Source organism: Terribacillus sp. AE2B 122, assembly GCF_902497585.1.
GTDB lineage: Bacteria > Bacillota > Bacilli > Bacillales > Amphibacillaceae > Terribacillus > Terribacillus saccharophilus_A.
The window spans coordinates 1-46865 of sequence record NZ_LR700945.1; the positions used below are offsets into that span (position 1 = coordinate 1).

At 41.6% G+C, this 46865-nt stretch carries 49 protein-coding genes and 1 other annotated feature; of the genes, 39 read left to right on the forward strand and 10 right to left on the reverse strand.

Annotation, left to right across the window (positions count from 1 at the left end; all coding sequences use genetic code 11):
* Nucleotides 1-112 precede the first annotated feature (112 nt).
* Nucleotides 113-667 carry a DUF4825 domain-containing protein gene (locus tag AE2B122_RS10895; RefSeq protein ID WP_175074098.1) on the reverse strand — a complete coding sequence of 185 codons (555 nt, stop codon included), beginning with the start codon at nucleotides 665-667 and terminating at the stop codon, nucleotides 113-115.
* A 180-nt stretch (nucleotides 668-847) separates the two neighbouring features.
* Between AE2B122_RS10895 and AE2B122_RS10900 the strand changes: the two genes are divergently transcribed.
* The 5 genes from AE2B122_RS10900 to AE2B122_RS10920 all read left to right on the forward strand — a co-directional run bounded on the left by AE2B122_RS10900 (nucleotide 848) and on the right by AE2B122_RS10920 (nucleotide 6043).
* On the forward strand, nucleotides 848-1339 hold the full coding sequence (locus tag AE2B122_RS10900) for a hypothetical protein (RefSeq protein ID WP_095270650.1): 492 nt from the start codon (nucleotides 848-850) through the stop codon (nucleotides 1337-1339).
* Between the two features lie 71 nt (nucleotides 1340-1410).
* Complete coding sequence (locus AE2B122_RS10905) at nucleotides 1411-3135, forward strand: hypothetical protein (protein WP_175074099.1); 1725 nt, start codon at nucleotides 1411-1413, stop codon at nucleotides 3133-3135.
* Nucleotides 3122-3823 (forward strand): ABC transporter ATP-binding protein, encoded by a 702-nt coding sequence (locus tag AE2B122_RS10910; protein ID WP_175074100.1) that lies wholly within the window; start codon nucleotides 3122-3124, stop codon nucleotides 3821-3823. Before AE2B122_RS10905 ends, AE2B122_RS10910 begins: the two co-directional genes overlap by 14 nt.
* Nucleotides 3810-4991 carry an ABC transporter permease gene (locus AE2B122_RS10915; RefSeq protein ID WP_175074101.1) on the forward strand — a complete coding sequence of 394 codons (1182 nt, stop codon included), beginning with the start codon at nucleotides 3810-3812 and terminating at the stop codon, nucleotides 4989-4991. The genes AE2B122_RS10910 and AE2B122_RS10915 overlap by 14 nt, the downstream gene beginning before the upstream one ends.
* A 2-nt stretch (nucleotides 4992-4993) precedes the next feature.
* Nucleotides 4994-6043, forward strand: coding sequence for a hypothetical protein (locus AE2B122_RS10920; protein ID WP_175074102.1), 1050 nt, complete (start codon nucleotides 4994-4996; stop codon nucleotides 6041-6043).
* A gap of 102 nt (nucleotides 6044-6145) precedes the next feature.
* Here the strand turns inward: AE2B122_RS10920 and AE2B122_RS10925 are convergent, their stop codons facing one another.
* On the reverse strand, nucleotides 6146-6775 hold the full coding sequence (locus tag AE2B122_RS10925; protein WP_175074103.1) for a response regulator transcription factor: 630 nt from the start codon (nucleotides 6773-6775) through the stop codon (nucleotides 6146-6148).
* Nucleotides 6776-7207: 432 nt separating this feature from the next.
* Between AE2B122_RS10925 and araD the strand changes: the two genes are divergently transcribed.
* From araD to araA, 3 genes are read left to right on the forward strand one after another with little or no spacing between them, the layout of a single operon-like run.
* Nucleotides 7208-7906, forward strand: coding sequence for an L-ribulose-5-phosphate 4-epimerase (araD, locus tag AE2B122_RS10930; RefSeq protein ID WP_095218945.1), 699 nt, complete (start codon nucleotides 7208-7210; stop codon nucleotides 7904-7906).
* Nucleotides 7907-7918: 12 nt separating this feature from the next.
* On the forward strand, nucleotides 7919-9613 hold the full coding sequence (locus AE2B122_RS10935; RefSeq protein WP_175074104.1) for a ribulokinase: 1695 nt from the start codon (nucleotides 7919-7921) through the stop codon (nucleotides 9611-9613).
* Nucleotides 9614-9626: 13 nt separating this feature from the next.
* Nucleotides 9627-11099 (forward strand): L-arabinose isomerase, encoded by a 1473-nt coding sequence (gene araA / locus AE2B122_RS10940; RefSeq protein WP_175074105.1) that lies wholly within the window; start codon nucleotides 9627-9629, stop codon nucleotides 11097-11099.
* Nucleotides 11100-11225: 126 nt separating this feature from the next.
* On the opposite strand, the gene AE2B122_RS10945 is transcribed toward araA, so the two are convergent.
* Together AE2B122_RS10945 and AE2B122_RS10950 are read right to left on the reverse strand one after the other, a co-directional pair.
* A complete protein-coding gene (locus tag AE2B122_RS10945) occupies nucleotides 11226-11915 on the reverse strand; it encodes a YjjG family noncanonical pyrimidine nucleotidase (protein WP_095218942.1) in 690 nt (229 codons plus the stop codon).
* Nucleotides 11916-11933: 18 nt separating this feature from the next.
* Nucleotides 11934-12632: a Crp/Fnr family transcriptional regulator gene (locus AE2B122_RS10950; protein WP_175074106.1), complete on the reverse strand. Its 699-nt coding sequence runs from the start codon at nucleotides 12630-12632 to the stop codon at nucleotides 11934-11936.
* 225 nt (nucleotides 12633-12857) lie between these two features.
* Between AE2B122_RS10950 and AE2B122_RS10955 the strand changes: the two genes are divergently transcribed.
* The 19 genes from AE2B122_RS10955 (at nucleotide 12858) to AE2B122_RS11045 (ending at nucleotide 32481) form a co-directional block, all read left to right on the forward strand.
* The gene (locus tag AE2B122_RS10955) at nucleotides 12858-13988 is read left to right on the forward strand and encodes a GntR family transcriptional regulator (protein WP_175074107.1); all 1131 of its coding nucleotides are present in this window, start codon (nucleotides 12858-12860) and stop codon (nucleotides 13986-13988) included.
* Nucleotides 13989-14293: 305 nt separating this feature from the next.
* Nucleotides 14294-15631 (forward strand): ABC transporter substrate-binding protein, encoded by a 1338-nt coding sequence (locus tag AE2B122_RS10960; protein WP_095218939.1) that lies wholly within the window; start codon nucleotides 14294-14296, stop codon nucleotides 15629-15631.
* A 248-nt stretch (nucleotides 15632-15879) separates the two neighbouring features.
* Nucleotides 15880-17400, forward strand: coding sequence for an alpha-N-arabinofuranosidase (locus AE2B122_RS10965; RefSeq protein WP_095218938.1), 1521 nt, complete (start codon nucleotides 15880-15882; stop codon nucleotides 17398-17400).
* Nucleotides 17401-17418: 18 nt separating this feature from the next.
* Complete coding sequence (locus AE2B122_RS10970) at nucleotides 17419-18357, forward strand: carbohydrate ABC transporter permease (RefSeq protein WP_175074108.1); 939 nt, start codon at nucleotides 17419-17421, stop codon at nucleotides 18355-18357.
* Entirely contained in the window at nucleotides 18357-19196 is an 840-nt protein-coding gene (locus tag AE2B122_RS10975; RefSeq protein ID WP_305852009.1) for a carbohydrate ABC transporter permease, read from the forward strand. Before AE2B122_RS10970 ends, AE2B122_RS10975 begins: the two co-directional genes overlap by 1 nt.
* A 32-nt stretch (nucleotides 19197-19228) precedes the next feature.
* Nucleotides 19229-19852, forward strand: coding sequence for a YesL family protein (locus AE2B122_RS10980; protein WP_175074110.1), 624 nt, complete (start codon nucleotides 19229-19231; stop codon nucleotides 19850-19852).
* A gap of 29 nt (nucleotides 19853-19881) precedes the next feature.
* A complete protein-coding gene (locus AE2B122_RS10985; RefSeq protein WP_175074111.1) occupies nucleotides 19882-21372 on the forward strand; it encodes an alpha-N-arabinofuranosidase in 1491 nt (496 codons plus the stop codon).
* Entirely contained in the window at nucleotides 21372-22586 is a 1215-nt protein-coding gene (locus tag AE2B122_RS10990) for a sn-glycerol-1-phosphate dehydrogenase (RefSeq protein WP_175074112.1), read from the forward strand. Before AE2B122_RS10985 ends, AE2B122_RS10990 begins: the two co-directional genes overlap by 1 nt.
* Nucleotides 22583-22840 (forward strand): DUF6171 family protein, encoded by a 258-nt coding sequence (locus tag AE2B122_RS10995; protein ID WP_095218932.1) that lies wholly within the window; start codon nucleotides 22583-22585, stop codon nucleotides 22838-22840. Before AE2B122_RS10990 ends, AE2B122_RS10995 begins: the two co-directional genes overlap by 4 nt.
* Nucleotides 22841-22862: 22 nt before the next feature.
* Nucleotides 22863-23648, forward strand: coding sequence for an HAD-IIA family hydrolase (locus AE2B122_RS11000; protein WP_095218931.1), 786 nt, complete (start codon nucleotides 22863-22865; stop codon nucleotides 23646-23648).
* Between the two features lie 18 nt (nucleotides 23649-23666).
* On the forward strand, nucleotides 23667-24812 hold the full coding sequence (locus AE2B122_RS11005; protein WP_175074113.1) for a family 43 glycosylhydrolase: 1146 nt from the start codon (nucleotides 23667-23669) through the stop codon (nucleotides 24810-24812).
* 214 nt (nucleotides 24813-25026) lie between these two features.
* Complete coding sequence (locus tag AE2B122_RS11010; protein WP_175074114.1) at nucleotides 25027-26208, forward strand: YhgE/Pip domain-containing protein; 1182 nt, start codon at nucleotides 25027-25029, stop codon at nucleotides 26206-26208.
* Between the two features lie 42 nt (nucleotides 26209-26250).
* Nucleotides 26251-26790, forward strand: a complete 540-nt coding sequence (locus AE2B122_RS11015) for a PadR family transcriptional regulator (RefSeq protein WP_175074115.1) — start codon at nucleotides 26251-26253, stop codon at nucleotides 26788-26790.
* A 285-nt stretch (nucleotides 26791-27075) separates the two neighbouring features.
* Nucleotides 27076-28371, forward strand: a complete 1296-nt coding sequence (locus AE2B122_RS11020; protein WP_254593481.1) for a M20/M25/M40 family metallo-hydrolase — start codon at nucleotides 27076-27078, stop codon at nucleotides 28369-28371.
* Nucleotides 28355-29185 (forward strand): DUF3100 domain-containing protein, encoded by an 831-nt coding sequence (locus tag AE2B122_RS11025; RefSeq protein ID WP_175074116.1) that lies wholly within the window; start codon nucleotides 28355-28357, stop codon nucleotides 29183-29185. The genes AE2B122_RS11020 and AE2B122_RS11025 overlap by 17 nt, the downstream gene beginning before the upstream one ends.
* Nucleotides 29166-29651 (forward strand): hypothetical protein, encoded by a 486-nt coding sequence (locus tag AE2B122_RS11030; protein WP_175074117.1) that lies wholly within the window; start codon nucleotides 29166-29168, stop codon nucleotides 29649-29651. The genes AE2B122_RS11025 and AE2B122_RS11030 overlap by 20 nt, the downstream gene beginning before the upstream one ends.
* Nucleotides 29652-30450: 799 nt before the next feature.
* Nucleotides 30451-30897: a DinB family protein gene (locus AE2B122_RS11035; protein ID WP_175074118.1), complete on the forward strand. Its 447-nt coding sequence runs from the start codon at nucleotides 30451-30453 to the stop codon at nucleotides 30895-30897.
* Between the two features lie 30 nt (nucleotides 30898-30927).
* Nucleotides 30928-31296, forward strand: a complete 369-nt coding sequence (locus AE2B122_RS11040) for a VOC family protein (RefSeq protein WP_095230865.1) — start codon at nucleotides 30928-30930, stop codon at nucleotides 31294-31296.
* Between the two features lie 123 nt (nucleotides 31297-31419).
* Nucleotides 31420-32481, forward strand: coding sequence for a DUF2332 domain-containing protein (locus AE2B122_RS11045; RefSeq protein WP_254593482.1), 1062 nt, complete (start codon nucleotides 31420-31422; stop codon nucleotides 32479-32481).
* 46 nt (nucleotides 32482-32527) lie between these two features.
* Here AE2B122_RS11045 and AE2B122_RS11050 read toward each other — a convergent pair whose 3' ends face one another.
* The 3 genes from AE2B122_RS11050 to AE2B122_RS11060 are packed head-to-tail and all read right to left on the reverse strand — an operon-like array spanning nucleotide 32528 to nucleotide 34779.
* Entirely contained in the window at nucleotides 32528-33949 is a 1422-nt protein-coding gene (locus tag AE2B122_RS11050; RefSeq protein WP_254593483.1) for a serine hydrolase, read from the reverse strand.
* On the reverse strand, nucleotides 33950-34447 hold the full coding sequence (locus AE2B122_RS11055) for a hypothetical protein (protein WP_095233284.1): 498 nt from the start codon (nucleotides 34445-34447) through the stop codon (nucleotides 33950-33952). It lies immediately after the preceding gene.
* A complete protein-coding gene (locus AE2B122_RS11060) occupies nucleotides 34447-34779 on the reverse strand; it encodes a PadR family transcriptional regulator (RefSeq protein ID WP_095233285.1) in 333 nt (110 codons plus the stop codon). The genes AE2B122_RS11055 and AE2B122_RS11060 overlap by 1 nt, the downstream gene beginning before the upstream one ends.
* 168 nt (nucleotides 34780-34947) lie before the next feature.
* On the opposite strand from AE2B122_RS11060, the gene AE2B122_RS11065 reads away from it, so the two are divergent.
* From AE2B122_RS11065 to AE2B122_RS11080, 4 genes are all read left to right on the forward strand, one after another.
* Nucleotides 34948-35433 carry a GNAT family N-acetyltransferase gene (locus AE2B122_RS11065; protein ID WP_175074119.1) on the forward strand — a complete coding sequence of 162 codons (486 nt, stop codon included), beginning with the start codon at nucleotides 34948-34950 and terminating at the stop codon, nucleotides 35431-35433.
* Between the two features lie 140 nt (nucleotides 35434-35573).
* The gene (locus AE2B122_RS11070) at nucleotides 35574-36434 is read left to right on the forward strand and encodes an SDR family oxidoreductase (RefSeq protein ID WP_175074120.1); all 861 of its coding nucleotides are present in this window, start codon (nucleotides 35574-35576) and stop codon (nucleotides 36432-36434) included.
* 115 nt (nucleotides 36435-36549) lie between these two features.
* The gene (locus AE2B122_RS11075; RefSeq protein ID WP_175074121.1) at nucleotides 36550-37056 is read left to right on the forward strand and encodes a DUF3231 family protein; all 507 of its coding nucleotides are present in this window, start codon (nucleotides 36550-36552) and stop codon (nucleotides 37054-37056) included.
* A gap of 177 nt (nucleotides 37057-37233) precedes the next feature.
* Nucleotides 37234-37872 (forward strand): FMN-dependent NADH-azoreductase, encoded by a 639-nt coding sequence (locus AE2B122_RS11080; protein WP_175074122.1) that lies wholly within the window; start codon nucleotides 37234-37236, stop codon nucleotides 37870-37872.
* Nucleotides 37873-37915: 43 nt separating this feature from the next.
* On the opposite strand, the gene AE2B122_RS11085 is transcribed toward AE2B122_RS11080, so the two are convergent.
* Nucleotides 37916-38284 (reverse strand): helix-turn-helix domain-containing protein, encoded by a 369-nt coding sequence (locus AE2B122_RS11085; protein ID WP_038558413.1) that lies wholly within the window; start codon nucleotides 38282-38284, stop codon nucleotides 37916-37918.
* Nucleotides 38285-38402: 118 nt separating this feature from the next.
* Here AE2B122_RS11085 and AE2B122_RS11090 point away from each other — a divergent pair, with 118 nt between their 5' ends.
* Together AE2B122_RS11090 and AE2B122_RS11095 are read left to right on the forward strand one after the other, a co-directional pair.
* Nucleotides 38403-39473 carry an LLM class flavin-dependent oxidoreductase gene (locus AE2B122_RS11090; RefSeq protein ID WP_175074123.1) on the forward strand — a complete coding sequence of 357 codons (1071 nt, stop codon included), beginning with the start codon at nucleotides 38403-38405 and terminating at the stop codon, nucleotides 39471-39473.
* Entirely contained in the window at nucleotides 39470-40036 is a 567-nt protein-coding gene (locus AE2B122_RS11095) for an NADPH-dependent FMN reductase (protein ID WP_175074124.1), read from the forward strand. Before AE2B122_RS11090 ends, AE2B122_RS11095 begins: the two co-directional genes overlap by 4 nt.
* Before the next feature lie 85 nt (nucleotides 40037-40121).
* Here the strand turns inward: AE2B122_RS11095 and AE2B122_RS11100 are convergent, their stop codons facing one another.
* Nucleotides 40122-40937, reverse strand: coding sequence for a hypothetical protein (locus AE2B122_RS11100; RefSeq protein WP_175074125.1), 816 nt, complete (start codon nucleotides 40935-40937; stop codon nucleotides 40122-40124).
* A 439-nt stretch (nucleotides 40938-41376) separates the two neighbouring features.
* Between AE2B122_RS11100 and AE2B122_RS11105 the strand changes: the two genes are divergently transcribed.
* Entirely contained in the window at nucleotides 41377-41916 is a 540-nt protein-coding gene (locus AE2B122_RS11105; protein ID WP_175074126.1) for a DUF2306 domain-containing protein, read from the forward strand.
* Nucleotides 41828-42010, forward strand: coding sequence for a hypothetical protein (locus AE2B122_RS19510; protein ID WP_371809566.1), 183 nt, complete (start codon nucleotides 41828-41830; stop codon nucleotides 42008-42010). Before AE2B122_RS11105 ends, AE2B122_RS19510 begins: the two co-directional genes overlap by 89 nt.
* On the opposite strand, the gene AE2B122_RS11110 is transcribed toward AE2B122_RS19510, so the two are convergent.
* Nucleotides 42004-42180, reverse strand: coding sequence for a hypothetical protein (locus AE2B122_RS11110; RefSeq protein ID WP_175074127.1), 177 nt, complete (start codon nucleotides 42178-42180; stop codon nucleotides 42004-42006). The two genes, AE2B122_RS19510 and AE2B122_RS11110, sit on opposite strands and share 7 nt — an antisense overlap.
* A 133-nt stretch (nucleotides 42181-42313) precedes the next feature.
* Between AE2B122_RS11110 and AE2B122_RS11115 the strand changes: the two genes are divergently transcribed.
* The 4 genes from AE2B122_RS11115 to AE2B122_RS11130 all read left to right on the forward strand — a co-directional run bounded on the left by AE2B122_RS11115 (nucleotide 42314) and on the right by AE2B122_RS11130 (nucleotide 46719).
* On the forward strand, nucleotides 42314-42502 hold the full coding sequence (locus AE2B122_RS11115) for a hypothetical protein (RefSeq protein ID WP_038558421.1): 189 nt from the start codon (nucleotides 42314-42316) through the stop codon (nucleotides 42500-42502).
* Nucleotides 42503-42690: 188 nt separating this feature from the next.
* Complete coding sequence (locus AE2B122_RS11120) at nucleotides 42691-43485, forward strand: 2-keto-4-pentenoate hydratase (RefSeq protein ID WP_175074128.1); 795 nt, start codon at nucleotides 42691-42693, stop codon at nucleotides 43483-43485.
* A gap of 75 nt (nucleotides 43486-43560) precedes the next feature.
* Nucleotides 43561-43786, forward strand: a binding site (T-box leader).
* A 74-nt stretch (nucleotides 43787-43860) separates the two neighbouring features.
* Entirely contained in the window at nucleotides 43861-45207 is a 1347-nt protein-coding gene (locus AE2B122_RS11125; RefSeq protein ID WP_175074129.1) for an amino acid permease, read from the forward strand.
* Nucleotides 45208-45354: 147 nt separating this feature from the next.
* Entirely contained in the window at nucleotides 45355-46719 is a 1365-nt protein-coding gene (locus AE2B122_RS11130) for an amino acid permease (protein WP_095218903.1), read from the forward strand.
* The last annotated feature ends 146 nt before the right edge of the window (nucleotides 46720-46865 follow it).

Genomic DNA, 46865 nt, shown 5'->3' on the forward strand with positions numbered 1-46865 from the left:
ACAACGATCCGTTTTCAAGCTTGAAGGTGTTTTTTATTTGTCTCAGCCTAGGGGGTCAGTCCCTAGGACTTGTCTTCTTTTCATTTAAACAACCTTAGGTTCTTAGTAATTGTCATTGAATTTCCAAAGGGAACTCCTCATAAATGCTTTCGATGTTCTTCGTTTTTAGTTGCTCGTTTATATAATCTTTCCAAGCTTGCTCATGCTTTATTTCCTCAGATAAGTCAGTTTCTAAAAAGTCTTCTAATTCTGTTTTAGAGATCGTCCAGGAATATTCCGTCTGTTCATTTACTAATGAGAATTCTATTTGTTCCACATTATCTATGAGTGCAGCAATATAAAGGGAATTATGATAAAACGTCTCTTTAACTCCGTTTTCATTGTTATACCAGCCATCATCCTGCTGACTTTCTAATTGCCCTGTGTCATAGCTGACTGCTAAATTTTGATCAGCAACACTGTACTCCTTCTGCATAGTATTGCCTGGCAAATTAGAGAGAATTCCACTGACATCACTATTACTACCGATGAAGGTTTCCTGATACTCCTGAAGTTCGACAGGTTCTACTGATTCGATGCTTACTCCAGTATCTTCATTATTTGAACAAGCGGTCAAGCTTAATCCTATAGTTAAAATAACAGCAGCGCTTGTTATTTTTAGTCTCATTTTTTTATCCCTCCTGCTATTTTTGTAACTATAAAGTCATTCTATCGAAGATAGTGAGGTGATTGAAGAGTGGAGTAATACAATTGCGGACTACCGCAAAATGGTATGTGGTTTCTACAGTATTCGCATGTCACAATATGGAATACACTGTAAAAGAATCAAATTAAAGGAGGAGATTTGATGAAAGTTGAAGGTAAGCTTAAGAAAATGAAAGGTTTTGTTGCAGCTTCTGTAATCGGCATTGGTTTGTTGGCGGGGTCCACTACTGCCTCCGCGTATGCAGATAGTAATTCGGCAAGTATCCCAGGGTTGCCCAACCATAGTATCCAATCAAATGTATGGCATGGAACAGCATCGTTCTTCAATACTCAAAGTTATCAAGTAAGCGCCAAATTTCTCGGTACTAATCCTGGTTATGCTGATTGGGTTAAGACAGCTTGGACCATTAATGCCAATGGACTAGGAGTTAGCATAGGCGGGATTAGCGGTGGAACTGCCAGCGGGAATACTTTATCAGGGACTTGGACAAACTGGGATGCTTGGATTTCTGATTATTCTGGAACTTATAACATATCTGGCGTGCCTATCAGTGGATCTGCCAATAATACTGCTTCTGTTTTTGTTGATGGAACAAAAGCTGCATCTACGGCTTCTATTTTTAGATTCTATTAAAAAAGCAGCCAGGATAAATATATGTATATATTTATCCTGGCTTTTATTTCAACTTAAGGAGGGCAAAGGTAATGAAATGGAAGAAGGTCATCTTTAACCTGCTTATAATATTTGGACTTATAACCATTGTAATCTTTTATATTCATAGTTCAAACGAGATGCAAGAATCGAAGAATACATTAGCCATTGGAAAATTAGATAATATGCAGCATGAAGACATTGTAAAAAAGTTAAATGAAAGTCGCGTAGGAGATGCAGATTATAGTCTGACAACAGCGATCGAGGCATCCTATAGCGACTACAATACATATTATGCAGACAAATTATATGCTCTTCTCGATTCATCCAAGCTGAAAAACAAATGCAGGCAAATCGAACAATCAACTATAAAAGAACAAGTAAAAAAGAATAATCAAGATATTTTTAATGAAATTGAAAAAATATTTACAACGGTTGATTTGGCAGAAACTTGTAATTCAGTTAATAAGAAGCAAATAACGGATCAAGTTCGAGAAATTTCAAATGACACGTATCAGGAGAAAGAAGGTTTTTTCTTAGCGAATGAAATGGAAAGATTCAAAGATGATAAAGACTACGTTGGAGTGAAGTTAAATAGTACCTATATGATGGTATCTTTACTTGTAAAGTACGACGAGGTTGATCAAAGCATGAAGAAAGAAATAATTGACTGGTTGAAACTTCTAGATAAATCAACCAGCCCTCAGAGGAAATTTTACATTAATTCCATTATGACGTCATTGGGAGAACCCGCGCTATCAAAACAATTTAGTATAACGAAACCAGAGTTGCCAAACACCCTTGATCTTAATTCTGCTGTTGAACTAAGCTTCTATGCGAAAGTGAGTCCATTACAGGAAAAAGAAAAAGAAGAAATAGTTAGCCTGCTGGAACAAAACCAAAAAGTCCAAGTAGAAAACATGCAATATTTATATCGTTTGATAGAAACGTATCAATCCCTGGGCAAAGAGCCTCCAAAGAGTTTTGCAGAAGAGTTGCTGAATGAAATGAGTGTATATAATCAAAAGGGAAATTTTCCTATGATAACAAAATATCAACCAGACTATACACAGATGTTCATGAGTATTGCTGTCTTATCCGCATTAAAGCAGGAGCAAGCCATTGATTGGAATGCAATTTCCAGTGATTTAAAAGCATTAACTTACGAGGAAGTAAAAGACTTGGAGATTTACCAAAAACTTAGTATTGTTTCGATGGATAATTTAGCAGACCCGGATTATCAACTCACTGCTGATTTGAGAACTAAGCTAAAAGGATCTTTGAAAAATAAAGCTTATGATAATTTCCAAAGGGATAACGTGATGGAATGGAGTTTTACGCTACATTCGTTACGTGGGCTTGGTTATCAATTAGAACAAGAGAATATGCCTGCTGAAATTAAAGAAGGTTTACAGGAAATCTACGAAGAGAGAAAGTTCATGGGTAAAGATTTGGATTTGGTTGCACTGATTTTCGCAGATACAATTGCTCAAGCCGGGTTGTACGAAGAAGAAGTAAAGAAGGCGGTGAAAGAACTTGCTTCCTTGGACACAAAACCGGAAATGGATCTTGCTGCAGAGTATATATTTTTTAAATATAGTCTGATGAAGAAGGCAGGAATTCCTTTTAGCGAAGAACAGCAGCAGAAAGAGATTGATGCTTTGAAGCGCAATGGAGGATATACAAGAAGTGATGCCAATCATTTTATGGATCTAAGATCTACCTATCTGCTTATCCAATTACAAGCACAAGGAGAAGATACGTATGCATTTAGATAACCAGATGCTTTGTTTGAACTCCGTTAGTAAGAACTACAACGGTAAGGAGAACGTGACAGTACTAAATGGTGTGAATCTCCAGTTAGTGGGTGGGAAAGTTACTGTGATCATGGGCTCATCAGGTTCTGGAAAAAGCACGTTAATGAATATTATTGGTATGTTGGACAATCCTTCAAGTGGAAGTGTCTTAATTGAGGGAATTGATGTTTCAAAATTAACTGGTAATGAAAGATCACGGCTTCGCTCAGAAAAGATAGGTTTTATCTTTCAGCAGTATAATTTGTTTAAGCATTTAACAGCATTGGAAAATGTCGTGTTCCCTTTATATCTTGATAACGCATTAACAAAAGCAGAGCGTATGGATAAGGGTGTGTATATGCTGGAGAAATTAGGGATAGATCATAGGAAGGATCACTATCCTAATCAGATGTCGGGGGGAGAACAGCAACGAACAGCTATAGCTCGCAGTTTGATAAACAATCCTCAAATAATAATCGCTGATGAACCAACAGGGAGTGTGGACAATAATAACGAAGAGTCGATCCTCAAAATACTCCATGGCCTTAGCAGAGAGGGCCGCACTATCCTTATTGTCACACATAGCGATCGGGTAACTGCATACGCAGATTCCTTATATATGCTTCAGAACGGAAATTTATATGAGGAGGATATCTATGCGGCTAAATGATCTTCTTAAGATAGGGAGCAAAAATTTCTTTCGGCATGGATTTAAAACGGTAGGGGCAATAGTGATTATAACTGTTGGGATTATTGTTTATATTTTGCTATATGGTTTTTTTAGTGGTATTCAATCTAGCATGAACGAGACAGTAACAGAAAATGAAAATCTGACTTATATTGAAGTGACGCATAGCAGTCAAGGAAATGTTGACTATGAGGATGCAGACTCATTAAAGAGAATGGATGGAGTGGACACAGCCTTTCCAAAAGTAACGGCATTAGTGGGACTAGAGAACGATGAATTAAAGCAAACAACAACGCTGTTAGGCGTACCAGAGGAAGCGGTTCCTTTCTACTCTAGAAGTGAATTGAAATTCGACGATAATAAAGAGATAATCTTAAATCATTCTATTGATGGAATTGAAGCAAATGACAAATTAAATATGAGTTACACGGTGAAAATCAAGGAAGGGGAAGGTGTTCGGGAAAATCAGCCGATCTTGATTAAAGGTACGTACGAACAGCCCCAACTGATTAACTATCCCAATGATGTCTCTTTAGCACCAATGGAATTGGTCTTGGAAGTAAATGCAGCATTCCATCAGCTATCTGTTGAGGATTATATGCAAACCAATCCACCCGAAATGATAACGGTCATTGCGGAGGATGTGGAACAGGTAGTCAACGTTGCGCAACAAATAGAGGAAGCAGGATTCGAAACAAATTATTCACTCAAATCTTCTCAAGGAATACCGTCAGTTGCTAAATTCATCATTATAATTGGTGCGATTATCGTGTTCATTATGCTTAGTTTTGCTGCTATTAGTATTAGCTCAATCATGAGTCAGTCATTAAAGAGCAGATATAAAGAAATTGGGATAATGAAAGCTCTAGGTTTTAGAAATGGTGATGTACATAAAATATTAAGTGCAGAGGTTATCTTAATCGGTCTAACATCTTATATTGCAGCTATTTTTATTGGAGCAAGTATTATATATGCTGTCAATTATTATATTGGTTCAAAACAGGAGCTTGAAGTATTGTCAGTAGATTTTGGTGTATTTCAGGTTCTGAGCAGTTTCATTTTAGTGATTTTGGTTAGTTTAGGGGCTAGCTTTCGTTCCATTACAAAAGCAGCCAGGCTGGAGCCGGCTGAGATACTTAGGAGGGAATAAGCATGAGAAGAATTGGAAGCTTGTTTCTCTTAGTAGTTATAATGACAGGCTGTTCTAATGATCCGTTTCAAGATCACGTATTTAGTAATGAACTATCATACCCATTTATAACTACCTTGGTCCATGAAGATGGTAAAGCGATGCTAACAGTATTTGAAGAAGATAAGGGAATTAACGAAGCTTTCAGTTTTGAGATTGGTGATTTAGAAGAACGAAATTATAGTGCCACATACGTTGACCAAAAACGAAATGTGACCGCTATAAACGAAATGGGTACGGTCAATTATGATGTGTTCACTACTGACAATAAGGCAGTGAATTATATAGGATCATTAAAAGAGCCTGTTGATAAGATTGCGCAATGGAAAGACCATATATATATAGTGACGTATAAAAATAATAAAGATGGAACGAGAGAAGCATTATTAAAGAAATATAATAATGATGACTTGAAAGCAGCTGTAGAGGAGTGGCCGATTAATGGCAAGGTAGAGGACCTTAAAATCGACCCTGAAACAGGAAAGGTACATTTCATATTACGTTCTGATCAAACGGAGCTAATGACATTAGTGAACGATGAGTTAAAAAACACAAAAATATTTGATGAGCCTGTTTCATCAAGATTGATGATTCATGAAGGTGAAATATTTATGAGTAAATATAAGACGGTACATGAAGAAAACAAGAGTTCCAGTAATAACATTGAACAAGCATATAATGAAGTGGTGCAAGTAAAGGATCATGGAGCAGAAAAACTGGTTACAACTACTGAATCTCCGACTTCTATGATTATTAGCGGACAATTTCTATATGTTATCACGGGTGACCCTAATCAAGCCTTCTTGGAAATCTTTGATCGAAACTCAGCAAAACTTATACAAAAACATGAATTAGAAGGAGGTATGGTAAATGGATTATCAGAATCTAATGGAGAGGTCTATATCTATACAAATAATGTTGTATATCAAGTCTTAGATGATCATAGGCTGGAAATTGCTTATAAACATAAAGAGTATAAAAGTTTACTGGATAATGAATTAAATGGTGGTTAAGTAAAAAACTCTTCGAATCGAAGAGTTTTTTACTTAACCTAACCTATATTACAAGAAAAAATAATAGAATTATGATGCGAAATGATAGCTGAAATTATTAAATTAATCGTGAAAATTACTTATGTAACCAAGTTTGATTCCTTTCAATACTGCCTGCAATCTGGATGATACCTCGAATTTGTTGAAAATAGTCGTGACGTAATGCTCGACAGTCCGAGTACTATAGTAAAGTCTGTGAGCAATTTCTTTGTTCGTCTTTCCCTCCCCTATATTTTTTAATATTTGAATTTCGTTATCTGTAAGTAGAGTATTGTGTTCAAATGTAGGAAAGAATGTCATGCCCTCATTAACTGATTTGATGATGGTCGAAATTTCTTGTAAAGAATTGTTTTTTGTGACAATACCTTTAACTCCTGCTTCAAAGGATAGCTTATTATAATGGGGAAGATTGGTAGTAGTATGAAATAGTATCTTGAGATTCGGATATTTGTCTAAGAGTGGTACGGTAAAATTTTCAATGGATGTAGGATAGTCCTTTTTCATAATCTCTATGTCCACTAGGATAATCTGTGAATTATGTTTCTTGATTTTATGGATGATATTTTGGGAGGACGAGGCAGAATAAGGTACGTAAAATCCTTCTTGCTGATTAAGATAATAATGTAATCCTTCTCTGTAGGAACGATGTCTATTAATTATTATAATTTTTATATCCCGTAAAACGGGCTTCATAAATCTCCCTCCTGATTTGTTCTAATCTCTTACTATATATAGCTTATCATATACAGGTGAATTCTCGTATTGGGAAAGTGTTATGGTAATTAGCGATAAAAACGTATGTAGAAAATTGCTTATTTCATATAATGTGAAAATCCATTACTGACTAAGAAAAGGTCCTGATTTTCGTATTACGTCCAATGATAAAACTATCAGTAATAGTGATTGATGCAGAGCGGAAAATTCGTGCAAACAAATAAGAGCGTTTGTCATGCATGACGTATTATCGGTGGAAATGATCAAAATGGAAGTAGTAGATGTGTCTGGCGACCAATCTGATTTTCAAACTTGTACGTTTATGTTGAGAAAAAGTAATTGATTGTACGTACCAATTGAGGTAAAATCACAATATGAAATCAAATATACGTACAAGAAGAGGTGGACCTAATGCTGGAGGAATTAAAGGAACAGGTACTGCAAGCGAATTTAGACCTTCCAAAGCATGAGCTGGTAACTTTTACGTGGGGAAATGTAAGCGGTATCAATAGAGATGCCGGGCTGGTGGTTATCAAGCCGAGTGGTGTGGCATATGAGAAGCTGACGGTAAAGGATATGGTAGTTGTTAACCTGGATGGCGAAGTAGTAGAAGGCGACATGAAGCCTTCATCAGATACCGCGACTCATTTGGTTTTGTATAAGCATTTTGAAGATATTGGCGGAATCGTCCATACGCATTCTACGTGGGCAACATCCTTTGCACAATCAGGGAAAGGGGTGCCTGCACTTGGTACAACTCATGCGGACTACTTCTATGGAACTGTCCCTTGCACCCGGCCGATGACCGGACAAGAGATTCAAAAGGACTATGAGCTGGAGACGGGTAATGTGATTGTAGAGACATTCCGGACGAAGGGGCTTGATCCAAATCAGGTGCCGAGTGTGCTTGTACACAAACATGCTCCTTTCAATTGGGGAAAAACACCGGCCGAAGCGGTACATAACGCTGTAGTGCTGGAAGAAGTGGCTAAGATTGCACATCTGTCTTATCAGCTGGATCAGCAGGTGGAGGATATGGACCAGCAGCTTTTGGATAAACATTATCTACGAAAACACGGGGCTGACGCATACTACGGCCAGACCACTTAGGAGGAGAATTCCATGGGTACGGAAAAATATTCGATTGGAATTGATTATGGAACACAATCCGGCAGAGCTGTGCTCGTCCGGCTTCAAGATGGAATGGAAATGGCAGAGCATGTGACAGAATATCGTCATGGTGTAATGGATGTAAAACTGCCGCATTTGGATAAAGCACTTGGCTATGAATGGGCGCTGCAGCATCCAATGGACTACCTCGATGTACTGCGTCAATCAGTGCCGGCGGTTATGCAGGCTGCGGGAGTAGATCCGGCTGAGGTTATTGGACTCGGAATAGATTTTACTGCTTGTACAATTTTACCGGTGGATGTAAATCTTGAACCACTATGCTTCGATCCGGCATTTCGTGATAATCCGCACAGCTGGGTAAAGCTTTGGAAGCATCATGCTGCGCAGGAAGAAGCGAATAAGCTGAATGACATTGCTGGTGAGCGTGGAGAGGAATTCTTAGCTCGCTATGGCGGGAAAATCAGCTCGGAATGGATGATACCGAAAATCTGGCAAATAGCTGATGAAGCTCCTGAAATTTATGAGGCTGCTGATCAATTTATCGAAGCAACAGATTGGGTCATCTCCCAGCTGACAGGTGAACTGAAACGAAACAGCTGCACAGCTGGTTATAAAGCAATCTGGCATAAGCAGGACGGCTACCCAACCGCAGACTTTTTCGAAAGCCTGCACCCAGCAATGCGGGATTTGGCTGATACGAAGCTGCGTGGAGAAGTTTATCCTCTCGGAACAAAAGCTGGAGAACTCCAGAACTCATTTGCAGCATCTATGAATCTATCACCAGGTATTGCAATTGCAGTAGGAAATGTCGATGCCCATGCAGCAGTTCCTGCAATGGGTGTTGTGACTCCTGGAAAACTTGTTATGGCAATGGGCACATCCATATGTCACATGCTGCTTGGTACAGAAGAGCGGACGGTTGAAGGAATGTGCGGTGTTGTCGAGGATGGCATTATCGAAGGCTACTATGGCTATGAAGCTGGACAGTCTGCTGTTGGGGACATTTTTGGCTGGTTCGTCGACGAGCAAGTGCCGGCTTATGTCTATCGTCAGGCAGAAGCTGCCGGGCAGAATGTGCATCAATGGCTGGAGGAGCGAGCTAGTACGTATCGTCCGGGAGAAACAGGATTGTTGGCGCTGGACTGGATGAACGGTAACCGTTCGGTACTCGTTGACACAGAATTAAGCGGGATGGTGCTCGGACTGACGCTGGCGACAAAGCCTGAAGAAGTGTATCGCGCATTGCTCGAAGCAACAGCATTTGGTACACGTAAAATTGTAGACGCTTTCCATCAAAGTGGTGTTGCGGTAGAAGAGCTTTATGCATGCGGCGGTTTGCCGCAGAAGAATAAATTGCTCATGCAAATTTTCGCAGACGTAACGAACCGACCTATTTATATTGCTGACTCCGTGCAAACGCCAGCTGTCGGTGCAGCAATGTTCGGTGCTGTAGCTGCTGGTGCAGAAGCAGGCGGATATGACAGCATCCTTGATGCGGCTGAAAGAATGGCCAGAGTGAAGGAAGAAGTTATCCAGCCGATACCGGAAAATGTGGAGATCTATGAGCTTATTTATCAGGAATATAACACACTGCACGATTACTTTGGCAGGGGCGACAACGACGTGATGAAGCGTTTGAAAACAATTCGGTCACAGTCTGAAAGAAAACTCACAGTACAAAAATAAAGGGGGAGCTATGATGTTGCAAGTAAAGCCATATGTTTTCTGGTTCGTGACAGGAAGCCAGCACTTATACGGAGAAGAAACGCTTAATCAAGTGCAGGGGAACTCTGAGGATTTGGTAAACAAACTGAATGAACAAGGAACATTACCGTTTCCGATCGCCTTCAAGGAAGTGCTGACGAATGCAGCTGATATTCAGCGTGTAAGTCTGGAAGCGAATGCGGATCCAGAATGTGCAGGGCTGATCACTTGGATGCACACATTTTCACCTGCAAAGATGTGGATTGGCGGATTGAAGACATTACAAAAACCATTGCTGCATTTGCACACGCAATACAACCGTGATGTGCCATGGGATACAATCGATATGGACTTTATGAACCTGAACCAATCCGCTCATGGTGACCGCGAATATGGCTTCATGGGAACGCGTCTCAATAAAGCTAGAAAAGTCATTGTTGGATATTGGGGCAATAAAGACATACAAAATCGGGTCGCGGATTGGATGACGACTGCCGTAGGATTTAATGAAAGTCAGCAGATCAAAGTAGCGCGCTTTGGTGATAATATGCGCACGGTAGCGGTCACAGACGGTGATAAGGTCGAAGCTCAGATTAAATTTGGCTGGACTGTCGATTATTACGGTATCGGTGATCTTGTTGCCGAAATGAAGGAAGTTAGTGAATCCGACGTTGATGAATTGATATCGACGTATAAGGAAGCTTATGATCTTCCGACAGAAGAAGATCAGCTAGCTTCTGTTCGGGAGCAGGCGCGCATTGGAGTTGCATTGAAGCGTTTCTTAGATCGCGGAGGTTATCAGGCATTCAGCACAAACTTTGAAGATCTGCACGGTATGAAGCAGCTCCCAGGTCTTGCTGTCCAGCATCTAATGGCACAGGGCTATGGCTTTGCCGGAGAAGGAGACTGGCGTACAGCAGCACTTGTGCGTTTGCTGAAGGCGATGGCAAATAATGATAGGACATCCTTTATGGAGGATTACACGTATCATTTAGAAGAAGGTAATGAACTAATTCTAGGATCGCACATGCTGGAGGTCTGTCCGACAGTGGCAGTAAATCGACCGTCCATCCAAGTGCATCCGCTCGGTATCGGCGGCAAGGAAGATCCGGCTCGCATTGTATTTGACGGTATTGCCGGTGAAGCGGTCAATGTCTCAATTATCGAGCTCGGCGGACGTTTCCGCATGATTATCAACAAAGTGGACGCTGTCGAATCTGAAAAAGAAACACCGAATCTACCGGTTGCCAAAGTACTTTGGAAGCCGCAGCCGTCCTTGAGCGAAGCAACAGAAGCGTGGATCTATGCTGGTGGTGCCCATCATACGGCGCTGTCGTTTGCGCTCACAGCAGAGCAGCTTGAGGACTTTGCGGAATTGGTCGGCATTGAATGTGTGACGATTGATAATAATACAAACCTAAAACAGTTCCGGAAAGAGTTGCAGTGGAACCAGTTGGTATGGAAATAAGATCAATTTGTCATTCTTTATAAAATCGAAAGAAAAACCAAAAAGGGGCGTAGAAGCCCCTTTTTTTTGTCACACTCTTTCTAGTTAAATTTCGATTATAAATTAAAGTATTGCACACACCTTTTTTTACTTCAGAATATCCAGTAAATCCTCTAATTTAGTTATTTCAAAATCCGGATGAAGCGGAAGGTGGTTCGGCAGTCTGCCTGGGTTGAACCAGCAGGTGTCCATACCAGCCATATTTCCTCCTTGGATATCTGCTACTAAGGAATCTCCGATGATCAATGAACGTTCTGGTTCAATTCCAGGAACGCGTTCAAACACATAATCAAAGAAACCTGCCATCGGTTTTTGGAATCCGGTATCTTCAGAAACAAAAACAGACTGGAAGTAAGGAAGCAGTCCGGTCGCTTTCAGACGGCGGAATTGTGTCTCAGAAACGCCGTTTGTCACGATGTATAAGGGATAGTGCTCGGACAGTTTTTCCAACACTTCTGCTGCGCCAGCTATCATATGTCTTCCTTGTGCGAGCAGCTCGCGATAAGCAGCATCCAAATCAGCTCCGTCTACTTGCTGGTCATAGAGGGCGAAGAATTCTGTGAATCTGGAACTAACAACAGTATCACGATTGATTTCCCCTTTTTCAAAAGAACTCCACAACCGCTGGTTGATGGTGCGGTACGCAGTCATAGCTGCTTCATCTGATGGCAGACCGTGCTGGTTGAATAGAAGCGGCAGAGCTTCTTGCTCGGTTTTTGTGAAGTCTAGAATGGTGTTGTCAACGTCAAAAAATAAAGCATCATATTGTTTTGTCATGTTGTCTTCCTCCAGTTATTAGGAATAGATTGATTGATGTGCTAGCTGCTCAAGCTTTTCCCAGTCTTTTATAGATATTGCCCCTTTGCGGCGTTCAATAATGTCTTCCTTTGCTAATGTAGAAAGTAAACGGTTCACATGCCGAGAGGTCGTCCCGATATGATCCGCAATATCGCTTGTTCGGCTAGTTGGCAAGGGGCCGGTCAGCTGTCTGCCGTCATCTGCTGTCATCACAAGCATTAGATAGCTAGCTAACCTAGTGAGTGCTCCGTGTGTCAGACTGAAACTGAACGCTCTTGATTTCAGCTGGAATTTCTCTGTTACTTCGCAGAGCAGGAGCTGCAGAAATGGCGGATATGTAGCCGCGTATGTATGAAGTGAATCAATTGGTATCCCGATCAGATGGACAACACTCGCAGCCTCTACTGTATGTAATGCATCTATCTGTTTGATATATTCTATATCACCAAATAATTCAAAAGCTTGCTTGAATGAAACAATCAGTTTTTTGCCATTCTCTGCAACATAGGATACAGTGGCTTTCCCTTTAACGAGCAGATACAGCTGCGTTACGTGTTCTCCTTGTGCGCAGATAGCATCACCGATACTGGCGCTGTATAAACAAAAATGATTCATAACTTCAGATGGGAAGTGCTGCCTGATTCCATATTTCTCTATATAAAATTCTAGCAGCGTTTCGTCATGTATAAGTTGCATACACAGGCCTGCCTTTTACTTATATTATATGTACGTAGATTGAAAAGGAAAGGACATATGTCCCGATCGTATCATATCGTTATCTAATCGGCAAAAGACGGTAGAAATCTTCCCCTTACCATCACCTGGCTTTTGATTGAATGTATTTATAGCAACATAGTGCCCAATCCTCTCTCATGTGTTATGCTAACTTATACGAACATGTGAAGGAAGCTGGTGTAAGTTATGCAGACAAAGTATGCAATTGTAAAACAGGCAATCAAGTCCAAAATCCTCGATGGTACGTATGAGCCACATGCAAAGATTCCGTCTGAGAGCGAGATGATGAAGCAATTCGATGTGAGCCGTCATACGGTACGGCTGGCAATTGGTGAGTTGGTAAATGAAGGCTGGCTTTACAGAGAACAAGGTGCTGGTACATTCTGTGCTGATCGGTCGAAACATCAGCTGCAGCAGAACGCTATGCAAAATAAAAATATTGCCATCGTAACGACGTATATCTCCGATTATATTTTCCCATCGATCATTCGCGGAGCAGAAGCGTATTTAAGTGATCGCGGCTATAATGTGAGCCTGTTCAATACGAATAATGATCATGAAAAAGAGCGGGAGTATTTAGAGCGGATTATCACTACAGGATTTGACGGTGCTATTATTGAGCCAACCAAGAGTGCATCTGCCAACCCGAATATCAACTATTATTTGAATTTGGAGAGGTTGCAAATTCCGTATATTATGATTAATGCTTATTATGATGCTCTGGAGCCGTATCGAGTACTTGTCGATGACGAGCGTGGTGCTTTTTTGCAAACAGAGCATCTCATCAAGCAAGGACACCAGGATATTATCGGTTTCTTCAAAACGGACGACATGCAGGGAACGCTGCGGATGAAAGGTTATTTAAAGGCGCATCGCGAATATAAAGTGCCAATTAATCCAAAGCATATCGTGACATACAGTACGGAGGAGAAACATGACAAACCAATACAGGAGCTTGAAGCATTATTGAATCAAACAGATGCCAAGCCAACTGGATTGGTATGCTATAATGATGAACTGGCTATCAAACTGATCAATGTGCTGCGAGAACGTAATATGAAAATTCCGCAGGATATGTCGATTGTAGGCTTTGATAATTCCTTCCTGACTGAATTATCGGAAGTGAAACTGACTTCTGTTGAACACCCGAAAGCAGAGCTTGGCAAGGCGGCTGGTAAATTGATTCTGGATCTAATCGAGAGTAATCAGGGCAAAGGCTCTGAAGGGGCGATTGAGAGTGTTGTCTTCCCGACAAAGCTAGTAACAAGGCAGTCAACCCAAGCCATTAAAGCAGATGCATTGGAAAAAATAAAGTAAACAGATGGAGCTGAGTTAATCAGCTCCATTTTTTTATAACTTGTTGAATAAGTAATCTGTATCATTTCTTATTATAAAATCTTGTTCGTATAAGTTGTAAAGATAATATTGTAAAACTTATTGACTGATTAGAGGGGCGGTGATAGGATATATGTAACACGCATCGTATAGGCCGACACTCCAAAATGTATGCGCTATCATCTAGACTGTTCCCGAGTTGGCCGAGTACGGAAAGGGAGGTATGACCTCTTTAGTAAACGCTTTCAAATACTGCTTGTTGAGTCTAAAAATGAGGGGGTAGCTTTATGAAGAAGGTCTTGAAGGCACTGATGATCGGTTTGATGATCATCGTACTGGTTGCTTGTAGCAAAGGCAGTGGTGGTGGAGGCAGTGAAGCGGATGAAACAGAAGTTGTCGGTGCAGATCTGGAGAATGCAACAGAATTGACTTATTGGACATTTGTTGGTCAACATATGGATTTATTCAAGGATTCAGCCGAACGCTGGAATGAAGAATTTCCGGATCGACCAATCAAACTCGTAGCTGAAACGTATCCATACGATAATATGCATAATAACCTGCTGCTTAGTCTGCAATCAGGTAAAGGTGCACCGGATATTGCGGATATCGAATTAAGTAAGTTTCCGAACTTTTTACAAGGAACACCGCAGCTTGAGCCAATGAACGAATATGTAGAGCCGGTACTTGCTGATTCCGTTGAGGCTCGTTTTGATCTATATGCTAAAGAGGGCGATTATTATGGCGTTCCGACTCATGTAGGTGCAACTGTCATGTATTATAATACAGAAATTATGGATCAAGCTGGAGTGGATATCGATTCCATTCAGACGTGGGATGACTTCGTAGAAGCCGGTAAACAAGTGACGGAAAAGACAGATGCAGTTATGTGGAACGTCGGTACAGGTGACTTTCTGATGGATTTGTGGCCGATGGTTTCACAGCAGGATTCGGATTTCTTTGATACGGAAGGAAATTTGACATTGGATAACGAAACCAATGTAAATACCCTTCAATTCTTGTATGATGCCATTTATACAGAAAAAATTGCTGAACTTACTCCTGGTGGAATGAACCAATCAGAGGATTTCTATAAGTATTATTCAGAAGGGAAATCAGCTGCTATCCTAGCGCCGCTTTGGTACATGGGACGTTTCCTTGATAACATGCCGGAAATGGAAGGTAAAATTGCCATCAAGCCGCTTCCTGCTTGGGAAGAAGGCGGTAAAAGATCGGCTGGTATGGGTGGTACAGGAACAGTCGTAACCAATCAGTCAGAAGAGACGGACTTGGCGAAGGAATTCCTGGCTTATACAAAGATCTCGGAAGAGGGAAGCATCAACCTATGGAAGGTTCTCGGATTTGACCCGCCTCGCTGGGATGTATGGGAAAGTGAAGCAGTCAGAGAAGATAACGAGTATTATCAATTCTTTGGTGAAGGTATCTTCGATATGCTCTTGGAGATAAAGGATGAGATCAACACACTGAATATTACCGAAAATACACCGGATGTTTCAACGGAGTATAATACCATAATTGCAGATTCTGTGCTGAGGCAGAAGAATAAGACTCCTGAGGAAGCAATGAAAGAAGCTGCTGATAAAATTGAAAGTAGTATGAAGTAATAACTAGGACTCTAAAACCCCAAGCAGCAATTCAGCAGCTTGGGGTTTTTATATTTCTTCCATCTAATGCAAAAAACGCTTGTTTTTACAGACACATCTGTCTATACTGAATATATAAACTTATACGTACATATTTCTGGTTGTGGAGATATTAGGTGGAATATGTTCGTACGTGATGCGATATGTGTCACCTTCTTTTTTTACCTTAATTGTAAGCGTTATCAAAAAAGAAAGAGGAGTGGGGATAAATGGCAGAAAAATTGCAAGCGAAGATGGTTTTAGATAAGAGTTATCAAATAAGCGAAGTCGACAAGCGAATTTACGGATCATTTATTGAACATCTAGGAAGAGCAGTGTATGGCGGTATTTACGAGCCAGACCATCCCGATGCAGATGAACAAGGTTTTCGAAAAGATGTTATTGACTTGGTGAAAGAGCTGCAAGTGCCTATCGTTCGTTATCCTGGTGGAAATATGGTATCAGCTTACAACTGGGAAGATGGTGTCGGACCAAAGGAAAGTCGACCAAAGCGGCTGGAGCTGGCTTGGCGCACAATAGAGACGAATGAAATAGGAACAAATGAATTTGTGGATTGGGCGAAAAAAGCACAAGCGGAAGTCATGATGGCAGTGAACCTTGGTACGCGAGGTATTGATGCAGCGCGTAATCTGATTGAATATACAAATCATCCGAGCGGTACGTACTGGAGTGATTTGCGCAGGGAGCATGGATATGAGCAGCCGCATAACATCAAGACCTGGTGTTTAGGAAATGAAATGGATGGACCGTGGCAGGTAGGGCATAAAACAGCAGCTGAATACGGCAGAATAGCCAAAGAGACAGGCAAGGCTATGAAACTCGTTGATCCGAGTATTGAACTTGTAGCGTGCGGCAGCTCAAATACGGATATGCCGACTTTCCCGGAGTACGAGGCGACAACGCTTGATATCGCATATGACGAAGTGGATTATATTTCACTGCATCAATATTACGGAAACAGCTCCAATGACCCGGCCAACTATTTGGCGAAGAACATGGATATGGATCATTTCATCAAGACTGTAACCGCTACCTGTGATTACATTAAAGCAAAGCATCGCAGTAAGAAAACAATCAACTTGAGCTTTGATGAATGGAACGTATGGTATCACTCCAGAGAGCATGATGAAAAGCTGGATCCATGGACAGTCGCACCACCACAGCTGGAGGACGTCTACAATTTCGAAGACGCGCTTTTAGTAGGAAGCATGCTCATCACTTTGCTCCGTCATGCTGATCGCGTGAAGATGGCTTGCATGGCGCAGCTAGTGAACGTCATTGCGCCGATTATGACTGAAAACAATGGCCAATCTTGGAAACAGACAATCTATTATCCTTATTTGCACGCATCCGTTTACGGTCGAGGAATCAGCTTGCAGCCAATTCTTTCTTCTCCTAAGTATGATAGCAAAGACTTCACAGATGTACCGTTCATTGATAGTGCTGCTGTCTATGATGAGCAGGAAGAAGCATTGACGATTTTCCTAGTGAATAAGCACTTGGAAGAATCTATCCCGCTCGATGTGGATGTCAGGAGTTTTGAAGGATATGAAATTGCAGAGCATATCGTGCTTGAGCATCACGATCTGAAGGCTGCCAATACAAAGGATACGACACGCGTTGCACCGCATGGCAAAGGAGAATCAAGTTTGGTAGACGGCAGACTGAAGGCACAATTGAATCGGACTTCCTGGAATGTTATCCGGCTGCAAAAAGCCAGAACAAATTAAGGGTGAGGGGGGATTGTAATGAATACAGTTACGCCAGTATCACCGGTGAGAACACGGAAGAAACAGAATAAGTTCCTCCGGTTTCTGAATTCAAAAAAGGTAGTACCATTCGTTTTCATATCGCCATTTGTACTGTCTCTGCTCCTTTTCACAGTGTATCCGGCTATTCAGGGAGTAATCATGAGTTTCCAGAGCGTACTTCCTGGACAAGTGGAATTCATCGGAATGAGTAACTATGAGCGAGTACTGAATCCGACATTTTATCGGGCTGTGTCGAATACGACGGCTTACGTGGTTCTTACCGTAATAATTCTGACCATCATTCCGATGGTACTTGCGGTTATCCTGAACTCGAAGCATGTCCGCTTCCGGACGCTTTTCAGAGCTTCACTCTTTATCCCGGCTCTTACATCGACGATCGTCGGTGGTATGATTTTCCGCTTCATGTTTAGTGAGCAGCAAGGGGCGGTCGCAAACCAACTCATTGGGGTGTTCGGCTTTGATCCACTCAAGTGGATGTTTACTCCATGGGCAGCAATCGGTCTTATGGTCTTGCTTGCCTGCTGGCGCTGGATCGGTGTGAATATCCTCTACTTCTTAGCAGCCTTACAAAATGTACCGGATGAGATGTACGAAGCTGCTGAAATTGATGGCGCCACCAGATTGCAGCGCTTCCGTTTCATAACGATGCCGATGCTGAAGCCGATCATTATTTTCGTTAGTACGATTACAATCATCAACGGCTTCCGTATGTTCGAAGAAAGTTATGTTTTCTGGGCTGTAGGATCTCCTGGTAACATCGGCCTTTCGATTGCGGCCTATATATACCAGCAAGGTATTCAGCAAAATGACATGGGCTTCGGAGCTGCACTTGGTGTCGTACTAATGCTTATCATCTTTGTGATCAGCATTATCTATTTGATTGCTACCGGTACATTCAAGAAAGGAGATAGATGATGAAAAAGAATAACAACAAACTGCTGGGAGTTGTCACTACAGTTGTCATGGCTATTGTCAGTTTGATAGCGCTATTCCCGATCATCAGTATCGTGCTATCTTCGTTCATTCCTTCCGCCTCCTTGATGCGAAACGGTATTTCATTCAGTTTCCCTTGGGATGAACTGACGCTTAGCAATTACACATACATCTTTACACAATCAGCAGAATATTGGACTTGGTATGGAAACAGCCTTTGGATTTCAGCGTTGATGATTGTTCTGTCACTATTCTTTTCTTCCATGGTTGGTTATGCGTTGGCAATGTACGATTTCAAAGGAAGCAATATCTTCTTCGTTGCGGTGGTATTCATTTTGATGGTGCCATTTGAAATTCTAATGTTGCCGCTATTCCGTCTTATGATGGATATGATGCTGATTGATACGTATCTAGGGGTGATACTGCCAGGTATCGTAGCACCGGTGGCAGTCTTCTTCTTCCGGCAATATGCACTTGGTTTGCCAAAAGAGCTGATGGATGCTGCCAGGATTGACGGATCGACCGAATACGGCATCTTCTTTAAAATCATGCTGCCGCTGATGGGACCTTCACTAGCAGCGATGGCAATCCTGCAAGGTCTTGGCAGCTGGAATAACTTCCTGTGGCCATTGCTCGTACTTCGTTCGAACGATATGTTCACGTTGCCGCTCGGGCTGGCAACACTGCTTACGCCGTACGGAAATAACTATGACGTCTTAATTGCTGGGTCTGTTATGACAATTATTCCGATTGTGATTCTGTTCATCTTCTTCCAGCGCTATTTCATTTCCGGATTGACTGTAGGCGGCGTCAAAGGCTGAGTCAGAGTTTTGATTAGAAAGGAGTTAGAACCATGCTGAAGAAAGCGATGAAGAATCTCGATAAGTCTCTCTTGTGGATCACCCGATTTGCACACTTGAATGCATTGTTTCTGCTATACAGCCTCTTAGGACTGGTCGTTGCCGGAGCTGCTCCGGCAACGGTAGCTGCATTGCAGGTTTCTCGCCGGATTCTGAATGGAGAGGAAGTAAAGGTGCACCAAGCATTCCGCAAAGCATTTAAACAGGAGTTCTGGTCAGCAAACAAGTTAGGGTGGCTCCTTGGAGCAGCAGGTTTCATCCTGTATACAAACTATCTGCTTATTAGACAGGCGGATGGACAGTTATTCTTCCTGGTGCCTTTCCTTTTCTATGTACTCATTTTCTGCTATATGACGGTTGTGCTCTGGAGCTTTCCGCTGCTGGCGAATTATAAGGCAGGAACGTTCCAAGTCATCAGGAGTGCGTTCATCATTGGGCTGACGAGATTCCATATGACGCTATCGATTGGTGTACTTCTGTTCGCGCTTTTGTATCATAGCATCGGCTTGCCGGTGCTGCTGCTGTTCTTCTGTTTCAGTATCAGTGCGTTTGGCTGGATGTGGCTGAGCATGAAGGTATTCTCCACAATGAAACAAGAAGAACAGTTAGCCAGTTAGTTTATTTTTGATAGATTGGAGCGATAAGCATGTCAACAAAATTGATCATTCAAGCTGATGTCACAGAAGGGATAATAAATAAAAACATATACGGTCATTTCGCGGAGCATCTTGGTAGAGGAATATATGAAGGAATCTGGGTCGGAGAGGATTCTTCCATACCGAATACTAAAGGCATCCGCAACGATGTACTGGAGGCACTCCAAAAGCTGAACATCCCGGTACTACGCTGGCCTGGTGGTTGTTTTGCAGATGAATATCACTGGAAAGATGGAGTTGGCCCTCGTGAAGAGCGCAAGCGTATGGTCAATACCCATTGGGGAGGAGTTGTGGAGAACAACCATTTCGGAACACATGAGTTCTTCACGCTTTGCGAGCTGCTCGGAGCAGAGCCATACATTTGCGGAAACGTTGGCAGCGGAACCGTCCAGGAAATGTCTGAGTGGGTCGAGTACATGACATTCGATGGCGAATCACCGATGACGACTTGGCGCCAGGAGAACGGTCGCCAGGAGCCGTGGAAGCTGACGTATTTCGGTGTTGGTAATGAGAACTGGGGCTGCGGTGGAAATATGCGGCCGGAATATTATGCAGATCTCTATCGTCGCTATCAGACGTATGTACGCAATTACGGCGACAACAAACTGTATAAGATTGCAGGCGGAGCCAATATCGACGATTACAAGTGGACAGAGATACTCATGCAAGAAGCAGCACCGATGATGGACGGATTAAGCCTTCATTATTACACGATTCCGGGAGATTTCTGGCTTGGTAAGGGCTCTGCTACTGATTTTTCCGAAGACGAATGGCATCTGACGCTGAAGCGTGCACTTCACATCGAAGAATTGATTGAGAAGCACGGCACTATCATGGATAAATACGATCCTGAGAAACGCGTTGGACTGATCATTGATGAGTGGGGAACTTGGTTCGACGTGGAACCTGGCACTAACCCAGGCTTCCTGTATCAGCAAAATACAATCCGTGATGCTCTCGTAGCTGGTGCTTCACTCAATATTTTCAATAACCATAGCGAACGAGTTCAGATGGCGAATATTGCACAAACAGTCAACGTATTGCAGGCGATGATCCTGACAGAAGGACAGGAAATGATCAAGACACCGACGTATCATGTATTTGATTTGTATCAAGTGCATCAAGATGCGGAACGTCTTTCGTCTCATCTGGAATCAGATGAAATAAAGCATGGTGAATTGGCTTATCCAACTGTCAGTACTTCTGTATCCAGAGGAAAAGACGGCAAGATTCATGTTAGCTTCTGTAATCTGGATCACACAAATGAGGTTACAGTAGATACAGAGCTTCGCGGTGCAACACTCGGAACTGTAAGCGGCAAAATTCTCACATCAGATAAGAAAGATGCCCGTAATACGTTCGATGCGCCTGATGACGTGGAGGTAGTACCGTTTACGAATTTCGCCGAGCAGGATGGCGGATTACAAGTTACTTTACCGCCAATGAGCGTAACGGTTTTGACAATCGAGGAGGGTGCCTGATGCAGTTATCGGCAGATATGCTGGCATTAGCAGATGAATACGGGATAAGTTCGGACACTTTTCCCCGCTTGCAAGTGGAAGCTGGAGCACTCTCATCAATTGGAGCTTACTTGAATGAGAAGGGCTTGAGCAAAGCTGTCCTTGTTATGGATGCTCAGACTAGAGCAGCCGCAGGGGACAAACTGGCAGCGCTGCTTGAAAGAGAGAACATCCAAATTCAGACGATTGAACTTTTAGCGAATCATCACGGTCAAGTGAACGCCGATGAAGCTTCGCTTGTACAGGTGCTTGTTGAAACACCGGCAGATACAGATGTCCTGTTGGCAGTAGGGTCTGGAACGATTCATGATATCACACGTTTCTGCAGCCAGAAGCTTTCTATTCCATTCGTGTCAATTCCAACAGCAGCATCAGTCGATGGTTTTACCTCCAAAGGAGCGCCACTGATCCTGCGGGGAGTGAAGCAGACGATTCAGACAGCTGCTCCGGTGGCAGTGTTTGCCGACTTGGATGTGTTATGTGCAGCTCCTAAGTCACTTACAGCCGCTGGCTTCGGAGATATTTTAGGAAAGTTCACTTCACTGCTTGATTGGGAAATCTCCGCAAGAGTTGGAGGAGAAGCCTATAATGCATTGGCTGCCAAAATGACACGACATTCGCTGGACACTTGTGTCGATCATGTCGAAGAAATTGCCAAGGCGGATGAAGCGGGAATACGAATTTTAATGGAAGCATTAATCGAATCTGGTCTTGTCATGCAGGTGTTGGATTTCTCCCGACCTGCTTCAGGAGCAGAGCATCATTTGTCCCACTATTGGGAGATGCATTTGCTTGAAACAGATAAACGGCAGCTTCTTCATGGAGCTAAAGTTGGTGTTGCTTGCAGCATCATTACGGAATTGTACAAAAACTGGATTGAGCAGTTTGATCCTTCTGAAGCAAATGGAGATTATGCGGCAAGATTACTGGAGAATTGGGAAGAAATCAGTTTATTGATTGCTGCACTGCCGACGCCGGAAGCACTGCAATATTATTTGTACCAGGTCGGAGCACCTGCTTCTGCTGAGGAAATTGGGATAGGTTCAGAGCTTGTACAGGACAGCTTGAATGAAGCGTATCATTTGCGTGATCGCTGCACTGGTCTGCTTCTTATCAATCAATTTAAGAAAGAACAGATCAGCTACCCACCGCAGGATCGGATCGGCACTCGATGACTTGCCGGACTTGTCTGCAAAAGAAAAGTTATACAGTGGAGGAAGTGACAGCACTTGTTGCAGATCAATTAGCATTGGAACCTATTTTGGCTGAAAAAAGCACAGTGTCTGCTCGTTTAGCAATCTGTTCAAATTGTCCATCGCTTTCAGCAGATCATACTTGTGCGCGTTGCGGCTGTTTTGTTGCGTTCCGAGCCTCCCTTCCGGATAAACGCTGCCCAGATCCTGACGGAAATCGCTGGCAGCAGGTATAATCTAAGCAAGGAGGCGATAGTTATGGCTTACTATCAGGCATTAGATAGCATTCTATTCGATTTGGACGGAACGGTATGGAAGGATTTTACGTTAGTTGATGGGGCTGCTGAAACGATCCGGACCTTGCAGGAAGCGGGTAAACGAGTGATTGGGCTGAGTAATCGAGGCACACATTCTCGAAATCAGATCGCATCATATTTTAGGGAGCAGGGTATCCAGTGGGAAAAGGAAGATATTATTTTATCCTCCTACCTTGCAGCTGATTATCTGCAGACCCATTATCCTAAACTGCCTGTATGGGTGCTCGGGGAAGAAGGCTTACGGGATGAGCTTACTGAAGCTGGTTTGACACTTGCTAAAGAACCGGAAGATGCTGATTGGCTCGTGATTTCCTTGCACACAGGTGTTACCTATCAGGATCTGAACCAGGCTTTTCGGGCTGTCATCCATGGCGCTAGGATTCTTGCAACCAATCAGGATCCTGTTTTCCCGGGAAAAGATGGTTTACAGCTGGATGTTGGTGGATTGATTGGAGCAATAGAAGCGTCAACAGGCAAGAAAACCGATATTATCGTCGGCAAGCCATCACATTTCATGTATCAAAAGGTAATGCAGCAAGCGGGCAGTGAACCAGAAAAGACAATGATTGTTGGAGACAGTCTGACCTCCGACATCGCTATGGGTGCTATGTTCGGCCTAAAGACAGCATTAGTGCTCACAGGAAATACAACAAAAGAACAGGCAGATATTTCTAGTATCAAGCCAGATCTGATTCTGCCATCCATCAAGGAACTTCCATTCACTTAAGAATATGGAGGAGATACGATGAAAACAATTGATGTCGAACATATAGAAGTTCGCGTGAAGCAAGGAGAGCATGTAGAGCTTCCGAAGACAGTCGACGTATTTATTGACGAAGGCGTGCAAGCAGCATACCGCGTAAGCTGGCCCAATCTGCCGGATCTCAGTGAAGCTGGAACATATGAATTTGAAGGAGAGATTGAAACGGATGATTTCCCAGAACCGTTCATCGAGCAGCGTGCTGATCCGTATATTCTGAAAGCAGAGGATGGATTCTACTATTTTACAGGTTCCTATCCTAAGTATGACAGAATAGTCCTGCGCCGCGCTAAGACATTGGAAGGTTTGCGTGAGGCAAAGGAACATACGGTTTGGGAAGCACGTGAATCTGGCATATTGTCAGAGCATATTTGGGCTCCGGAGCTGCACTATATAGATGGGAAATGGTACATACATTTTGCGGCAGGAGATAAAGAGGATGTGTGGGCAATACGTCCATATGTGCTGGAGTGTACAGGTGATCCGTTTTCTGATGAGTGGACGGAAAAGGGAGCAATCAATACAGATTTCCAAAGCTTCTCATTGGATGCCACAACGTTCGAGCATCAAGGTAGACGATATCTTGTTTGGGCTCAGAAAACAGAGAACGATACAATCTCCAATCTTTATATTGCCGAAATGAAAAATCCTTGGGAGATAAAAGGTGAGCAAGTGCTGCTGGCAAAACCTGAGCATCCATGGGAGACTGACGGTTTCGACGTTAACGAAGGCCCAGCATTCCTGCATCGCCACGAAAAAGTATTCCTGACATTCTCTGCCAGTGCAACGGATGATCGCTATGCAATGGGTCTACTATATGCAGATGAAAATGCTGACCTGCTTGATCCTGCATCATGGACAAAGCTGCCAGATCCTGTGCTGACAAGCTCGGAGAATACCGGTCTTTATGGACCTGGTCATAATAGCTTTACAGCGACAGAGGAAGGCTTTGATTTGCTTGTCTATCATGCTAGATCTTATAAGGAAATTGAAGGAAACCCACTATACGATCCGAACCGCCATGCTCGCATCCAACGTTTCTTCTGGAAGGATGAGATGCCGTATTTCGGTGAACCAGGGTATAGACTTAAAGATTTGAGCAAGGTAAAAGCAACAATAATAATTGAGTAAACGAAGATCCTTATACAACTGTATAAGGATCTTTTTTGTGTCCATTATGTGAAGAGGAAAAGGATTTATCCGGATTGCGTCAAGAGAAGGAAGAAAATCTTTGTTGACTTTAGCTGGAAAGTGAAATAAGATATTAATTGCTCTAACAAAAGTACTCTAATTTGAGTACTCTAAATAAACTAAAATACTCTCTTACTTAAGGAAGGATGCAAATATGAAATTTACACAGTTCTTAAAATCTAAAGGAGCTATCGGCGCTATTTTCATGGGTATTCTATATGCTGTCTTCATGCTTGGAATATTCCTCCCTGGTTATTCGGCGATACCGGGAAATGTTGATCAACTAAAGGTTGCTATCGTAAATGATGATGCTGGTGAAGTTGGTACTACAATCGCAGACCAGCTGTCAGAAAATCTGCCTTTCAAGGATATCGAAACGGATTTGACGAATAAGCAAGCGTTAGATGACTTAGAGAAAAACGATTTGGCACTAGTTGTCCATATTCCAGAAAATTTCTCCGAGAATGTACAAAGCGGAGAAGCTTCTTCTAGTATCGACTTTACGATTAATGAAGCAGGTGCAACGACTGTTTCCTCTACGATGAGTTCAGTAGTTGGACAGATTAATAATCAATTAAGTGCTCAGTTCTCGCAGCAGACAGCTGAAGGTGTATTGATGAACTTCAACGTACCGGAGGATCAAGCTGCAGCACTTAGTGACCAAATTGAAACAGCCTACCAAGGTAACGTTGTAACGATCAACGAAATGCCGGATGGTATGAACAACAATATGTTGCCTATGTTCTTGACAATGGCAGGTTATGTTGGTGCAATGATCGGTGGGATGCAATTAGTAGGTGCATTTAAAGAAAGCCAAGGAAAAGCAAGCAGAACGCGCCTATTCCTATATGTCCAGCTTACGGCATTGTTGATTGCAGTGTTTGCTGCATTGGTTGCGACAGGAATTGTCTATCTAGTGAATGACCCTAGCGGTGATTTGTTCTTCGGTATGCTAGGTCAGCAAATTTTGAACTATATGGTGTGCTTCAACTTCACAGCAATCTTCATCTTCTTGCTTGGCCAAGGTGGTATGATTCTAAACTTGCCAATCTTGTTGATGCAGACATTAGCAAATGGTGCTACCATCACACGTGATATGATGTACGCGCCATATGAATGGATGAGCCATATCTCACCAATGTATTACTCTGTGCAAGCATACTTTGCTAATCTGTTTGGAAGCACAAGCCCGAGTCCATTTATCTGGTCAATGGTTGCGGTAGGTGCTGCTGCAATGCTGATTAACATCATCATTGTTGTTTTCCTTCACAAACCGAAGGCGGCAGAAGGCGGAATTAGCAACGAAGAAACAGAAGCTATTAAAGTGACAGTTTAAATTTGATATAATAGAATCATTCTGCTTGAGGGAGCAAAGAGGATGTCCATTCAAATTTTCATACTCAGCAAACTGATGGAGGATAAAAACTATCCTTACAAACTTAAAAAACAGCTGTCCGAGCCTATCCCATTAGATCAACTTGGCGGGCTGACAGAAAGCAAGCTTTACTATCACTTCGATTCCTTAGCTAAGCAAGGATTAATTGAAGCAGTGGAAATCATAAAAGAAGAACATCGCCCCGATAAGCAAGTATTTCAGATTACAGCAAAGGGTCGCGAAGAGCTGCCGAAAAAGATCTATAAAGTCATGAAGAATGCAGATAAGATAAGCGACATGGTCGTTTGCTTAGCTAATATTAAATATGTTGAGCGTGATAAAGTAGTCAGTATTCTAGAAGATAAGCTAGAAAGAATTACAGATCGCTGGGAGCAAATCAAAACCTTCGATAAGCTTGTCCAAAAAGATGAAGATAAAGAAAAATTCATTGATTTTATGAGTGGCTATGTAACAACAAGAACGGAACATACCATTCATTGGTTGGAAGAGTTAATCAAGCGAGTTAAACAAGGGGATTTTTAAATATTGTTTGAAATACACCGCAGAAGCCCAGGGCTTTCGCGGTGTATTTTTTTGTGAACGGATTAAGAAATCAAATAGTCGCAAGAGGCTGGAAAATTAAACAAATAAAATTATAAGTAGCTCCGAGTTTCACCTTCTCTAAAAATAGAAAAACCGAACATAAACGAATTTTATTTAGTTAATTAACTATATAGTTCGGTTTTTGCTTAGTAAATTACATTTTTACTATTGACTTAGTACGATATAAATAGTTAAATTAATCATAATTATTAAAATATTTAGTGAGTGGAGGCGGGATTTCTGTCCAGTACACATTACGAGGAAATTAAAAAGCTTGGTGAATCTATTTATGAGAATCCTGAATTAGGCTACAAAGAGGAACATACGAAACAGGCAGTCATTGATTATCTAAAGAAATATAATCCAGAATGTACTATTCAAAAATTCAGCACAACTGGTTTGCGAACAACACTTGGTGAAGGAAAGCCTATACATATTGCCTTTTTGGCTGAATTGGATGCCGTCTATGCACCGTCGCATTTCCGGGCAGACTCGGAAACAGGAGCTGCTCATAACTGTGGACATTACACGCAGGTGGCCATCGCACTAGCTCTTTATCGCCAGCTAGTCGAATCAAAAGCATATGAACAATTCGATTATACAATCAGTTTTATTTTCGTTCCTGCAGAAGAATATTTAGATCTTGCTTTTCGTGATGAGCTGATACAGAAGGGAGTCATCTCACATTATGGTGGAAAGCCGGAAGCGATGAAGCTTGGTGTGTTTGATGATATTGATGTGAGCATCTGTGTGCATGCGATGGGCGGGGAATTTTCGAAACGTACTATTGAAATTGATTGTGATTTGGCGGGATTCTTATATAAGCGTTACACCTTTAAAGGAAAGTCAACACATGCTGGGTTCGACCCATTTTCATCGGTCAATGCCTATAACATGTCTACGTTGTTCCACACCGCAATCAGTCTTGGGCGGCAGCAGCTGGATGAGAAGGAAAAAGTCCGTCTAAACCCAATTATAATGGAATCGGATATGTCGACGAACGTCATACCGAATCAGATAAAAGTAGGGACTGATTTACGTACGCTATCGACACCATATATGCAAACTGTCGCAAAAAGATTGGATGCTGCAGCACAAGGCAGTGCGTTGGCGCTACAGGGTGAAGTAGAAATTGATACGCAAATGGGCTATTTACCGTTTCAACAGGATCGTTATTTATCGTCGTTTGTGAAAGCAGCTTATGAAGAAGAGGAACAGATTGAGGATATTTGGGAGGATAACAGCATCAGTGCAGCGGGCGATATTGGAGATTTGTCCTATATGATGCCGTGTATCCAAATTGGCTATAGTGGGTTTACAGGGACGATTCATGGTGATGATTTCATCGATGTCGATCCGGAATATATCTATGATATCTTTCCGAAATTCCTGTTTCAGGTGCTGGACAAGCTGAATGGCAAGATTGATAGAAGCAAGCTGTACAAAAGGTCCTATGAGGAGTATGTGCAGTTGATTCAATCTATTTTAGAACAAAAGGAGGAGCATGGAATTGAAGCGTAATTATGTAATTCTACTTGTCTTCGCACTTATTGTTATTACCGCAGCAGAAATGATTGGGACACAATCCCTATCATTCGGAGCATTCTCTGTTTCCCTGCTACCGCTTGCTTTCGCAATTCTTATTACGATGATTCTCGGCTTGCCAGTCATTCGGAAAGGTTTCTTGAAAAAAATATACAGCAAAGCGAATGTGCAATTCTCCAGCAAATATTTGATTTTCATCATGCTGCCGCTAATGGCAAGGTACGGTGCTGATGTTGCACCGCAGCTGAGGGAAATCCTCAATGTCGGATGGGTATTCATTGCTCAGGAACTTGGAAATCTCGGGACTGTGTTATTTGGTTTACCAGTGGCATTGCTTATCGGATTGCGGCGAGAAGCTATTGGAGCGACGCTCGGTCTTGGCCGGGAAGGGGAGCTTGCATACATATCGGAGAAATACACACTTGAATCAAAGGAAGGGCAGGGAGTTCTGTCTCTTTATATTATCGGTACGCTTTTCGGTACCATTTTCTTTAGTTTGATTGCACCGATTATGCTTGATATTGGTTTCCGTGTAGAAGCATTGGCAATGGCATCCGGAGTTGGTTCCGCGAGTATGATGACCGCTTCATCTGCCACATTAATAGAGAGAGTTCCAGAAATGGAAAGCACCATCCTCGGTTATGCCGCAGCAAGCCAGCTGCTTACAAGTTTCCTCGGAACTTTCACAATGGTGTTCCTTGCAGTACCATTGCAGCGTTTCTTGTACAACAGACTGACAAAAACGAAAAAACAACCGGAGGTGCCAGCGGATGTCCGTGCAGCTGAATAAATATTTTAAATATGGATTAGTCATCCTGCTTAGTACGGCTCTGATTCTATTTACGCAGCAAATCAAGCTGTTGAAGGATCCTGCATCTACGCCAGTCGAATGGATGACAATTATGGGTTTATTAACTCTATGGCTATTCTCGATGATTGGTGTGCTGCTATCTGATTTGATGAAAAAAACGCCAATAAAAATACTACAGGAATTTCCGATGCTTGGCTGGGTTGCAGTTACATCCCTTGTTCTGTGCATGTTCTTCGATTTCTTTGTAGAAGCAATTGGTTATGTGGACTTTCTTGCTATTACAACACCTATCTTAACTTTTGCGGGAATCTCGGTAGTAGACCGATTAGTTGATTTGCGCAAGACATCCTGGAAAGTCGGTATTGTCGCAGTGTTTGTCTTTACCGGAACTTATGTCGGCAGTGCCCTATTGTCAGAGTTAGGGCTATTTTTGGCCAATAAATGAGCTGGGGTAACCTCCAGCTTTTTTATTATGCTTGAAGAATGAGATAGGAGCTCTTTTGACATGCTATCAGCGTATCTCTAGAAGGATATAATGGAAGAAATAAAATGCGAAGGCGAGTTGGTTTTAATGGATACCCAAGTAACTTCGAAAATGAAAATATAAGCCAGCTAGTGTGGTATATAATCCTATAGTAGATCCCGTTAAGATAGGCAACTTCTGGTTTTCGTCGAGTTCCGAAGTATGGAAGGAAGGCACGACTGCACGACTGTTACATTAAAATATGATAGCAGAAGTAACTATAGAAGTTCTGGAAGTCGAAGAAGATAGGAAAATCGTTTTTCATGGGGAGAAGAGTCCAATGAAAAAACAGTTGTTACCATTACACTGAAAGAATTGGATGATACAAGTTCAGTCATTGAAGTGGTTGAATCAGGGTTTAAGGAAGGCGACCCTGATATAGTAAGAAAGATGCTAGGACAAAAAGAAGGCTGGGTATATACGTTAACTTGTTTGAAGGGTTATTTGGAAAATGACATTAGTAGTCTGAGAGCCTCATTAATGCATTAATATAACTTTTTGTTTTTAAGGCTGCCGGAAAATTTCGACAGCTTTTATTTATTATCCTAAACGAAAGAGCGACAAAAAGAATACGACCTTTTCCATTTAAGCAATTGTTTCTTTTTCCTTGGAAAACTCCATCAGCTCTAGTTTATTTCCGAAGAGATCTACCAATGTCTCATCCTTTCCAAATATTGTTTATGTTGATAGAATATTCTATATAAATTGATAGGTACCCTTCATGGAAGGAGTTGTTTTCATATTTACTTATCGAAATGATGTCAGAAAGATTCTAATTCCTTATTTGCAGAAACTCTCTCCGCAGCAATGGAATGCCGATGCCTACCATAATACTATTTCCTGGGTAATCGAACATATGGCTCAAACGGAGGATTATTGGGTATTTCAGATTGGACTGAGTGAAGAAAGCAGATTATCGGGAAGTGATCAGAATCCGTTAGCACAGTATCTCCAAATCAGGAAAGAAACTGATCAAGTTCTGCAATCTTTACAAGCAAATGACTGGGACAAGCTGGTAGATGTTCCTGACTTCTCAGATGGATGGAAACCCCCATCTGAACCGACGATACGCTGGCTGTTCCATCATGTCTATTCTCATGAAGCGTATCATGCTGGTCAGATTGGAGTTATTGCCAAGTTGAATGGATTCAAGGGACCATTGTTCTGATAGTACAAAAAATATGTGGTGGTGATTAGTATGTTTCATACTGAACTGTTCGTACATAAGCTATCTGCATCTATTGTTTTCTATCGTTGTTTGTTTGGAAAAGCTTGTGTGGATTATAACGAGAAAAGAGCAGTCTTTAAGGATGAAGATGGCACTTCACTTTTGCTGACAGATGAATCTGTGCTAGGTAGTAATCACTATTTTGCCGCTATGGCAGAATCCAAGAAAGGAAAGGGCGTAGAACTGATTCTCCCTGTAAACGACGTGGAATTGGTATTTAACAAGATAAATCGTATATATCCAGACTTTATTGAATCTGCAATTGCTTCTCAGCCATGGGGGAAACTTGATTTTCGCATAGTGGATCCTGATGGATATTATGTTCGGGTAACCTCGTAAGTTTCATAGAATAGAAAGGGATCTTTTAATGGGAAGCATTACTATTATGTGAGCAAAGAGCGTATATTAATATGCTCTTTTTTTATGAGAGGGTTTTAGAGTGAGAGAGTAGAAGAGAAGTGTATGAAGAAACCAAAGAAGAAAGGGAGAGGTAGAATGAAAAGCCATGAAGACATTGCAAAAACATTTATTGATTTTTCAGAGAACGAATGTCAAGGTTCCAGTCCTCTTTATGTTGCATTAGCAAGGGGCGTATCAAGTGATATGGAATTATTAGAGTTATGTCAATATGCACGTTCTGGTCAACCTATCCCTAACCTATTTTTTGGATCTGTGCACTATCTTTTATTGAAAGGTAAGAATCATCCTTTAAAGGAATACTACCCCAGCATAGTCAATCAACCTAAAAATCCAAAGGAAGCCTATCCTAAATTCAAAGAGTTTTGTCTTTGTTATAAAGATGAAATAACATATTTGTTAAAGGTGAGACTTGTCCAAACCAATGAGGTAAGGCGTTGTGGTTATCTTTATCCAGTTTTCTCTGCAATTTATGAGAATATCAATAAGCCGCTGGCATTGATTGAAATCGGAACTAGTGCAGGCTTCCAGTTGCTATGGGATCATTATGCATACTCATATGGTAATAACAAATGGTATGGTAACAACGATTCAAAGTTAAGAATCGTAGTAGGTGTAAATGGTGATAAGTTTCCTGAGATGGCTAATCAATCCCCAAAAGTAGGTCTGCGAATAGGGTTCGATTTGAATATCGTAAATTTACATGATGAAGAGGAAAAATTATGGCTCAGATCACTCATCTGGCCGGAGCATGAGGACAGAGTAGTGATATTCAAACAAGCAACAGAGTATGTGCTGCAGAATAAGTTGACCTTAATAGAGGGCGATGGGTTGGAATTATTAGATCACTATGTAGAGGATATCCCATCGACTCAAACAATTTGCATCTACCATACGCATGTTGCGAATCAAATGTCCATTGAAGATAAGAAGTATTTGCTACGAAAGGTCGAATTGATTGGGGAAACAAGAGATGTTTATCATATCTACAATAATATCCAAGATGATAAGCTTCATTTGGACTATTATGAAAATGGTAAAGGACATTTTGCTACGATAGCAGAGACAGAAAGTCACGGCAGATATTTCACATGGCTTATGAACTAAAAATTAAAGTAAGAGCACACAATTTGTGCTCTTTACTTTTAGAGTACTAGTTAGTGGCTCTGCGAAAATAGTTCAGGAAACAAAGCATGCCGCTTATTGCTAGTAATAGTACAGTTATTACTGTCAGGAAGGCGATATCCGGAGCGAATGCTGAGATGCTGTGCCATGGTGACTGCATAGTATAGATCAAAAAAGGTATTAGAATTGCTCCAATCATTAAAGAGAGGACGCCTATCATTAGCATAGTCTTTCTCTTCTTGAGCTTCTTCCTTTTTACTATCAAGATAATAGTCCAGCGAAAGAGTCCAGTTACAATAAGACCTAATATCAATTGTGAGGTTGGAAAGTAACTAGGTATTTTCTCAGGCTCATTGCCATGCATGATGTCAATAATACCTTGTTTGAGTAAAGGCAAGGAGGATTCTTCAAGAATGTGATTCTTATTGGTTAGAATGACAGCTCCCCAATCTTCTTCTGGGATATAAAACAATTCTGCATGTGCATCAGGAGTGGATCCAGAATGCCAAACGATGTCTTTTCCTGAATCAAGCTTCGTGTGCCGAAGTCCATAACCGTAATAGTCTTCGGATTTTCTCTCGTAAAGTCTTTCTGTGTATCTATTTAAAACAGATGTTTCAAAAGTATCATTACGTCTGCCAGAAAGTAATAAGATGAGTTGGCTCATATCTTCCGCGCTGGATGTGAGGGTGCTGTATGGAGCACCGCTGTTGTCATATGGGAGTTTACTTTTAGCAGGAAAGCCGAACCAGGATTGATACCCTGTGTGATAACCAGTACGATTGGCCATATCCACATCAGCTGCGGTATGTGTCATTTGTAACGGGAAGAAAATTTGCTTTTCCATATAATCCGCAAATTTCTGAGCTGAAATTTCTTCTATGATCGCTCCCAGAATTAAATAATTAGCAGCACTATACTGATGAACGGAACCTGGATCATGTGTGAGTGATATACTGGACAGCTTTTGAACGATTGTCTTTAGTTCAATTTGTTCTTCAATACCTAAATCAGCGATTTTTAACCCGTCATAGCTGCTTATGCCGCTTGTATGTGTCAGCAAATGCTGTATAGTTATCTTGCTTTCAGCTCCATTGAGCTGCAACGACGGAAGGTAATTACTTATAGGATCATCAAGAGTAAGCTTTTTTTCATCGACTAATTTTGCGATTGCAAGACCAGTGAAAGATTTACTGATGGAACCTAGAGCAAAGGGTGTTTTTGGGGTAACATTATCTTCATCTTCGCCAGTGGTACCCCACGCATACTCATAAACTGTCTTGCCTTTACTTACAATGGAAATAGATGCGCCTGGAATTCTTTCCTTTTTAAGATACTTCTCCAGATAATCTGTCAATCTGGATTCTGTCTTCGTTTCTGCTTGAATGGGGTTTGAAAAGAGCGTGCAGCAGGCAATTAGAAGTAAGCAAAGGAGAGTATGCTTCATCATTTAGGTCCTTTTCACCCTGCGATAACTGTATAAGCCAACAAGAGATGTGATGATTAGTGCTGATAGCAAACTAATCATGATAAGTGTAGTATTCCACCATAGATTATCTGAAATGCTGTACAAGATATTGTAGTCAAAGTCAGCATTTTGGTATGAGGGACTGAATGTTTGAGTGAGGAACATTGTTAAAATAAGCTGGGAAATTAGATAGGTCACTGTAAAATACAAGAATCCCATCATATAATGCTTCTTTGACAAAGTTCCTCTTTGTTGATGAGGATACTGAACTTCATTTATTTCTAGATATTCTCTAACAAATTCAGCAGGTGTTTCCAAGTCTTCAAATGGGTCTATACCCTGCAATCTGGATTCCTCCATATGCTCCCGAAGCTGTTGCTCTATAGTATAGATTTGTTCCTGTGTTGCCTTGCTAGTGATCAATTCCTGGGTTACCTTCTTCATATACTCCTTTTCTTTCTGTGGAAATTCCACACCCATTATAATCCCTCCTCATTATTCGTGAGTAAAGCCCTTATATTGGTCTGAAGTTCTTGCCAGTCTCCGATGATCCTTTGTAGATGTTTTTCGCCTTGGTGATTTATCGTGTAGTAGATACGCGCTTTACCGCTATCGGTAATTTCACTGCTGACAACAACCCATTGCTGTTCCTTCAATTTATTAAGAATAGGGTAAATGCTGCTTACTCCTTTCAGCTTTAAATCGTATTTCTCCAATTCTTTCATAATTTCATATCCATAGCTCTTTTTCTTCTTTAAAATCGATAATACACACATTTCTAAGTGACCTTTGAGTAAACTTGTTTTGTTCATGATATAAGATTAATTCAGTTATATACTTCAATCAAGTATATAATTGTAAATTTAATACAAATAACTTTACCGAATTCCGCTTTTTATTCTTATTATTCAAAATTATTGCGCATTTTTGCTTTACAGTTTAAATTTAGTTCATCAAATTTACTGAAAGGGGGAAACAATATGAAACTAATTCGCTTTCAAGAAACACATGCAAGCTTGGTTGATGCCTATGTACTATCAGAAGAACAGCTTCGTTTTACTGCACATCCATCCAAAAGTATCCCCTTATGTAAGGCGGAACCGAATCGTCATGCTATCTTAGGTATAGAAAATGATCGCCTTGTAGTTTATTTCGCTTTGCATGAACAGGAAGGCGTACAGCCATATTCAGATAATCTCAAAGCAATACTGCTACGCACTTTATCCACTGAATATCATGAACTCGGAAAAGGATACGGAAAAGCTGCAATGCAGCGGCTACCCGAATTTGTACAGCTTCAATTTCCGCACATAGATGAGATAGTACTTGCGGTGAATGTAGCAAATGAATTTGCTCGTAAGCTTTATACGAAGTTTGGTTATCAGGATACGGGCCGTCGGGTTATGGGTTCGAAAGGGATGCTTATTGTGATGAGCTATCCATTAGAGGTTCCAGTCAAAAGATAAAACATTTATATTGTGAAATACTATAAGTTTACACGTGTTTTTCTTGTTCTTATAAGTCCTACCGTTTGACAAAAGACCAACTGGTAACTATATTGATTACAAGTAACGTAATTAATTACATGAAATTGGGGGCAATATATATGAAACTTTTAGTAACTGGAGCTACCGGAAATCTCGGAAGCAAAACTGTAAAAAAACTACTTGAAACAGTTCCTGCTGAAAATGTAGCGGTAAGTGTTCGTAATCCAGAAAAAGCTGAAGACTTCCAAGCGCAAGGAGTAGAGGTGCGGCAGGGGGATTTTGATCAGCCTGATTCTTTGGATAAAGCATTTGCTGGGGTCGATCGTCTATTGCTTATTTCTGCAGATGGAGATAATGACACGCGAATTCGCCAGCATACCCAAGCAGTGAAAGCAGCTGCTAAGGCCAATGTAAAATTTATTGCTTATACAAGCGTTGTAAATGCGCAGGAAAGTGAGTTGTTCCTGGCTCCGACGCATAAAGCTACAGAGCAAGCGATCATGGACACAGGAATTCCTTACGCATTCCTTCGCAATAACTGGTATTTTGAAAATGAAGCTTCAAGTATTGAAGGAGTGCTTGCAGGAGCGCCGTGGGTGACGTCTGCAGAAGAAGGGAAAGTCGGCTGGGCACTGCAGCAGGATTATGCAGAAGCTGCGGCAGCTGTACTGGCAGGTGAAGGGCATGAGAATAAAATCTATGAACTGTCAGGACCACTCCTTACTCAAGCAGAAATTGCAAAAGAAGTAGGCGATGTCCTTGGTAAGGAAGTACAAGTCCAGCAAGTGGACGATCAGACTTATGCAGGAATCATGAAAGAAGCAGGTGTCCCTGAATTTCTTCTACCTATGCTTGTTGATATCCAAAAAGGAATCCGTGAGGGTGCTTTGGAAGTAGCGAGTGATGATTTCGAAAAATTGCTTGGCAGACAAGTGACGCCACTTCGTAAAGGAATTGAACAGATAAAGGAACAAGCGTAGAAAAGCTGGCCTAAGGGCCGGCTTTTTTTGTACATAATTTTTCCTGAATTGGCTCATCCTAATATCTGTGCAAGGGAAAGGCGGCACAAGTATGAACTTGTTTAGGAGGATGACAATGGGAATTTTGAGCGGAAACCCGCAGGATGAGCCGTTGCATTATGGAGAAGTATATGGTCTGTGGACGTTTGTTTTGACAGGTAATAAGATGATTGCAAATCATCAGATGCTGTTGAATCATGTTGGTGATGATGATCTGAAGAAATTGATCGGCGAAGCAATTGATGGCGCACAGGCAGAGGTTAAGCAAGTATCGGAAATACTGAAGGCTAATGGTATTGCATTACCTCCTGCTGCTCCGGAACCCCCGAAAGTAGATCTAGAATCTATCCCAGTCGGAGCACGCTTTATTGATCCTGATGTTGCAGCTACAGCTTCTGCAGCTACAGCGGCTGGTCTTGTCAGCTGCAGTACGATGATGGGTCAGTCTATCAGAGAAGATGTTGGCATGATGTTCGGACAGTTCCATACAAACAAAGCGATGTTAGGTGCGAAATTCCTGAAGCTTTTGAAGGAAAAAGGCTGGCTGATTCCGCCGCCATTGTATCAAAATAAAGAAGATTAAGATGAAGAAGCAGCCTGGATAGGCTGCTTTTTTGCTGTATCTTCCCAATAGTATCCTAAAAGATACTATGCCACTTTTAAGTGCGTACTTGTTGCAGTGTCTAAAAAACTTAATAATAGATAACAGGGGATTTAGGGGAATACGATCCTGAATGAGGAATAATGGAGGTTTTACAGAATGAACGTATTAGTTGTTAAAGCAAATAACCGCCCGGCTACCGAGGCGATTTCTAGCAAAATGTATGAGTCTTTCATGCAAGAAATTGAAGGTGCAGAAAATCTTTCTGTTACTACTTATGATGTATTCGCAGAGGATACACCTTACTTCGGCCAAGAGTTGTTCGATGCTTTCGGTAAAGTACAAACTGGTGCTGAACTAAATGATACAGAGCAGCGTCTATTGGCTGCAAAACAAAAAGCGATGGATCTTCTTACAGCAGCAGATGTAGTTGTATTCGCGTTCCCACTATGGAACTTGACTATTCCTGCTAAATTGCAAACATTCATCGACTACGTTTATGCTGCAGGATTTGCATTCAAATATGATGCAGAAGGCAACATGATTCAATTGATGACTGACAAAAAAGCAATCTTCCTAAATGCACGCGGCGGCGTATACTCTGCACCAGAAGCTGCACCAATGGAAATGGCTGTTAACTACATGCGTAATGTATTCGGCGGTATCTTCGGAATGGAAATCATCGATGAAGTAATCATCGAAGGTCATAATGCATCTCCTAGCGAAGCAGCTTCAATCGTAGAAGCTGGTCTTGCACAAGTGAAAGAAGCAGCTGCACGTTTGAAAACTTTAGCATAATACAAAAAAAGATGAACTGGCGACAGTTCATCTTTTTTTGTATTTATTTAGCTTCTGCTTGATTATGTTTCTTTGATTGCTTATGGATTGTATGCTTGGCTCCCCATTCATGCATTGCATGCAAAATTGGTTCAAGACTTCTTCCGTATTCCGTAACGCTGTATTCAACTTTCGGAGGAACCTGCGCGTATACCTTACGTTCGATGATATCTTCTTCTTCTAATTCACGAAGCTGGTTTGTCAGCATTTTCTGCGTGATACCGGGTAAACTACGCTTCAGTTCATTAAAGCGCTGCGTTCCACTATTAAGCAGATGCAAAAGGATGACTGGTTTCCACTTTCCTACAAGAATACCGAGCGCATCCGTCACTTTACACATTTCCGGCTGAATTTCTACAGGTACATCTTTCATCTTATATCCCCCATTCACAGTATCCTTTTCTATACTATACCACTTTGAAGTGCGTACTTTCCAATAAGAGTACTTTGGAGGATAATGGTTGTACGATAAAGCTTAGGGAGACAGAACTATGGAAAAATACCGCATTGACCCAAGTAAGGGTATGGAATTTGGCATATACACATTAGGAGACCACTTGGCTGATCCACGAACAGGCGAACGTATCTCTGCCAAAGAAAGGATTCAACAGATGGTTCGGCTTGCTCAGCTAGCCGATCAGGCTGGTATCGATTTCTTCAGTGTTGGTGAAAGTCATCAGCCTTATTTTGCATCGCAGGCTCATGCTGTTATACTGGCAGCAATTGCGCAAGCTACGGAAAAAATCAAAATCGGCAGTTCCTCGACAATCATTAGTACATCAGATCCTGTACGAGTGTATGAGAACTTTGCGACGCTCGACTTAATATCTAATGGACGCGCAGAAATTATCGCTGGCCGTGCATCACGTGTTGGGTTGTTTGAATTGCTTGGATACGACCTGCATAACTATGAGGCGCTTTTCGAAGAGAAGTTCGATTTGCTTCTTCAACTAAACGAGGAAGAAATCGTTAATTGGAGCGGTGAATACCGTAGACCTTTGCGTAATGCAGAGGTACTGCCTCGTCCAGTCACTGGCTCTCTGCCGATTTGGCGTGCTGTGGGCGGAACACCTGCCAGCGCAATCAAAGCAGGTTATGCTGGTGTACCGATGACAGTGGCAATGCTTGGAGGACCGGCAGGCGTGTTCAAACAGACGATTGATACTTACCGGGAAGCGCTGGCAGCACGTGGATACGATCCGACTCAGCTGCCAGTAGCAACGACAGGCTTCTTCTATGCAGCGGAGACAACACAGGAAGCGTTACGCGATTATTATCCGCACATAAATGAAGGTATGAAAAAGACGAATGGACAAGGGTTCCCGAAACAGCTATTTGCACAAGGTGCCGATCACCGAAGCATCATCAATGTCGGCAGCCCGCAGCAAATCATTGAGAAAATCCTCTATCAGCATGAGCAATTCGGTCATCAGCGTTATTTAGCCCAGCTTGACTTCGGCGGTGTGCCTTTCGAGAAAATGGCACGGAACATCGAGTATATTGGTACTGAAATTTTACCGGCTATCAAGAAATATACAAAGCAGGGGGGCGCTGAGCAATGAAAGTGGTAGGTATATCCGGTTCGATTGTCGGATCAAAGACAAAGACAGCAATGTCACTTCTTTGGGAAGAGATGAATAAGGCTTATCCTAATGCAGAACATGTGCTATTGGACTTGGCAGACTATCAGCTGCAATTCAGCGATGGAAGAAACTACTTGGATTACACTGGTGATACAGCATACGTAACCGAGCAGATTATGCAAGCAGACATTCTGTTTATCGGAACACCAATCTTCCAAGCGTCCATTCCAGGTACATTGAAAAATGTATTCGACCTGCTGCCGACACAGGCATTACGCGATAAAGTCGCAGCTATCGTAGTCACTGCTGGATCAGCAAAACATTTCCTAGTGGCCGAGCAGCAGCTGAAACCAATTCTTTCGTATATGAAAGCTCATCTTGTATCATCGTACGTATTTGCAGAAGAAAAGGATTTTCTGAACGGAAAAATTATGAATGATGATGTGCATTTACGAGTGCAGAGACTTATTGAAGATGCATTCGACCTGGCGGAAGCACAGGCTTCCATACGAACAAAAAAAGAAGCAGAATACGATTTTTGATGAGAAGTGATTTAGAAAATAAATAACCGGATGAATTAGTTTTAATTACTAATTCATCCGGTTTTATTTAGTGTTTTTTTATAAGTTATCTACCTGCAGCTTCTGCGTATGCATCGATAATTGTGCCATCTTCATATACTCGGTAAATCCCTACAGATCCGGTTCCGCCATTTTCCATTGCTGATTTGGACTTTACAATTACATAATAGTACGTGCCGTATTCATCTTCCTCCGTATCTCCGCCTGTTGAATCAATTAGGAAATCATCGTCATAGTAATCAAGCTGCTTAATTACTAGATTAATAGCTTCATCGGCGCTTCCTACAAGCTTCGAATTCGTGGTTTCCTGTGAGGCATTTCTTGCGCTTTGATCGATAATCGTTCCGTCTTCATACACAAGGTAAGTGTCTGCGGTACCAGATCCACCATTCTCTACCCATGACTTTACTTTTGTGACTAAAGTATAGTAGGCACCGTAGCCATCCTTCTTGAGGGTTCCACCCAAAGAATCAACAATGAGATCGTCGTCATCGGTGATGGAAAGTCGATCTTTAAGCAGAGCAACAGCTTCATCAGAGCTATTTATAAACTTGGTCTTATCCTCGCTAGTTTCTGTTTCTTCTGGGTTTGTTTCACTAGTATTGGCCTGACTAACCGTATCTGTGTCAGCATTATCATCGTTTGCATCCTGCTGTGTTTCGGACTCTGCTTTAGCTTCAGTTGTTAACTCATTCTCAAGCACTGCAGAAGTAGGTGTATCTTTATGTTCCATCTGAATTTCTTTGGTATGTAAATTAGTTTCGTATGTACTTGCCTCTTCTGTATTACTACATCCAGCTGCAGTCAGCAGAAGAAGAATAGGCAATGCAAAAAAGCGTAATCGTATTTTGCGTCTTATCAATTCTATCCATCCAATCTTTTACAGTTATCTACCTTTCCAACTGTAACACAAATGGGATTTGTACCCAATTATTTCATTGTAAAATTAATAAATATTGTGTAGCTTTCAGTCGAGATTGGTAATAGTGAATTTTTTTGTAAATAAGCTGTATGTAGGGTGTTGCCAAAATAGAATGGACGCACCGCCTGGATCACCTTTCTTAAAAGCATGTAAGATGGAGATACATTTCATGTTAAGCACCACATTGCATCATCCTTCCGTCATATACTTGTCTTACTTATATTGTAAGCGGTTTGATATCTTGTATATAGAGGCTTATTTTGTGATTATTTGGAAGAAAGTGTCGAACAATAATAATGTAGACAAGAGGATTTTGTTTACATTTGAGTGGTCTTTTATTATAACTAAAACTGATCGCTGGTCAAAATAGGAGGATGAAATGATCCTGAAACGAATTCGGTTGGGTGTTGTGACTTTGCTGGCAATCGGTATTGCTGGATATTCTGTAGTTCAGTACGGGTTTGTCGGATTGGATAAAGCAGGCATGGTAATGCAGAAAATCAGTTCTGGTGAGGTTTTATCAGATATGTGGAGAATCATGCTCAGTATACACATTGCCACAAGTATCTTCGCGCTCGTACTTGGTCCGTTTCTGCTCCTGGATAGTATCAGACAAAAGAATAAAGTATTACACAAACGGATGGGCTATATTTATACAGCAGGGGTAATTGGTGGAGGGATAACTGGTCTTTATTTGGCTTACTATGCATCTGGGGGAACATTTGCAAAAATAGGTTTTGCCTTGATGGCAATCACCTGGCTGGTAACAGTCTTCTTTGCTGTGAAAGCAGCAACCCAAAAGAAAAATAGCCCAGCATCGACGCTGGACAATGGTCATTTACAGTGTGACATTCGCTGCTGTCACACTGCGAATCTGGTTAGGTATGTTTATGTTTGTTTTCGGCCCAGCTCTATATGATGTGTATTATGCTTACACTGCTTGGCTTTCTTGGGTCCCGAATATACTCATTATGCTTGTATACTTGCAGCGTAAAAAAAGCTTTTCCTATTGATGATTCGGCTGCTTCGTTTTTTTACTAGGTATTAAATAGGATCCGATACCGAGAAGAAGCGCCCCGAATAGTGCCATACAAGCACCGATTATTGTATGCTTTAAAGATAAGTAAATACCGCCGACTAGGATGAAAGTTCCAACAAGATGCAAGAATATATACTTTTCCATCATAATCTCCCTCTATAGCAAAGATGCTATACCTCAAGATTACTAAATAGTTTGATAATAAGCAAATAAGCGTTTAACTTAGTCAGCGAAGGGAAATCCATATATGAAGATGATTTTGAAGGAGGCACTATTCGTGCAGGAAAAGTTTGATGTAGAGTTTACGTTTATTGGTGGGGAGAAATACACATTCACAGATTATCAGTCTGGATCTTATGTTCACGTTGTCAACGAGATTAAGGCAAGTGAAAACGGCTGGTTCGGTGTAGCTGGAGAAGTTGTTAATCTTGCGAATGTGACGAATGCAAAAGTAATCGAAAAATAAGGGCAAAATGCAAGCACCTATCAAAGATAGGTGCTTTTTTTGTTGAGTGGCAACAGAGGATAGTGTGTGTATTAGACAGAGGAATACTGGTAAACAAATTTGGATAACGGAATTTTCCTGGAAATTACTATATGCGTATAATATAATCTTATAAATCAGACAATTCAAACAAAGAGAGGGAGAAAGAAATGCCAGAACAAACAAAACAAGTTGATAAAGAGGAACTAGCAGCACAGCTGCTTGAAGTCCAGGAAATAAAGCAGCCAATAAAATTTATCAGCCAACAACATCACCTTACAGTAGAACAGGCCTATGAAGTACAAGAGACTTTTGCCAAAAGAAGAGCCGAAAAAACTGGCAAGCAAAGTAATGGACATAAAATAAGTATGACAAGTCCCGCCACGCAGGCATTATTCGGAGCGAAGGAGCCAGCTTATGGAACGTTATTTGAAGATACAATACATACTGGTGATACAGAAATAGAGCTGGCTTCGATGTTATCTCCACTACTCGAGCCGGAGATTGTTTTTGTACTAAAAGAGGATTTAAGTATTGGAGCGGAAGAAGAGGAGATATTAGCGAAAAGTATCCTCTCAGCCGGTATAGAGATACCCGATTCCCGTTTCGCTGATTGGTTCCCGAAGTTCCAGCTGATGGACTTAATCTGTGATAATGGCGTGACAGGAAAAGTGGTTGTTTCTGAAAAAGGCCGAGATGATTTGGCACTAAGAGAAGTGGGAAGTATCAAGCTTACTTTAACACATGACGGAAAAGAGGTAGGTACGGGATTTGCCTCGGAAGTTATGGGAAATCCCGTCACTTCGGTAGCTTGGCTGACAGAGAAATTAGCTGAAAAGAATTTGTTCCTGAAAAAAGGAATGGTAATCAGCTCCTGTACATTCCTATCTCCAATTCCGTTAGGGAAGGGACTATACGAAGCTGATTTCAGTTTGCTAGGCAACGTGAAACTCCGTGTCTATTAATTTGTAAGAAATGTTGACAAACTATTCTGCTGCGATTATAGTTAGGAATAATTCGAAATTGATCGAAATATTTTAACAAAAGCGACGAATGGGAGTAGTAGTAGGATAGGCATAGCCATAGAGAGCTGCGGGTTGGTGAAACGCAGACTATGTCTTCCTTCGAACTCACCCTGGAGCAGCAGAACTGATAGATTTATTCTTTAGGTTTTGACGAGTGACCTTCGTTACAAGGTGAAGAGTGGGTTTTTATAAAACCAACAAGAGTGGTACCGCGGAAGTAAAGAAGCTTTCCGTCTCTTTTCCATCCTAGATGGAGATGAGACGGAAGGCTTTTTTCTTTGGAGAAATGCTAGAGAACAACAAGGAGGCAACATCATGAAGAAAGATCAACATGGATTAAAACGAACAATGACAGCACGCCATATTATGATGATGGCGTTGGGCGGGGCAATCGGTGCCGGCTTGTTCAAAGGTTCAAGCTCCGCTGTCGATATGGCTGGACCATCTGTCATCCTTGCTTATTTAATTGGAGGCATTATTCTTTTATTCGTTATGCAAGGTCTTGCCGAAATGGCAGTACAAAATAAGGAAGCAAGAACCTTCCGTGACTTAGTACAAAATAGTATCGGAAAGTTTCCGGCATTCTTCTTGGATTGGATTTATTGGAAGATGTGGGTGTTAAACATTGCGGCTGAAGCTGTAGTGGCAGCAATTTTCTTGCAATATTGGCTTCCTGATTATCCGGTATGGCTATTGACGCTGATTGTTGCGGTGCTTGTGACAGCAGTCAATCTTTTCTCGGTTAAAGCATTCGCAGAGACAGAATACTGGCTGGCATTAATCAAAATAAGTGTTATCATTCTATTCATTCTTGCTGGTGTCGTCCTGCTGCTTGTTTCATTCGGAGATCACACAGCTCCCGGATTCAGTAATTTGACAGCACATGGCGGATTTTTCCCGAATGGTGCCGGAGGTCTAGTTACAGCAATGCTTGTTGTTATTTATTCCTATGGAGGAACAGAAATCATTGGTGTGACGTTGGCTGAAACGAAAAATCCGGAAAAGGTCGTACCAAAGGCAGTCCGCAGCACGCTGACTCGGATTATCGCTTTCTATCTGTTTCCGTTCTTCATTATTGTGAGTCTTATTCCGTGGAATGAAGTGAACGGATCAGCAGTAAGTCCATTTGTGCTTGTCTTCCAGCTTATCGGAATTCCGGGAGCAGATCACGTCATGAACGCAGTCATCTTACTGGCAATCATCTCGTCCATGAATTCAGGTCTTTATGGCTCATCACGCGTGCTTTATACGCAAGCACTCGACGGCAGAATTTCGAAACGGTTCGCTTGGCTGTCAAAAAGACAAGTGCCGGTTGTCGCTATACTTGTTTGTACTTCTTTCTTATATGTAGGTGTGCTTATTTCCTTGTTTATAGGAAGCAAGACATTTGATTATTTGATGGGATCACTAGGTTACACGGTTCTATTCATTTGGCTGATTATTGCTTTTGCCCATTTGAAATCCCGGAAAGGTCGGACTGATAAGTCGACATATCATGTCAAAGCATTTCCTGTGACGACATGGTTTGCAATCCTTGCACTGTTACTGATCCTGATTGGAGTAATATGGACAACATCTGTGATCATTACAGCAGTGACTTTGGCTATCTATCTAGTAATTATCGGAGCATATTTCATAAAGAAGCGTAAAAATAGGCTATAATTCTCACCTGTAAAGTTAAGTTTTAGAAAAATTTGATTATTGCACCCCTGTTTCTGTTCAGATACTATATACTAGTATACTTATTTTGAGTCAGGGCTATACTACATGTTTCCATGCTCGAAATGAAGGAAGAGGGGAGCATAACATATGGCTGAAGAAAAGTTAGCCAGAGGATTGAAAAACAGGCATGTCCAATTGATCGCGATTGGCGGAGCGATTGGTACGGGATTATTCCTTGGTGCCGGGAAATCGATTCATCTGACTGGACCATCCATTTTATTTGCGTATTTAATTACCGGTATTTTCTGTTTTCTTATCATGCGAGCGTTAGGGGAGATTCTATTAAGTAATCTTGGATATGGATCATTCGTGGACTTTATCGGTGATTACTTTGGTGATAGGGCTGCCTTCGTTACTGGATGGACCTATTGGTTCTGCTGGATATCGATTGCGATGGCCGATTTGACTGCAGTGGGAATCTACACACAATTCTGGTTCCCGGGAGTGCCGCAGTGGATGCCGGGTCTAGTTGCACTTGTTATACTGCTCATTATGAACCTAGCGACTGTGAAACTGTTCGGTGAGATGGAATTCTGGTTTGCCTTAATTAAGATTGTTGCAATCCTGGCATTGATTGTTGTCGGTGTGTTTATGATACTCCGCGGTTTCTCGACAGATGCTGGACCATCCAGCTTTGCGAACCTTTGGGATCATGGCGGTTTCTTCCCAAATGGCATCCATGGATTTATTCTGTCATTCCAAATGGTTGTCTTCGCTTTTGTCGGAATTGAACTTGTCGGTCTGACAGCCGGAGAAACAGAGGATCCGGAAAAAGTCATTCCAAGAGCAATCAATAACATACCGATTCGGATCCTTGTATTCTATATTGGTGCGCTCATCGTTATCATGAGTATCTATCCATGGGATGCAATCAATCCTTCGGAAAGTCCGTTTGTTCAAGTATTTACAGCAGTTGGTATCGTCGCAGCTGCAGGTATCGTCAATTTTGTCGTTTTGACATCAGCAGCATCAGCTTGTAACAGTGCGGTCTTTAGTACAAGCCGTATGGTTTATAGTTTAGCTAAGGAAGACCACGCACCGCAGCCGTTCAAAAAGCTGAATTTACGTAAAGTACCGAAGAACGCATTGTTCTTCTCCATAATCGTCATATTAATTGCGGTTATTCTGAACTATATTATACCTGAAGGTGTATTTACCTTAATTACTAGCATTTCGACAGTCTGTTTTATCTTCATCTGGGGTATTACAGTTCTAGCCCACTTGAAATATCGTAAGACACGTCCAGAGCTAGCAAAGAAAAGCAAATTCAAAATGCCATTATCTCCGATATCCAACTATCTAATCCTGGCATTCCTGGCATTTGTTATCGTAGTACTAGCATTAGCTGAAGATACACGTATTGCCTTGTTTGTCACACCAGTATGGTTCATTATTTTGTTAATTGTTTATCAGGTTCGGGTAAAAGCGAAGAATAATGCAGCAAATAATTGATAAGAAAAAGCCCTCTTTTGGAGGGCTTTTTTTTGTGCAGCTGGGACATAACTAAATTCCCATTACTTAAAACCGAATGTTAATCTTGAGCGCCGCTTCGGCAGAACACTCCGCTTTCCACGGGCACGGCCTCAGCCTCCTCGTGG

Excerpts from the sequence above, each read along its gene's own strand:
- AE2B122_RS10895 (WP_175074098.1), bottom strand. The coding sequence starts at position 667 with ATGAGACTAAAAATAACAAGCGCTGCTGTTATTTTAACTATAGGATTA.
- AE2B122_RS10900 (WP_095270650.1), top strand. The coding sequence starts at position 848 with ATGAAAGTTGAAGGTAAGCTTAAGAAAATGAAAGGTTTTGTTGCAGCT.
- AE2B122_RS10905 (WP_175074099.1), top strand. The coding sequence starts at position 1,411 with ATGAAATGGAAGAAGGTCATCTTTAACCTGCTTATAATATTTGGACTT.
- AE2B122_RS10910 (WP_175074100.1), top strand. The coding sequence starts at position 3,122 with ATGCATTTAGATAACCAGATGCTTTGTTTGAACTCCGTTAGTAAGAAC.
- AE2B122_RS10915 (WP_175074101.1), top strand. The coding sequence starts at position 3,810 with ATGCGGCTAAATGATCTTCTTAAGATAGGGAGCAAAAATTTCTTTCGG.
- AE2B122_RS10920 (WP_175074102.1), top strand. The coding sequence starts at position 4,994 with ATGAGAAGAATTGGAAGCTTGTTTCTCTTAGTAGTTATAATGACAGGC.
- AE2B122_RS10925 (WP_175074103.1), bottom strand. The coding sequence starts at position 6,775 with ATGAAGCCCGTTTTACGGGATATAAAAATTATAATAATTAATAGACAT.
- araD (WP_095218945.1), top strand. The coding sequence starts at position 7,208 with ATGCTGGAGGAATTAAAGGAACAGGTACTGCAAGCGAATTTAGACCTT.
- AE2B122_RS10935 (WP_175074104.1), top strand. The coding sequence starts at position 7,919 with ATGGGTACGGAAAAATATTCGATTGGAATTGATTATGGAACACAATCC.
- araA (WP_175074105.1), top strand. The coding sequence starts at position 9,627 with ATGTTGCAAGTAAAGCCATATGTTTTCTGGTTCGTGACAGGAAGCCAG.
- AE2B122_RS10945 (WP_095218942.1), bottom strand. The coding sequence starts at position 11,915 with ATGACAAAACAATATGATGCTTTATTTTTTGACGTTGACAACACCATT.
- AE2B122_RS10950 (WP_175074106.1), bottom strand. The coding sequence starts at position 12,632 with ATGCAACTTATACATGACGAAACGCTGCTAGAATTTTATATAGAGAAA.
- AE2B122_RS10955 (WP_175074107.1), top strand. The coding sequence starts at position 12,858 with ATGCAGACAAAGTATGCAATTGTAAAACAGGCAATCAAGTCCAAAATC.
- AE2B122_RS10960 (WP_095218939.1), top strand. The coding sequence starts at position 14,294 with ATGAAGAAGGTCTTGAAGGCACTGATGATCGGTTTGATGATCATCGTA.
- AE2B122_RS10965 (WP_095218938.1), top strand. The coding sequence starts at position 15,880 with ATGGCAGAAAAATTGCAAGCGAAGATGGTTTTAGATAAGAGTTATCAA.
- AE2B122_RS10970 (WP_175074108.1), top strand. The coding sequence starts at position 17,419 with ATGAATACAGTTACGCCAGTATCACCGGTGAGAACACGGAAGAAACAG.
- AE2B122_RS10975 (WP_305852009.1), top strand. The coding sequence starts at position 18,357 with ATGAAAAAGAATAACAACAAACTGCTGGGAGTTGTCACTACAGTTGTC.
- AE2B122_RS10980 (WP_175074110.1), top strand. The coding sequence starts at position 19,229 with ATGCTGAAGAAAGCGATGAAGAATCTCGATAAGTCTCTCTTGTGGATC.
- AE2B122_RS10985 (WP_175074111.1), top strand. The coding sequence starts at position 19,882 with ATGTCAACAAAATTGATCATTCAAGCTGATGTCACAGAAGGGATAATA.
- AE2B122_RS10990 (WP_175074112.1), top strand. The coding sequence starts at position 21,372 with ATGCAGTTATCGGCAGATATGCTGGCATTAGCAGATGAATACGGGATA.
- AE2B122_RS10995 (WP_095218932.1), top strand. The coding sequence starts at position 22,583 with ATGACTTGCCGGACTTGTCTGCAAAAGAAAAGTTATACAGTGGAGGAA.
- AE2B122_RS11000 (WP_095218931.1), top strand. The coding sequence starts at position 22,863 with ATGGCTTACTATCAGGCATTAGATAGCATTCTATTCGATTTGGACGGA.
- AE2B122_RS11005 (WP_175074113.1), top strand. The coding sequence starts at position 23,667 with ATGAAAACAATTGATGTCGAACATATAGAAGTTCGCGTGAAGCAAGGA.
- AE2B122_RS11010 (WP_175074114.1), top strand. The coding sequence starts at position 25,027 with ATGAAATTTACACAGTTCTTAAAATCTAAAGGAGCTATCGGCGCTATT.
- AE2B122_RS11015 (WP_175074115.1), top strand. The coding sequence starts at position 26,251 with ATGTCCATTCAAATTTTCATACTCAGCAAACTGATGGAGGATAAAAAC.
- AE2B122_RS11025 (WP_175074116.1), top strand. The coding sequence starts at position 28,355 with ATGGAATTGAAGCGTAATTATGTAATTCTACTTGTCTTCGCACTTATT.
- AE2B122_RS11030 (WP_175074117.1), top strand. The coding sequence starts at position 29,166 with ATGTCCGTGCAGCTGAATAAATATTTTAAATATGGATTAGTCATCCTG.
- AE2B122_RS11035 (WP_175074118.1), top strand. The coding sequence starts at position 30,451 with ATGGAAGGAGTTGTTTTCATATTTACTTATCGAAATGATGTCAGAAAG.
- AE2B122_RS11040 (WP_095230865.1), top strand. The coding sequence starts at position 30,928 with ATGTTTCATACTGAACTGTTCGTACATAAGCTATCTGCATCTATTGTT.
- AE2B122_RS11045 (WP_254593482.1), top strand. The coding sequence starts at position 31,420 with ATGAAGAAACCAAAGAAGAAAGGGAGAGGTAGAATGAAAAGCCATGAA.
- AE2B122_RS11050 (WP_254593483.1), bottom strand. The coding sequence starts at position 33,949 with ATGATGAAGCATACTCTCCTTTGCTTACTTCTAATTGCCTGCTGCACG.
- AE2B122_RS11055 (WP_095233284.1), bottom strand. The coding sequence starts at position 34,447 with ATGGGTGTGGAATTTCCACAGAAAGAAAAGGAGTATATGAAGAAGGTA.
- AE2B122_RS11060 (WP_095233285.1), bottom strand. The coding sequence starts at position 34,779 with ATGAACAAAACAAGTTTACTCAAAGGTCACTTAGAAATGTGTGTATTA.
- AE2B122_RS11065 (WP_175074119.1), top strand. The coding sequence starts at position 34,948 with ATGAAACTAATTCGCTTTCAAGAAACACATGCAAGCTTGGTTGATGCC.
- AE2B122_RS11070 (WP_175074120.1), top strand. The coding sequence starts at position 35,574 with ATGAAACTTTTAGTAACTGGAGCTACCGGAAATCTCGGAAGCAAAACT.
- AE2B122_RS11075 (WP_175074121.1), top strand. The coding sequence starts at position 36,550 with ATGGGAATTTTGAGCGGAAACCCGCAGGATGAGCCGTTGCATTATGGA.
- AE2B122_RS11080 (WP_175074122.1), top strand. The coding sequence starts at position 37,234 with ATGAACGTATTAGTTGTTAAAGCAAATAACCGCCCGGCTACCGAGGCG.
- AE2B122_RS11085 (WP_038558413.1), bottom strand. The coding sequence starts at position 38,284 with ATGAAAGATGTACCTGTAGAAATTCAGCCGGAAATGTGTAAAGTGACG.
- AE2B122_RS11090 (WP_175074123.1), top strand. The coding sequence starts at position 38,403 with ATGGAAAAATACCGCATTGACCCAAGTAAGGGTATGGAATTTGGCATA.
- AE2B122_RS11095 (WP_175074124.1), top strand. The coding sequence starts at position 39,470 with ATGAAAGTGGTAGGTATATCCGGTTCGATTGTCGGATCAAAGACAAAG.
- AE2B122_RS11105 (WP_175074126.1), top strand. The coding sequence starts at position 41,377 with ATGATCCTGAAACGAATTCGGTTGGGTGTTGTGACTTTGCTGGCAATC.
- AE2B122_RS19510 (WP_371809566.1), top strand. The coding sequence starts at position 41,828 with ATGGTCATTTACAGTGTGACATTCGCTGCTGTCACACTGCGAATCTGG.
- AE2B122_RS11110 (WP_175074127.1), bottom strand. The coding sequence starts at position 42,180 with ATGGAAAAGTATATATTCTTGCATCTTGTTGGAACTTTCATCCTAGTC.
- AE2B122_RS11120 (WP_175074128.1), top strand. The coding sequence starts at position 42,691 with ATGCCAGAACAAACAAAACAAGTTGATAAAGAGGAACTAGCAGCACAG.
- AE2B122_RS11125 (WP_175074129.1), top strand. The coding sequence starts at position 43,861 with ATGAAGAAAGATCAACATGGATTAAAACGAACAATGACAGCACGCCAT.
- AE2B122_RS11130 (WP_095218903.1), top strand. The coding sequence starts at position 45,355 with ATGGCTGAAGAAAAGTTAGCCAGAGGATTGAAAAACAGGCATGTCCAA.